This is a genomic window from Streptomyces sp. NPDC058052 (assembly GCF_042885515.1).
Taxonomy (GTDB): Bacteria; Actinomycetota; Actinomycetes; order Streptomycetales; family Streptomycetaceae; genus Streptomyces.
Window position 1 is genome coordinate 1 of sequence record NZ_JBHVRX010000026.1, and the last position, 53808, is coordinate 53808.

The following is a 53808-nucleotide window of genomic DNA, read 5'->3' on the forward strand; positions in this document are numbered from 1 at the left end:
GCCAGGGACAACTCCCTGGCGCCGCGCCCCTTTCCGTACCACCATGCCCCCATGAGCACGAGCGATACGGACGTGACCCGGTGGACGGTCTCCACCGTCCACACCGACATGTGGGCCGACCCCGACGACGACCCGCGCGAGCGGGGCGGCCCGGCCGTGACGGACGAGCGCGGCGCGCTCCTCGACGCCCTGCGCCACTTCCGGCTCACCCTGGAGCTGAAGTGCGAGGGGCTCGACGCGGAGCAGCTCGCCCGCCGTTCCGTCCCGCCGTCCACCATGTCGCTGCTCGGCCTCGTCCGGCACATGGCCGAGGACGAGCGTCACTTCCGGCGCCTCGCCGGTGAGGACGCCCCCCGGATCTACCGGACCCCGGACGACCGCGAGGCCGAGTGGACCGGCGCCGTCGCCGACCCGGCCGTGGTCGAGGAGGCCCGGCTGCGGTGGAAGGAGGAGGCGGAGGCCACCGACCGGTTCATCGCCGCCGCCCCCGACCTCGGCGCCCCCCTCGCCACCGGCGGCCCGCTGCGCGAACTCCTCACCATGCAGATCACCGAGTACGCCCGCCACTGCGGCCACGCCGACCTGCTGCGGGAGCGGGTCGACGGGCGCGTGGGGCAGTAGGCGTCAGCGGGGGGCCTTCTCGCCGTGCACGCGCGCGTACTCCGCCGCCAGCCACGGCGCCAGGCCGTCCAGGAGGACGCCCACCGCCTCCGGGTCGCGCGAGCGGCCCGCCGCGACCGCCCGGCCCATCTCACCCGCCCACTCCGGGTGGTACGAGGCGAACACCTCGGCCGACCGGTCGAGGTCGCTCGTCCACCCGCCCCACCGGTCCATCACCAGCGTCAGCCCGGTCCTGACGAGCCGGCGCCCCACGACCCGGCCCAGCTCCTCCCCGCGCGCGTGCCGCTCCCGCCAGCCGGGCAGCACCCGCCCGAGGTCGCCGTTGGTCTCCCGCGCGAGCAGCGAGGTCGGGCGGTACGACGGGAGCCGCTCCGCCAGGTCGGGGCCGAGCAGCGGGGTGCACAGGCAGGCCACGAAGAAACCCAGGTCGTACCGTTCGGCCTCGCTCAGCAGCACGTCCGCCGACGTCACCAGCGCGCCGGCCCCGTCGATCTGCGGGAAGCGGGCGTCCAGCGCGGCCTCCAGCGCCCGGGCGTCCGCCCGGTCCGCCGCCGTCGGCGCGGCGCGCAGCGCCAGCTGGAGGTCCAGGTCCGAGACCCCCGGCACCGCCGTGCCGCGCGGCACGCTCCCGTACAGGTACGCGCTGTGCAGCCGGTCCGGTCCGAAGACGGCGCCGATCTCCTTCCGGGCCGCCGCCACCACCGGCGCGAACGCCTCCGGCACCCGCTCCAGGGCGCCCTCGCGCGCGATCGTCCCGTCCGGGCGCAGGCCCTCCGTCATGCCGCCACCTCCGGCGGGGGCGTCGGCGCCCCCGGGAAGCGCAGGGTCGCGAGCGTGCCGCCGCCCTCCGCGGCGGAGAGCGCCACCGAGCCGCCCGTCTGCTTCACCGTGCGGGCCACGATCGACAGGCCCAGGCCCGAGCCGGGGAGGCTGCGGGCCGACGGGGAGCGCCAGAACCGGTCGAAGACGTGCGGGAGCTCGTCGGGGGCGATGCCGGGGCCGTGGTCCCGGACCGTCAGCTCGCCGCGCATCAGCGTCACCTCGACCGTGGAGCGGGGCGGCGAGAACTTCACCGCGTTGTCCAGCACGTTGACCAGCGCCCGCTCCAGCGCCGCCGGCTCCGCCCGGACGTACCAGGGCGCGAGGTCGGTGGTGAAGGCCAGCTCGGGTCCGCGCAGCCGCGCCCGCTCCAGCGCGGACCGCAGCACGGTGTGGAGCCCGACCACCTCCAGCGGCCCCGGGCGCACCGCGTCCGGCCGGGCCAGCTCCTGGAGGTCGCCGATGAGCGCGGCCAGCTCCGTCATCTGCGCCTTCACCGAGGCCATGAGCGCCCGCCGGTCCTCCGCCGGGATCGCCCGGCCGGTCTCGTCGCTGCGGGCGAGGAGCTCGATGTTGGTCCGCAGCGAGGTGAGCGGGGTCCGCAGCTCGTGCCCGGCGTCCGCGATCAGCCGCGCCTGCCGGTCCCGGGAGCTCTCCAGCGCCGCCGTCATCTGGTTGAAGGCCCGCGACAGCCGGGCGATCTCGTCCTCGCCCTCGGCCGGGATCCGTACGGTCAGGTCCTCCGTCGCGGCCATGTGCTCCACCGCGCCGGTCAGCCGGTGCACCGGCTCCAGGCCGGTCCGCGCGACCCACAGCCCGGCCGCGCCCGCGCCGATCACGCCGATGCCGGAGACCAGCAGCAGGACCCAGCCGAGCGTGGACATGGCGTTGTCGATCTCGGAGAGCGGGCGTGCCACGGAGACGGCGACGACGGTCGGCCTCTGCTGCGGGAAGCTCAGCCGGTACGAGGACGTGTAGACGCGCATCTCGCGCCCGCCGGTGTCCTTCGCCGTGTGCAGGACGTACGCGAGCGTGCCGCGGGCCACCGCCACATCGCCCTCGCCGGCCGGGATCGCCGCCTCGCCGGAGGTGCAGACGACGCCGGCCGCGTCGATGATCTGGACGGTGTAGCCGGCGGCCGGCTGCGGCTCCTCGCCCTGCCGGCACAGCGCGATCATGTTCTGGACCGCCCCCGGGTCGATCCGGGTGTTGCGCAGCGCGGCATCCATCTCGCCCTCCAGCTGCGCGCGGGTGACGAACCAGCAGGCCGCGGAGACGGCGGCGACCGCGACCGCCACCGCGAAGGCGGTGAGCAGCGCGAGGCGCGAGCGCAGCGGCCGGGAGCGGAACCAGGCGAGCGGGGTCCGGCGGTCGTGGGGGGCGGGGGGCGCGCTCATTCGGGCGCGCCTCCGCCGCGCAGCACGTACCCGACCCCGCGCACGGTGTGGACGAGGCGCGGTTCGCCGCCCGCCTCCGTCTTGCGCCGCAGGTACATCACGTACACGTCGAGCGAGTTCGAGCTCGGCTCGAAGTCGAAGCCCCACACGGCCTTGAGGATCTGCTCGCGGGTGAGGACCTGCCGGGGGTGCGCCAGGAACATCTCCAGGAGGGTGAACTCGGTGCGGGTCAGCTCGACGGGCCGCCCGGCGCGGGTCACCTCCCGGGTCGCCAGGTCCATCCGCAGGTCCTCGAAGGAGAGCACGTCCGCAGGCTCGGCGGACGCGGCCGTCGGGGCGGTGTAGGAGCTGCGGCGGAGCAGGGCGCGGATGCGGGCGAAGAGCTCGTCGAGCTCGAAGGGCTTCACGAGGTAGTCGTCGGCGCCGGCGTCGAGGCCGGTGACCCGGTCGCCGACGGTGTCGCGGGCGGTCAGCATGAGGATGGGGACGGTGGAGCCGGCGGCCCGGATCCGGCGGGCCGCCGTGAGCCCGTCCATGCGGGGCATCTGGACGTCGAGGACGACGAGGTCGGGGGCGTACGACTCCATGGCGGCGAGCGCGTCGACACCGTCGACGGCCTCCCGGGTCGCGTACCCCTCGAAGGCGAGGGAGCGCCGCAGGGCCTCCCGCACGGCGGGTTCGTCGTCGACGATGAGGATGCGTTCGGATGCGTTCGGCTGCCCACTGCTCATGGGGTCAGCGTCCCATGCGTTCAGCTCGGGCCGCCCGAGCGGAGGGCGTCGAGATCGGCCTTGAGGGTGTTCACCGGGATGGCGAATCCGAGGCCGACGCTGCCCGCCGCGGAACTGTTCGAAGAACTGGGCGAATACATGGCCGAATTGATCCCGATGATCTCGCCGTTCATATTGATCAGCGCGCCGCCGGAATTCCCCGGGTTGAGCGAGGCGTCGGTCTGGATCGCCTTGTACGTGGTCTTCGAGGTGCCGGTGTCGCCGTTGAACTGCTGTCCGCCGAACTCGAACGGCCAGCCCTGTCGCGGGTCCCACTGCTGCTGGCCCTGGCCGCCGCCGGTGTCGCCGTCGGTGTCCTTGGCGACCGTGACGTCCCGGTCGAGGGCGGAGACGATGCCGCTGGTGACGGTGCCGGTGAGGCCCTCGGGGGAGCCGATGGCGACGACCTCGTCGCCGACCTTCACCCGGGAGGAGTCGCCGAGGGTGGCGGCCTTCAGGCCGGAGGCGTCCTGGAGCTTGATGAGGGCGAGGTCCTTGTCGGGGTCCTTGCCGACGACCTCGGCCCGGTAGGTCTTGCCGTCGCTGGTCCGCACGGTGATCTCGGAGGCCCCGGAGATCACGTGGTTGTTGGTGACGATCTCGCCGTCGGCGGTGATGATCACGCCGGAGCCGGTGGACTGGCCCGAGGCCGAGCTCGCGGAGATCTCGACGATCGACGGGGAGACGGCCTCGGCGACCCCGGCGACCGTGCCGGTGCTGCTCGCGGAGACGTTGGTGCCGCTCACCGCGGAGGAGGACGCGGCGGTGGCGGGGGAGTCCGCGGTCATCTGCTGGACCAGCGTGGCGGTGCCGCCGCCGATCGCCGCGGCCGCGATGGCCACGGCCGCCATCAGGCCGACCCCGCGCTTGGCGCGCCGGCGGGAGACGGGAGGCAGGACGGGCGCCGGTCCGGCGGTCGCGTACGACGGGTCGGCCGGAGGAGGGGTGTGCCCGCCGCCCGGTCCGGACGGCCACACGGTGGTGCCCGGCTCGGTGGTGATCGGCCGCGTCGGCTCGAACGGCGGGCGCGGCGGGTGCGGCGGGTGGTACGGCTGCTGGGGCTGCTGGTGGTCCGTCATGGCTCCGACTCTCGGCGCGCGAGATGAGAACCGCCTGAGGACCGGCTGAGAAGCCCGACAGAACCCTGTATGCCCGAAATAAAGAAGAGCCCGGGAGGGGGGCCGGGACCGTCAGCGGCAGCCGCAGGAGCGGCGGACCACCAGCGCCGACGGGAACTGCTTGACGCGCTCGCGGCGGGAGCCGTTGACCCGGATCGAGTCGTCGAGGACCAGGTCCACCGCGGCCCGGGCCATCGCCGGACGGTCGGAGAAGACGGTGGTGAGCGGCGGGTCGGTGAGCGCCGCCTCCTTCACGTCGTCGAAGCCCGCCACCGCCAGCTCGGTCGGCACGTCGATGCGCAGCTCGCGGGCGGCCCGCAGCACGCCGAACGCCTGGTCGTCGGTGGAGCAGAAGATGGCCGGCGGCCTGTCCGGCCCCGCGAGCAGCTTCAGGGCCACCTGGTAGGCGTCGTAGCGGTTGTACGGGGCCTCGAAGAGCCGGCCCTCGACCTCGCGGCCGGCCTCCAGCATGGCGCGCCGCCAGCCCTCGACGTGGTCGGCGACCGGGTCGCCGACGGCGGGGGTGTTGGGGACGCCGCCGAGGCAGGCCACGTACGGGTGGCCGTGCTCCAGGAGGTGCCGGGTGGCGAGCTGGGCGCCGCCGATGTCGTCGGTCACGACGGCCACGTCGTCGATCGCCTCGGGCCGCTCGTGCAGCAGCACCACGCGCGCGTCCCACGCCTCGATCTCGCTCGCGGCCTGCTCGCTCATGCCCTGGCTGACCAGGATCAGTCCGGAGACCCGCATGCCGAGGAAGGCGCGCAGGTAGTGGATCTCGCGCTCGGTCCGGTAGTCGGAGTTGCCGACGAGGACCATCTTCCCGCGCTCGGCGGCGGCCTGCTCGACCGCGTGCGCCATCTCCGCGAAGAAGGGCTGGCGCGCGTCCGGGACGATCATGCCTATGAGATCCGTGCGGCGGGACGCCATCGCCTGGGCCACCCGGTCGGGGCGGTAGCCCAGCTCCTTGATGGCGGCGAGGACACGCTCGCGCGTGGCCGGGGCGACCGGCCGGGGTCCGTTGTTGATGACGTAACTCACGACCGCAGTCGAAGTACCCGCCAGTCGCGCTACGTCATCCCGCGTCACCTTGGCCACGCGCGGAAGTCTACGCGGGGTGACCTACCTACTGGCAGGTCGCACTGTGGCATACGCCACGTTACCGTCCCTCTAACGGGTGGTGTCAGCCGTGGCGGCCTTGACTCCGGTGCCGGAGCGGGCCTTCTCGCGGGTGTCCTGTCCCGCTTCCACCCCCTTCGTCCCGGCCGGTTCCTCGGAAGCCTTCGCGTCCTTGGCGCGGGCCTCCTCGGCGGCCCGGTCGACCTTCTCGGGCGTGACGAAGCGGTATCCCACGTTGCGGACGGTCCCGATGAGCGACTCGTGCTCCGGGCCGAGCTTCGCCCGCAGCCGCCGCACGTGGACGTCGACCGTCCGGGTGCCGCCGAAGTAGTCGTACCCCCACACCTCCTGGAGCAGCTGCGCGCGGGTGAAGACCCGGCCCGGGTGCTGCGCCAGGTACTTCAGCAGCTCGAACTCCTTGAAGGTCAGGTCCAGGACCCGGCCCTTCAGCTTGGCGCTGTACGTGGCCTCGTCCACCGACAGGTCGCCGTTGCGGATCTCCATCGGGGAGTCGTCCGCGACGATCTGCTGGCGGCCCAGCGCGAGCCGCAGCCGGGCCTCGACCTCGGCCGGACCCGCCGTGTCGAGCAGCACGTCGTCGATGCCCCAGTCCGCGGTGACGGCCGCCAGGCCGCCCTCCGTGACCACCAGGATCAGCGGACAGCCCGGACCGGTGGAGCGCAGCAGCTGGCAGAGCGAGCGGACCTGCGGCAGATCGCGCCGGCCGTCGACGAGGATCACGTCCGCGCCCGGGGTGTCCACCAGCGCCGGGCCCTCCGCCGGGGCCACCCGCACGTTGTGCAGCAGCAGGCCGAGGGCGGGCAGCACCTCGGTCGACGGCTGGAGGGCGTTGGTCAGAAGCAGCAGAGAACTCATCGCGACACTCCACCTGTCCGGATCGTCGGCCTCGTCGGTCGGTCGTGCTTCGTACGCTCGTCCATACGTCGGTTCCTCCTCGGTCCCTGCGAGGACGTCTGCGGTACTGCGGTCTCACGTGCTGCTCTCGCGCCCTGAGAGCTTTTGTTCATCCGTCCGTAACAACGGCCGGAAAACGCAAAAGGACCCGGTGGCGACGTCGCCCGGATCCTCTGCCTAGGAGAATAGCCCACATGAGTTCCGAGGCAGAGGGCCGATTTCACATGATGGATGTTTCCTCGCTCACTTCCGGACCTCGCCGCGCAATGCTGCGGACGGAGGACGGCGTCCGTATCGAGGCGGTTCACGAACCCTTCCCGGCCAGTGTCGCCGACACCGCCGTCGTCGTCGCGCACGGCTTCACGGGCTCCCTCGACCGGCCCGCCGTCCGCCGCGCCGCCGAGGTCCTCGGCCGGCACGCGGCGGCCGTCGTCACCTTCTCCTTCCGCGGCCACGGCGGCTCCGGCGGCCTCTCCACCGTCGGCGACCGCGAGGTCCTGGACCTCGCCGCCGCCGTCCGCTGGGCCCGGGAGCTGGGCCACGCGCGCGTGGCGACCGTCGGCTTCTCCATGGGCGGCTCGGTCGTCCTCCGGCAGGCCGCCCTCGACCGCGGCACCGACGCAGGGCCCGACGCGGTCGCCGCCGTCTCCGCCCCCGCCCGCTGGTACTACCGGGGGACGGCCCCGATGCGCCGCCTCCACTGGGTGGTCACCCGCCCGGTCGGCCGGATCGTCGGCCGGTACGGGCTCCGCGTCCGCATCGACCGCCGCGCCTGGGACCCCGTCCCCCTCTCCCCGGTCGAGGCGGCCGCGCGGATCGCCCCCACCCCGCTGCTCGTCGTCCACGGCGACCGGGACGCCTACTTCCCCCTCGACCACCCGCGGACCCTGGCCGCGGCCGGCGGCGCCGAGCTGTGGCTGGAGCCCGGCATGGGCCACGCCGAGAACGCCGCCGGCGAGGAGCTGCTCGACCGGCTCGGCGCCTGGCTCGTCCGCCGATAGCCCATCATGGGGGGCGGCGCGCACACGAACGAAGGGAGCGCCGCTATGGCAGCGGGAACCATCCGCTACTGGGCCGCGGCCAAGGCCGCCGCCGGGATCGCCGAGGAGCCGTACACCGCCGAGACCCTCGCCGAGGCCCTGGAAGCGGTCCGGGCGAACCACCCGGGCGAACTGGTCCGGGTCCTCCTGCGGTGCTCGTTCCTCGTCGACGGCGACCCGGTCGGCACCCGCGCCCATGAGACGGTACGGCTTGCCGAGGGCGGCACGGTCGAGGTGCTCCCCCCGTTCGCAGGAGGGTGAACCCCACAGCATGAGCAACGACCAGCAGTACGGCGGGCAGCCGTACGACCCGAACGCGTACGACCCCTCGGTCACCCAGACCTGGGAGGGCCAGACCTGGGACACCACGTACCAGCCCGCGGTCCGGCCGCCGCAGGAGCAGCCGCACGGGTACCCGTACGCGGACCCCGCCCAGGCCCACCAGGCCCCGCAGGCCCACCAGGCCCCGCAGGCGTACGGGACCGGGGCGTACCCGCAGGAGGCGTACGGGCAGCAGGCCGCCGCCCTGGGCGGCCACCCGCAGGAGGCGTACCCCCAGGAGCCGTACCCCCAGGCGTACGCCCAGGAGCCGTACCCGCAGGCGCACGCCCATCCGCGGCCGCTGCCGGAGGCCCACGCCCCGGCGCCCGCCCCGGTGGCCGAGCCCGCGCCCGTCCCCGCCCCGGTCCCCGCCCCGGTCCCCGCCCCGGCCGTGGACGCCGGCGGGCCCGCGTACTCCTCGCCGACCACCTCCGGCAACACCCGGATCACCGACGCCCAGCGCGCGCGTGCCGAGGGCCGGTCGCCGATCATCGAGCCCGGGATGCGCCCCGCCGCCCTGACGGCCGTCCTCGGCCTGCTGCTGGCCGGCGGCGCCGCGCTCGGTCCGTACGGGCTCCTCCTGCCGCTGGTCGCGCTCCAGGGACTCACCGCCGCCGGCTGGTTCCGGCTCAACGGCATGTGGCCCGCCCGCCAGGGCATCGCCCTCGCCTTCCTCGGCGGCCTCGTCGCCGACGCCGCCCTGCTCGCCGCGGGCCGCGAGCACGCGGCCCCCGCGATCCTCGGCACCCTCGGCGTCTGGGTCCTGCTCAGCCTGGTCCTCCAGCTCCGCAGCCACGCCGACCCCGACGAGCGCATGTACGGCCTCATGGCCACGGTCGCCTCGGCCGCGCTCGCCGTCCTCGCCGCCGGACACCTCGGCGCCGAACCGGACGCGGTGGTGGCCGGCTCGGCCGCCGTCGCCGCGACCGTCCTCGCCCGGGCGCTCCCGCTGCCCGGCCCCGTCTCCCTCGTCGTCTCGCTGCTCGCCGCCGCCGGCGCGGGCGTCGCCGCCGGCGCGTTCAACGGCATGGGCGCCTCCGCGGCCCTCCTCGGCCTCGCCACCGGCGTCTGCGCCCTCGTCGGCCTGCGGGTGGCCAGCTACGACTACCCGTCCCGCTTCGTGCACATGACGGCCGGCGTGGCCCTGCCGCTGACGGCGGCCGCCCCCGCCGTGTACCTTCTCGGCCGCGCCCTGGTCTGAGCGGACCACCGGACCCCGGTCCGGCCGCACCGCCCGGGGACCCGGGAACCACTCGGCCCCCCGACACGTCGATCTTCGTGCCGGGGGGCCGGCACACATCTTCGGCAAATGGGGGAAGTCAGCCATGCGAGCACTTCGGATCCTGCTGGTCGTGGCCGTCGTGCTGGGCGGGATCCTGGTCGGCGGCGACCGGCTGGCCGCCGCCTGGGCGGAGTCGGAGGTCGCGGGACGCGCCTCCCTCGCGGGCGGCAGGACCGACTCCGTCGAGGTGGACATCAAGGGGTTCCCCTTCCTCACCCAGGCCGCCGACAAGCGCTTCGGCGAGGTCGAGGTGATCGCCCGGGGCGTCCACACCCAGGCCGGCGGCAAGCCCGTCCGGATCGGCGAGCTCACCGTCGCCCTGCGGGACGTGACCGTGACCGGCGACTGGACCGGAGCCCGGGCCGCCTCGGCCACCGGGACCGCCCTCATCTCGTACGCGGACCTGGTCGCCGCCTCGGAGCGGGCCACCGCCATGGAGTACGGCGGCCCCGGCAAGGTGAAGGTGACGGGCAGCGTCGAGGTCCTGGGCCGCAAGGTGACCCGGACCGTCGTGTCCTCGGTCACCCTGGTCGAGGGCGACACCATCCGGGTCCGCGCCGACGAGGTGCCCGGCGGGGGCATCCCGCTCCTGGAGGACATGATCCGCGAGCGCACCGACTTCGAGCGCCCGCTCGGAAAGGTCGCCGGCATGCGGGTCTCCAAGGTCGAACCGCGCCCCGAGGGGCTCGCGGTGACGGTGACCGGCAAGGACGTCGCGGTCGCGGGCTGAAACGGCCCCACTTTCACATACTGAGACGACGTCGTCCGATCCGCAGAAGCGCGGGCCGGGACGGCAGTCCGCCGGGGTCCGGCGGCCCCTCGGAGACGCATGTGGTCTCACACTTCGGACGATCGCGTCTCACCATACGACACGCCGGTGACACGGTCGCCTGTCCGTCCCTACGATCGACGGCATGAAGCGACAGGCGGAACTCACGAAGCGGCGGGCAGTAGACCTGTGCCGCATCGCCGCCATGCTCTGTCGCCCCGTCTGAGCGGGACGCGCTCCGCGCCCGTATTCCCCGGCCCACCGACCCCTCCCCGGTCGGGGCCGAACTGCGAAGCACCACGCCGTCGGGCGCACGCCACGACGCGTACCCGCACATGCAGCACCACCCCCGCACCACACCGCCGCACACTGCCCCGGAGGAGAAACAGCATGGCTCGCAGCGACGTACTGGTCGACGCCGACTGGGTCGAGGCCAACCTCGACAACCCGGCCGTCGCGATCGTCGAGGTCGACGAGGACACCGCCGCCTACGACAAGAACCACATCCGCAACGCCATCCGGATCGACTGGACCAAGGACCTCCAGGACCCGGTCCGCCGTGACTTCATCGACCAGGAGGGCTTCGAGAAGCTCCTCTCGGCCAAGGGCATCGGCAACGACACCACGGTCGTCCTCTACGGCGGCAACAACAACTGGTTCGCCTCGTACGCCTACTGGTACTTCAAGCTCTACGGCCACCAGGACGTCAAGCTCCTCGACGGCGGCCGCAAGAAGTGGGAGCTCGACTCCCGCGACCTGGTCGACGGCTCCGAGGTCCCCAGCCGCCCGGCCACCGCGTACAAGGCCCAGGCCCAGGACGTCTCCATCCGCGCCTTCCGCGACGACGTCGTGGCCGCGATCGGCACCCAGAACCTGGTCGACGTCCGCTCGCCCGACGAGTTCTCCGGCAAGCTGCTCGCCCCGGCCCACCTCCCCCAGGAGCAGTCGCAGCGCCCGGGCCACGTCCCGTCCGCCCGCAACATCCCGTGGTCGAAGAACGCCAACGACGACGGCACCTTCAAGTCCGACGACGACCTCAAGGCCCTCTACGAGGCCGAGCAGGTCGACCTGGCGAAGGACACCGTCGCCTACTGCCGCATCGGTGAGCGCTCCGCGCTGACCTGGTTCGTCCTGCACGAGCTCCTCGAGGTCCCGAACGTCAAGAACTACGACGGCTCCTGGACCGAGTACGGCTCCCTCGTGGGCGTGCCGATCGAGCTCGGCGCCGGCAAGTAAGACTCCCCCTCGCGACAGGAACAGGACGTAACAACATGTGTGGAGCACAGGTCGGCGGCCCCGACGTCAGCACGCTCAAGCCCGGTGAGACGGCCATCCAGGGCCAGGTGACCAAGGACGGCGAGCCCGTCACCGGTTACGTGCGCCTGCTGGACTCCTCCGGCGAGTTCACCGCCGAGGTCCCCACCTCCGCCACCGGCCAGTTCCGCTTCTACGCGGCCACCGGCGAGTGGACCCTCCGGGCCCTCGTCCCCGGCGCCCAGGCCGACCGCAAGGTCGTCGTCACCGAGACGGGCAGCCTGACGGACGTCGCCATCGCCGTCTGAGCGAACCCACCGCGACAGCGGTGCACGAACGGCCGGAGGGCCGTGCCTCCTGGGGGGTTGGACGCCATCACCAGGACTCGAGGCACGGCCCTCCGGTCTCTCCATGTCACCCTGCCGCCGCCTGTCCGCCGGCCCCGCGCGGTCGTACGCTGAAGGTGTGTACGCACGGCGTCGGCACGTCTACTTCTGGATGATGGGTGCCTGCCTGGTCCTCTTCGTGGGCGCCTGGGCCGTCGTGCGGCTGTTCTCCATGCCGGTGGCCGTCGGCATGTGCGTCGTGGCCATGGTGATCCCGCCCGTGGCCGCGATGGTGGCGAACCGGCGGGGGCCCGAGGACCGGTGGTGGGACGATCCCTCGGGCGACCCGAAGTCGGACGAGTGGTGGGACGAGCTCGACGGCAAGAAGCGCCGGGATCAGTAGACGAGCGCCTGGGTCCCGTCGGCCATGGCCTCCTGGACGAAGACCTGGGCGCCGGCGATCCGGACGCCGTCGAGGACGTCCTTCTCGGTGATCTCGCGGCGGGCCGCGCACTGGGTGCACAGGGTGATCCGGCCGGCGGCCAGGATCGAGTCGATGAGGTCCGGCAGCGGCGCCGCGTGTGGCAGCTCGAACTCCGCCGCCCTGCCCGGCAGGGCGAACCACGAGGACTCGCCGGTCAGCCACAGCGACACCTCGACACCGCTCGCGACGGCGACCGCCGCCACGGTGAATGCCTGGGAGCAGCGTTCGGGGGCGTCGGCCCCGGCGGTCACCTTGATCACGAGCTTCTTCGCCATGCACCGAACTGTAATGCGGCGTCCCGCGACTTCACGCGTGGCTCACGGGGCGCGGCCGCTCGGGCGACGCGATCACGGGAGACCCACCTCACCGAGTGGGCCGGGCCCCCGCCCACTAAGCTGGGGTCCGGCCCGTTCCGCCTCCACCGCTCAGCCGAGGAGCACCCTGTGATCATTTTCTTCGAGACCCTGCTGGTCCTGGTCGCCGTCGGCGTGCTCGCCTTCGCGGGTCTGACCGTGAAGAAGCTGTACCAGGGCCAGCGCTGACCTTCCGGTCCCTCCTCGTTCACCGGTCCCCCTTCACAGATCGTCTGAGTCGCTCATGATCCAGATCCCGTCCGACCTCAACCCGGACCTCGTCCCGCTCGCGTTCCTCCTCGGAACCTGGGAGGGCGCCGGCGTCTCCGACTTCCCGGGCGCCGAGAAGTGCAACTTCGGCCAGTCCGTGACCTTCAGCCACGACGGCCGGGACTTCCTCGAGTACCACTCGCACTCCTGGGTCCTCGACGAGGAGGGCAACAAGGTCCGCCCGCTGGAGAGCGAGAGCGGCTTCTGGCGGATCGACAAGGACCGCAAGGTCGAGGTCGTCATGGTCCGCGACGACGGCGTCGTCGAGGTCTGGTACGGCGAGCTCGCCGACCAGAAGCCGCAGATCGACCTGGCGACCGACGCCGTCGCCCGCACCGCCGCCTCCGGCCCGTACTCCGGCGGCAAGCGCCTCTACGGCTACGTCAAGAGCGACCTGATGTGGGTCGGCGAGAAGGCGACCCCCGAGGTCCCGCTCCGCCCCTACATGTCGGCGCACCTCAAGAAGGTCGTCACCCCGGAAGAGGTCGCCGAGATGGCGCGCAACCTTCCGGACATGCCGGACGACGGCATCGCCTTCTTCAAGTAGGACCACCGGTGACCCGCCGCGCCCTCCTACACTGGGGGGCGTGGTGAGCACCGACTGGAAGAGTGACCTGCGGCGGCGCGGGTACCGGCTGACGCCGCAGCGGCAGCTGGTCCTGGAGGCCGTGGACGTGCTGGAGCACGCCACGCCCGACGACATCCTCGTCGAGGTCCGCAGGACCGCTTCCGGGGTGAACATCTCCACCGTGTACCGGACCCTGGAGCTCCTGGAGGAGCTCGGGCTGGTCAGTCACGCGCATCTGGGGCACGGGGCCCCGACGTACCACCTCGCGGACCGGCACCACCATCTGCACCTGGTGTGCCGGGACTGCTCGGAGGTGATCGAGGCGGACGTGGAGGTGGCCGCGGAGTTCACCGGGAAGCTCCGGGAGACCTTCGGGTTCGAGACGGACATGAAGCACTTCGCGATCTTCGGCCGGTGTGCCGACTGCTCCCGCAGGGCCGCCGCCGAGGAGTCGTAGGCTTTTCCCATGAAGAGCTCCTTGCTGTCCCTGCCCGGCGCCGTTCCGGCCGAAGGCCGTGACGAAGGCGTCGCCGCCCACTACGGCGACCTGTTCCGCGAGCAGCGGGCCCTCGCCGACGGCACCGGCTTCGTCGACCTGTCGCATCGCGGCGTCCTGACCGTCACCGGTGACGACCGGCTGAGCTGGCTGCACCTCCTGCTCACCCAGCACGTCAGCGAACTCCCGGCCGGCCAGGCCACGGAGGCGCTGATCCTCTCCGCGAACGGGCACATCGAGCACGCCCTCTCCCTCGTCGACGACGGCGAGACGGTGTGGGCGCACGTGGAGCCGGGGACGCAGGGCGAGCTGATCGCCTACCTGGAGTCGATGAAGTTCTTCTACCGGGTCGAGGTCGCCGACCGGACGGAGGAGTTCGCCGTCGTGCACCTGCCGGCCGGCTCCACCGCGGAGTCGCCCGAGGGCGTGGTCGTACGGGAGACGGCGTACGGCCGTGATCTGTTCCTGCCGCGCGCGGAGCTGGAGTCCTTCGCCGCCACGCACGGGCCCGCCGCGGGCGTCCTCGCCTACGAGGCGCTGCGCGTGGAGGGGCACCGGCCGCGGCTCGGCTTCGAGACCGACCACCGGACGATCCCGCACGAGGTCGGGCTGATCGGCACCGCGGTGCACCTCCAGAAGGGCTGCTACCGGGGGCAGGAGACGGTCGCGCGGGTGCAGAACCTGGGCAAGCCGCCGCGCCGCCTGGTCTTCCTGCACCTGGACGGCAGCGAGGTCACGCTGCCCGGCCACGGCACGCCGCTGCGGCTCGCCGCGGACGGTCCGGACGGGCGGCAGCTCGGTTTCGTGACGACGGCGGTGCGCCACCACGAGCTGGGGCCGATCGCGCTGGCGCTGGTGAAGCGGAACGTCCCGGTGGACGCGCCGCTGGTGGCGGGGACGACGGCCGCCGCGCAGGAGACCGTCGTCGAGCCGTAGGGACGGCCAGGCCGTTTCTCCCGGATCGGCCCGGCGCGATCCGCAAGAGACGGCCTAGACCTCCAGCAGGACCGTGAACGGGCCGTGGTTGGTGAGGCTGACGCGCATGTCGGCCCCGAAGCGGCCCGTCTCCACGTGGGCGCCGAGTTTCCGCAGCTGGGCGACGACCTCGTCGACGAGGGGTTCGGCGACGGGGCCCGGGGCGGCGGCGTTCCAGGTGGGGCGGCGGCCCTTGCGGGCGTCGCCGTAGAGCGTGAACTGGGAGATCACCAGGAGCGGGGCGTCCACGTCCGAGCAGGACCTCTCGTCCTCCAGTACCCGGACGGACCAGAGCTTTCTGGCCAATCGGGCCGCCGTCTCCACGGTGTCGTCGTGGGTGACGCCCACCAGGACGCACAGCCCCTCACCGGTGATCTCGCCGACCGTCTCCCCTGCGACGACGACCTTCGCGCCGTCCACCCTCTGCACCACAGCTCGCATGGGTCCCAACCTACCGATCGGGGATTTCTGGGGGCCGAACGGGTGCAGAGCGCCTGCACGCGCGCGTGCCCAGGTGGCACCATGCCAGGAGGCGGTGCGGCTCCGCACCGGTCGAGGGGACGATTCTCATGAGTGCATCCAGCACCGGGCCGACGCCGTCCGGCCCCGTACCGCTGATCCGCTCCGCCGGCGCGCTGCCCGGCGGGCCGGTCGCGCGGCCGCCCGTGCAGCGGACCGCGGAGCCGGGGCCGTCCGGTCGCCCGGGGCACGACCTGGGCGGGCTGCGCCTGTCCGAGCTGCGGGCGCTGCGCCGGGACGCGCAGAGCGACGAGGCCGATCTCAGCTATGTGCGGCGGATGCTCCAGGGGCGGATCGACATCCTGCGGGCCGAGCTGGCGCGCCGGACCGACCCGGAGGCGCCGGTGCTCGACCGGCTCTCCGAGATCCTCGCGGACGTGCCGTCCCGGCACCGGACGTCGGCCCGGCACGTGACGCTCTCGACGCCGCGCGGGGAGGAGTACCGGCGGCTGGCGGCCGAGATGCTGTCGGAGGTCGAGCTGTCGGACCTGACGGCCCGGACGGACGAGGAGCTGCACACCGGGATGGGGCGGCTCGCCGGGTACGAGCAGCAGATCTCGCAGCGCCGTCAGGCGCTCCAGCGGACCGCCGACGACTGCGGTGCGGAGATCGCCCGCCGCTACCGGGAGGGCGAGGCGCAGGTCGACGACCTGCTCGCCTGACGGCCGGGGGCCCGGAGCAGGGGGCCGGGGCCGCCGGAAATTCCGCGCCGCGAGGGCCGGGCCGTGCGTAGGGTCGAAGGATGTCTGTCGAACTGCGCACGGTGACCGAGTCCGAGTTCCCCGAGTGGTTGCGGGCCTTGCGGACGGGCTTCCTGAACGAGCCCGTCGTCTCCGACGCGCTGGTGGCGGACCGGCTGGCCCAGGTCGATCTCGACCGGACCCACGGCGCCCTGGAGGGCGGCCGGGTGGTGGCGACCTTCCGTTCCTTCCGGCAGCGGGTCAGCACCGTCGGCGGCGGGGCGCTCACCGCGGACGCGATCACCCAGGTGACGGTGGCGCCGACGCACCGGCGGCGCGGGCTGCTGAGCCGGCTGATGGCCATGGACCTGGCCGCCGCCCGGGAGCGGGGCGACGCGGTCGCGACGCTGATCGCCGCCGAGTACCCGATCTACGGCCGGTACGGGTTCGGTCCGGCGAGCTGGACCACCGAGTGGAGCGTGGACCTGCGCCGGGCGGGACTCGATCCGCGCCGCAGCGGCCGCCCGGAGGACGGGGGCCGGATCGACCTCTCGGACGGTGCGGAGATCCGCCGCGTCGGGCCCGGCCTGCACCGGCGGCTGTCCGCCGTCCGGGCCGGTGTCACCGAGCGGGTGGGGCGCAACTGGGACGTGGGCACGGGCCTCGGCCATCACCTGGAGCCGTGGACGGAGCCGTACTACGCGGTGTACCGCTCGGCGTCGGGCGAGCCCGAGGGGTACGTGTCGTACCGCTGCGACGACAAGTGGGGCGACGCGAAGCAGCCGGAGACCACGCTGACCGTGCGGGACCTGATCGCGGCGACGCCCGCCGCCGAGCGGGCGCTGTGGCGGTTCGTCTGCTCGGTGGACTGGGTGGTGACGGTGCGGTCGGGCCACCGGCCGCCGGACGACCCGCTGCCGCTGCTGCTTCCGGACCCCCGGGCCGCCCGGACGGTCTCCCACGCGGACATGCTGTGGCTGCGGGTCCTCGACGTGGCGCGGGTGCTGGAGGAGCGGACGTACCCGGTGGCGGACGGGCTGGTGCTCGACGTGCGGGACGCGGACGGGTTCGCGGGCGGGCGGTACCGGCTCGACGCCTCCCCGAAGGGCGCGTCGTGCGCCCCGACGACCGCGTCGGCGGACCTGGTCCTCGACGTGGCCGAGCTGTCCCGGCTGGTCCTCGGCGACGAGTCGGCGGTCCGGCTGGCGCTGCTGGGGCGGATCGAGGAGGCGGTGCCGGGCGCGGCCGCGCGGGCCGACCTGCTCTTCCGGACCCCGCTGCGGCCGTTCTCCCCGGACATCTTCTAGGCCCTCCGGGTCCGGGTCCGGGGCCTGGGCCGGGGCCGGGTCAGCGGGTGCGGTGGCGGAAGAGGGCGCCGGCGGCGGTCATCGACAGGGCGAGGATGCCGGCGCTCCAGGCGAGCGTCGTCCAGGGGGCGTCGCCGACCGGCTGGTCGAGCAGCAGGCCGCGCATGGACTCGATGAGCGGGGTGACGGGCTGGTGCTCGGCGAAGCCGTGCAGCCAGCTCGGCATGGTGTCGATGGGGACGAACGCGCTGCTCGGGTAGGGCAGGAACATCATGAAGAAGGTGACCGCGCCGGCGGCCTCGGGGGTCCGGGCGACGAGTCCGGCCGCCGCGGCCAGCCAGGAGACGGCGGTGATGTAGACGAGCAGCAGGCCGATGGCGGCGAGCCACCCGGCGGCGGTGGCGGCGGGCCGGAAGCCGATCAGCGCGGCGACGCCGAAGACCAGCGTGGTGGCGAGGACGTTGCGGGCGACGGCGGCGACGACGTGGCCGGTGAGGAACGGGACGGCGCCGACGTCGAGGGTGCGGAGGCGGTCGACGGTGCCGCTCCGCATGTCCTCGCTGACGGAGACGGCGGTGCCGGCGGCGCCGAAGCCGGCGCAGAGGACGAGGACGCCGGGGACGACGTAGGTGACGTACCGGGTGTCGCCGGTGTCGATGGCCCCGCCGAAGAAGTAGACGAAGACCAGCATCAGCAGCACCGGCATCATCAGCGAGGTGATGACGGCGTCGAGGTTGCGCCGGCTGAGGCGGATGCCGCGCCCGGCGAGGACGGTGGCGGTGGTGAGGCCGTTCGCTGCCGCGTCAGACATGGCTCGGCTCCTGCTCGGTGCGGGCGGGGTTCGTCAGGGTGAGGAAGACGTCGTCGAGGGTCGCGCTGTGCAGGGCGAAGCGCTCGATGTCGGTGCGGTGGGGGTCGAGTTCGTCGAGCAGGGCGCGGACGTGGGCGGCGCTGCCGTCCGTCGGGACGCCGAGGGTGAGGCTCTCCGGGGTGTGGGCGGTGGCGTGCGGGGTGAGGCGGAGGTACGCGTCCCGGTCGCGGGCGACGAGGTCGAGGCGGTGGCCCGCGTAACGGCGCTTCAGTTCCTCGGCGGTGCCTTCGGCGAGGGTGCGGCCGCCGCCGAGGACGGCGACGCGGTGGGCGAGCCTGTCGGCCTCCTCCAGGTACTGGGTGGTGAGGAAGACGGTGGTGCCGTGGGCGGACAGTTCGCGGACGACGGCCCAGAGTTCCTGCCGGCTGCGGGGGTCGAGGCCGGTGGTGGGTTCGTCGAGGAAGACGACGCGGGTGGTGCCGGGGTCGCGGACGAGGCCGGCGGCGAGGTCGAGGCGGCGGCGCATGCCTCCGGAGTACGTCCTGGTCCGCCGGTCCCGGGCGTCGGTGAGCCGGAAGCGTTCGAGGAGTTCGTCGGCGCGGCGGGCGGCGGCTTTGCGGGAGAGGCCGGAGAGGCGGGCGGTGAGGCGGAGGTTCTCGGCGCCGGTCAGGGTCTCGTCGACGGCCGCGTACTGGCCGGTGAGGCTGATCGCGCGGCGGACGGCGCGGCGTTCGGCGACGACGTCGTGGCCCGCCACGCGCGCGTGGCCGCCGTCGGGGGCGGTGAGGGTGGTGAGGATCCGGACGGTGGTGGTCTTGCCGGCGCCGTTGGGCCCGAGGAGGGCGAAGACGGTGCCGGTCTCGACGCGGAGGTCGAGGGCGTCGAGGACGCGGACGGTTCCGTAGCTCTTGGTCAGGCCGGTGGTCTCGATGGCGGGAGGCATGGGTGTCCCCTTCTGCTGCGCTCAGCGGCGTACTGCGTATGCCTTACGCGTTACTGTGTAAGGGTTACGCATTACTAGGATGGGCGTCAAGCGAGCGAGGTGTGGAGGCGGCGCCGGTGACGGACGACAAGGGCGGACGGGCGGCCCCGGAGGACGGCGGGAGCTACCTGCCGGCCTCCATCGAGGCCGCCTGGGGGCTGCGCGAACGCCCCACCAAGGGGCCCAGGCCCGGGCTGAGCCAGGACCGCATCGTCGCCGCGGCCGTGGAACTCGCCTCGGCGGAGGGGCTCGCCGCCGTCTCGATGGGGCGGGTCGCCAAGGAGCTGGGCGCCTCCACGATGTCCCTCTACCGGTACGTCTCCGCCAAGCAGGAGCTGTACGTGCTCATGCAGGAGGCGGCGACCGGCGCCCCGCCCGAGCTGTTCGCCCCGGGCGTCCCCTGGCGGGAGGGGCTCGAACGCTGGGCCCGGGCCATGCGCGAGGTCTATCTGCGCAACCTCTGGCTGCTGCGGATCCCCGTCTCGGGGCCGCCCGCGACCCCGCACGCGGTGGCCTGGTGGGAGAAGGCGCTGCTCGCGATGGACGGCACCGGCCTCGACGAGGGCGCCAAGATCTCGGTGACGCTGCTGGTGGCCGGCTTCGTGAAGAGCGACGCCCTGATGGCGGCGGAGCTGGCCGACGCGGTGGCCGCCTCCGGAGCCGCGCCCGAGGAGGCGATGCTCCAGTACAGCCGCACCCTGCGCCGGCTGGTCGACCCGGCCGCCTACCCGCAGGTGGCGCGGGTGATCGACTCGGGGGTCCTGGACCATGCCGACGGTCCCGACGACGAGTTCCGCTTCGGTCTCGCCCGGATCCTGGACGGCGTCGCGGCCCTCGTGGAGGGCCGCGCGTCCTGAGGTGCCGCCGGGCGGTGACGGTGGTCCCGGCGGGTGTCGTCGGGCGGTGCCGCCGGGGCGGTGGTCCCGGCGGCGGCCGTCAGGCGGCGGTGGTGACGTCGGCCCTCACGGGCTCCGGTCGCGTCGCCGGGGTCTTCGCGCGGAGCACCGTCGCGGCGACCGCGAAGGCGGCGAGCAGCAGCGCGGTGCCGACGCCGAAGGCCAGCCGGTAGCCGCCGGTCAGGGCCTCCGCCGCGGTCCGGCCGGCCGCGTCCAGCGCCTCGGTGCGGGCGGCGGCAAGGGTGGTGAGGACGGCGACGCCGAGCGCCATGCCGATCTGCTGGGTGGTGTTGAAGAGCCCGGAGGCCAGGCCCGCGTCGGCCTCGTCGGCGCCCGACATGCCGAGCGCGGTGAGGGCCGGCAGCGCCAGGCCGAAACCGGCGGCGAGCAGCATCACCGGGAGCAGGTCGGTGACGTACGAGGCGTGCACCGGGACCCGGGTCAGCAGGCCCAGCACGCCGACCAGCAGGGCGATGCCGGTGAGCAGCACCGCGCGCTCCCCGAAGCGGGTGATGAGCCGGGCGGCGACGCCGAGCGAGACGGCGCCGATGACCAGGGCGGCGGGCAGCATGGCGAGGCCGGTCGCGGTGGCGCCGTACCCCTGGACCTTCTGGAGGTAGAGGGCCACCAGGACCTGGAAGGAGAACAGGGCGGCGACCATGAGCAGCTGGACCAGGTTGGCGCCGGCGACCGCGCGGGACCGGAGGATCCGCAGCGGCATCAGGGGGGTCGCGGCCCGGCGCTGGCGGACCAGGAAGCCGGCGAGCAGGGCGACCGCGAGCGCGCCGAGGCCGAGGGTGTGGGCGGAGCCGGCGCCGTACTCCTCGATCCGCACCACCGCGTAGATGCCGGTCATCAGCCCCGCGGTGACCAGGAGCGCGCCGAGGGCGTCGGCGCCGGCCCGCAGGCCGAGGCCGCGGTCGGCGGGGAGGACGCGGGCGGCGAGGGCGATCGCGGCGACGCCGATGGGCAGGTTGATGAAGAAGATCCAGTTCCAGGAGAGGGCGTCGGTGAGGAGCCCGCCGAGGACCTGGCCGAGGGAGGCGCCGGCGGCGCCGGTGAAGCTGAACACGGCGATGGCGCGGGCGCGTTCGCGCGGTTCGGTGAAGAGCGTGACGAGGATGCCGAGGCTGACGGCGGAGGACATCGCGCTGCCGGCGCCCTGGAGGAAGCGGGCGGCGATCAGGACGCCGGGGGAGCCGGCGACGGCGGCGAGGACGGAGGCGGCGGTGAAGACGCCCGTCCCGGCGAGGAACATCCGCTTGCGTCCGATGAGGTCGCCGAGGCGTCCGGCGAGCAGGAGGAGCGAGCCGAAGGCGATCAGGTAGGCGTTGACGACCCAGCTCAGGCCGGCCGGGGTGAAGCCGAGGTCGGCCTGGATCGCGGGCATGGCGACGGTGACGATGCTGCCGTCGAGGACGGTCATGAGCATGGCGCTGGCGAGCACGCCGAGGGCGAGGGAGCGGGGGTGGGCACGCATGAGGATCTCTCCTGTCCGTGGAGGCGACAGGAGAGACGCTAGCAGAAGGTTTTGTTGCAGACTATTTTTTAGGAGAGGAAATCTCGGGGGTGGGGGTGGGTGAGGGGGTTCGAGGGTGGGCGAGCAGTACGGCGCGGCGCGGGCTCAGCTCTTCTGGCGGGCCCTGCGGGTGGCCGCCGGCCCCTCGGCGGGGGTCCTCAGATGCCCTTCGGCCAGCCGCCCCAGCGCGCGGACCAGCACCTCCCGCTCCTCGTCCGGGAGCGAGCCGAGGGCCTGGGCGTGTACGCCGTCCACGATCCGCCGGCTCTCCTCGGCGACCCGGGCGCCCGCCTCCGTGACGGCGATGATCCGCGCCCGCCGGTCGGTGCTGGAGGACTGCCGCTCCGCGAGCCCGGCCTTCTCCAGGGCGTCCACGGTGACGACCATCGTCGTCTTGTCCATGTCGCCGATCTCGGCCAGCTGCGCCTGGGTCCGCTCCTCCTCCAGGGCGTGGACGAGGACGCAGTGCATCCGGGCGGTGAGCCCGATCTCCGCCAGCTCCGCCGCCATGCGGGTGCGCAGGACGTGACTGGTGTGGTCGAGGAGGTAGGAGAGATCGGGCTCGCTGCGGCGGGGGCTCATGGCGGTCATGCCCGCCAGGGTAGCCAGAACCGATCCGTTCCGGACGGTCCTGAAGCGGACGGGTTCACACCCGGGCGCCGCCGTGCCCCGGCGCTCTCACGCCCGCGCGCCGACCCGCCCAGGTGCCGACCCGCCCCGGCGCCCGTCACACCCGGGCGCCGTCGTGTCCCGGCGCCCGTTGCGCGAGGGCGCCCGTCGCGCGAGGGCGCCCGTCACGCCTGGGCGATCCGGATCATGTTCCCGGCCGGGTCGCGGAAGGCGCAGTCGCGGACGCCGTACGGCTGGTCCATCGGCTCCTGGAGCACGTCGGCGCCGGCCGCGCGGACCTGCTCGAAGGCCGCGTCCACGTCGGCCGTGCGGAGGTTGACGCCGCGCAGCAGGCCCTTGGCGAGGAGCTCGGTGACCGCCTTGCGGTCCTCCTCGGAGGCGTTGGGGTCGGCCAGCGGCGGTTCGAGGACGATCTCGACGTCGGGCTGGGCGGGCGACCCGAGGGTCACCCAGCGCATGCCGCCGAAGTCCACGTCCTTGCGGATCTCGAAGCCGAGCGCGTCGCGGTAGAAGCCGAGGGCGGCCTCGTGGTCGTCGACGGCGAGGAAGCACTGGTGCAGGTTGATGTCCATGTGCTCCACGCTAGGGAGCGCCGCCGGGCCGCGCTTCTCCGTTCCTGACCGGTCGGGTGACCACCTTGGCGACGCAGGCGGGCAGCGCGGCGTCGGCGCCGTGCTCGCGGGCCCGGTAGGCGCTCGGCGTCTCGCCCACCAACTGGGTGAAGCGCGAGCTGAACGAGCCCAGCGACGTACACCCCACCTCCATGCAGACGTCCGTCACCGACAGGTCCCCGCGCCGCAGCAGCGCCTTGGCGCGCTCGATCCGCCGGGTCATCAGATAGCTGTACGGGGTCTCCCCGAAGGCGGTCCGGAAGCTCCGCGCGAAGTGTCCGGCCGACATCAGCGCCGTCCGCGCCAGCGCCGTCACGTCCAGCGGCTGCGCGTAGTCCCGGTCCATCTGGTCCCGCGCCTTGCGCAGGCGCCGGAGGTCGTCGAGCGGTATGCGGGTGGTCACGCCCTTCACGGTACCGGTGACGCGTCTCAGGAATGGTCGTATGTCCGGGAGGCGGAGCCGGACGGAAGCCGGGAACCGGGCGCGAGCCCGCCGTCCGGGATCCGCTCACGCAGGGTGGGGCGTCGCCGACCGCCGGCGGGGACACCGCCGGGTCCGCGGTGCGGCAGCGGCGTCCGGGGATACTTGAACGGAACCTGGAGGCATGAATGACGATCTTCGAGCAGGACGGCATCTTCGGCGTCGCGGAAGACGGCCCGAAGTCGATCGTTCGGAGTTCGATCCCCGCGGTGACGGCGCTGGAGACGGCTTTCCCGGCCGGAACCGTGTCGGCCGCGGCCGAGCGGGAGTCATGGCGAAAGGAAGTGCACCGGCCGGCCACACACACGCACAAGTGGTGGGCGCAGCGGCTCGGCTCTGTCTTCCGCGGGATCCTGGCCGCAGCCGTCGCGCGGGACGAGCAGGACGCCGTCGATTGCTACAGCAATGCGCTCCGGCTCGAAGGGCTCACTGTCTGCGACCCTTTCGCCGGATCCGGGACGACGCTCGCGGAGGCGGCGAAGCTCGGTGCGCGAGTGATCGGCAGGGACATCAACCCGGTGGCCACGCTGGTCCAGCGGCAGGCGCTGGCTCCTTGGGATCGGGGCCGGCTGGACCGGGCGTTCAAGCAGGTGGAGTCCCAGGTCCGCTCCGAGATCGACCACCTGCACAGGGACGAGCGCGGGCGGCCCGTCCTCTACTACTTCTGGGTTGCCCTTGCCCGGTGTCCCCGGTGTCCTCCCGACGCGCCGCCCGTGGAGCTGTTCAGCCGGTACGTCTTCGCGCAGCACGCTTATCCGAAGAAATATCCGGCGGGCAAGGCGACCTGTCCGCACTGCCACGCCGTTGTGATCGTCGATGTGGTGAAGGACAGGCAGCTGACATGTCCGGCCTGCAGCCAGGTCTCAGACCTCGCGGGCCCGGTCAATCGCGCGACCATGACGTGTCCTCGGGGGCATACGGCGAAGGTGGTCGACGCTTTGGAGGGGGAACCTCCGAGGCTCCGTATGTACGCGAAGCAAGTTCTCGACGCAGACGGATCGCGGCTGTACGAACCCATCGACGACTTCGACCTCGCGCTCTACGCGGAGGCCGAGAAGTTGCTTGAGGAACGAGGTGAGGAGCTCGTGCTGCCGGCCGGGAATCTGGAGGACGGCCACAACACCCGGCAGGCGATCCGCTGGAACTATCGCGAGTGGCGCCAGTTCTTCAACGCTCGTCAGCTCTACAGTCTCGGGCTGCTCGGGAGGGCCATCCGCGACCTTGAACCCGGACCGGAGCGTGAGGCCCTGGCCGCGCTCTTCTCTGGCGTACTGGAATTCAACAACCTCTTCTGCTCGTTCAAGGGGGAGGGGACGGGTGCTGTTCGGCACATGTTCTCTCACCATGTCCTGAAGCCCGAGCGGACTCCGCTCGAAGCGCATCCCTGGGGTACGCCCGCATCCTCCGGCGCCTTTTCGACGCTTTACCAGTCTCGTATCATCCGCGCATGGGAGTACAAGCGCGCTCCGCATGATCTCGTGCCCGTGGGCGATCAATCGGAGCGTGTCTTCGGGCTGTCGCAGCCCATTTCACTGGAGATCGGTGACGCTGAATCCTTCGGGCAGGGGGGTGCGCGTGCGTACGTCCATCATGGTCCATCGGCATCCTTCGATCTCCCTGACGAGTCGGTAGATCTGGTGATCACTGACCCTCCGTTCATGGACAACGTTCACTACAGTGAACTCGCCGACTTCTTCCATGCGTGGCTTCGGCAGCTCCGTCCGTTCGAGAGCTATCCGGTGGACGCCGTCACCACACGACATGCGGAGGAAGTCCAATCCGCAGACCCCGCCGAGTTCGGCAGGGCGATTTCCGCCGTATGGAGGGAGTGCGCCCGGATCCTCAAGCCGGGCGGCCTGCTTGCGTTCACCTTTCATCAGGCTCGAATCTCGGGATGGGTGGAGCTGGTCAAGGCGTTGGAGAGCGCGGGGCTGGTCATTACCGCGGTGCAGCCCGTGAAGGCTGAAATGAGCACGAGTGCCACCAAGTCGAGTGCGGCCGACCCGTCGAACCTGGATTCGATCGTGGTGTGCCGGCGGATCGGGCACGTGAGGTCCGAGGGGTGCTCCGCGCAGGTCGTGAGGGAGCGCGCCGTCATCGCGCTGCGTGAGTGCCAGGAGACCGGCGTCAAGGTCGGGTACGCGGACGTCGAATCGGTGGTTCGGGGCTCCGTCCTCGCGCTGCACACCCTTCCCGGAAACGTGCTGTCCGTCGAGGAACTGACGGCGGAAGCCGAAGCGGCGGTCACCGCGGCCGCCGCCGCTCTCGATGTGCGCTCTCGCCGAGAGTGAGTGTTCGCATGTCGATCTCGAATCGGCCCCGCTGGGCGGTCTCCTCTTTTCGCCTCGGCGGCTGCGGGAAGGGGTCGTGCGCGGTTTCCTCGACCGGGGGAGACAGTTTGCCGAGCCGATAGCAGTGGAAGAGTTCGGACACTCCTGGTGAGACGGTGCGGGTCATGGCGCGTACGTGGGCAAGGGACGGGTCGTCCGCGAGGTCGTCGCGATCGCTGATGAGGGTGGCCGCACCGAGCGTCCATTCCCAACCCAAGGGGTTGGAGAAGAGCCACATCGGCCGTACGCGGTTCGCGCCGTCACCGTAAGTGCCGAGCCGGATCTGCTTGGTGCGCGTTCCCGTGGTGCGGTCGTAGAGATCCACGTCCTTGTTGAGGACGGCACCGGCCACCAGGGCCATCGAATGCACGTGCACCGTGTCACGCCCTCCGCCTCGCTCAAGGGCGACGAACAGGTAGAAACCAGGGATGCGGATCTCGTTGCCGTCCTCGGCGTACACGCGGATGGTGGCGCACGGCGGAGTGCTGTTGTAGTCGAGACCTGTGGAGCGGGCGGGCTTCCCGTTCCTGCCGAGGTCGACCTTCTTGACCTCGAGGCCGAAGATCGCTCCGGGGTCGTAGTCGACCCCACCCGCCTTCAGGAGTTCGTACTCCTCGGGCCTCGCGATGACGGCGTCGGGGCTGACCAGGGGTTTGTCCGCCCGGAGAACGATGACCTCCGCCGGCAGCCGCCCGCGCAGCAGATCGGTGACGTACTCGTCGAACGGGTCGTCCTGGGTGTTTCGCTTGTCCCGCAGACGGAACGGAACCGGACGTCCCCGATCGTCGAAGAACGCCTCCGAGAGGATCGTGAAGGCCGTGGTCGGCAGGTATCCAGGCCGGACCCTGTCGTTCGCGTCAGAACACATGGCGTCAGGGTTAGCACACGGGTGTGCGGCCCCGCAGGCCCTCCGGACGGAAGGGCGGGGCGAGTGTGACTGAGCGCGGTGGTTGTCACCTGGGAGCCGTCCCGACATCGTCCGCCGCAATGGCGTGAGCAGGATTGTTGTCACTGGAAGTGCGGGATTCTTGTCACTCTGAGATCGTTTGCGGTCTTGTTGTCACCAGTACCGAAGATCGTCTACGGCGTGCCCCGGGCTTCGTTTCCCTGGAGGCGTGGCGGAGGTTCAAGGATCTGGCGGGGTGCACGCCCAGACGGCTGGCGGTGCGGCGTATGAGCCGTTGTGGTCGCATTCGTGCCGGTGGGACGACCTGCTCGTGCCGGTCTCCCTCGGCGCGGGGCGTCAGACGCTCGACCTGGGCGAGGGCTGGACGCGGCGGTGGACGGCTACCTGGCGGTACGCCGGGGGTGAGGTCACAAGCACGGTGGCTGATCTGGCAGCCGCCCCGGTCACCAGGCTGGGGCCGATGCGGGGCTTCACCTGGCGGCGAGATCAGCGTCATCGTCCCGGGTTGGAGTACATGGTCAGCACCGGCCGCCTGCACGGCTTCGAGAGCCTGGAGGAAGCCGGGCTGCTGCTGGTCCTGGATTTCGCCGGCGACGTGGTCGAGGTCCTCTCGCAGCCGCTTCGGCTGAAGTTCCGTACCGTCGACGGATGGCGCAGGCACACCCCCGACTTCCTTGTGGTCAGCCGCCTGGGTATCTGGTTGATCGATGTCCGCCCCGCTGACCTGATCGGTGACGAGGACCGGGAGTCCTTCGCCGCGACGGCCGAGGCAGCGTTGGCCTGCGGCTGGCACTACACGGTGGCTGCGCGGTGGAAGCCGTACGTGCTGATGGCCGTGGACGCGATGTCGGCCAGGCGTCGGCCGCTCGCGGACCCGCTGGGTGTCGGGCCGGGCCTGCTCGCCGGAGCCGGTGCGGCCAGGACCTTCGGGGAGATCGCGGCGGGAAGCGCGTTCGAGCCGGTCGCGCGGGCCCATCTGCTGCACCTGCTGTGGCACCGCCGAGTCGGCATCGATCTGGGCCGGCCTCTTGGGGACCGTTCTACGGTTGTCCTCGGATCGGAATCGTCGTGAGTACCGCTCGCGCGCTGGACCTGTCCGTGGGAGCCGGGGTGGTGCTCGATGGCGTCGAATGGATCGTCGAGCGGCGTGAACCGCATCTCGGGCGGGTCCAGTTGGTGGGGCCTGACGGTTCACGGCAGCGCTTGACCTTCCAGTTCCTGGCCAATCACCAGCACTGCCGTCCTTCGTCCCGGACGTCGGGCTCGGGGGCGGGCCGTGGCCGGCAGCCTGCTTCGGCGGGGGACTTGAAGCCGGACAGGCGCCGGCTGGCCGAGCTGCGCATGGCTCATCTGCTGGAAGTGAAGACTGGGTTCCGCAGCGGCGATCCACTGCGGCCAGGACTGGGGGAACCGAAGCCCGAGTACGACCCGGAGACGACCACGCTGACCGAGCGGCGACTGGCGAAGGTCGCCGAACTCAAAGCCCTGAACCGTGAGGAAGCGAAACTGCTCGGCCTCGCGGAGGTGGGCTACCGCACGCTGATCCGCTGGGAGAAGAACCGCAGCCGCTTCGGACTGATCGGCTGCGCGGACGACCGATGGCTGAGGGAGAGCGGCGGGCATCCGAGCATCAGCGAGGAGGTCCGGGAGGCGATCTTCGCGGTGCGGGCGGAGACGCTGCACCGCTCCCGGGTGGACGGCCGTACCCGCGAGGCCATGATCCACCAGTACGTACGGGAGACCTTCGGCCCGGACACTGCGGTCCCGGGCTATCACACGCTGCTGAGAGTCTGGAAGGAGTGGTTCGGCCCGAGCGGAGCGCGTCAGCGCTATGAGCGCTCGGCCCAGCTGCCCACCAAGGCCGGTCATGTGGTGGTCCACCGTCCCGGGCAGGTGGTGGCGCTGGACACCACGGTGCTGCCTGTCATGGTCCGGGAGGGTGTGTTCGGCGATCCGGTGAAGGTCCACCTGACTCTCGCCATGGATGTCTACACGCACTCGCTGTGCGCCTTCCGTCTCACGCTCGTCTCCGACACCTCGGTGGATGTGGCGATGCTGCTGCGGGACGTGATGCTGCCGCTGCCGATGCGGGCGGACTGGGGCGAGGAGATGGAGTGGCCCTATCCGGGGCTGCCTGCCGCCGTGGTCGCCGAGTTCGCCGGATACGAGGAAGCCGGGTTGCCGTTCTTCGCTCCGGAGACGGTGACCACCGACCACGGGTCGGTCTACCGCAACCACCATCTAGTCGAGGTTCAACGCGTGCTCGGCTGCAACATCCTTCCCTCCAGAGTCCTGCGTCCCACGGACAAGCAGGTGGTGGAGAGGGCTTTCGGCAGCATCCGGTCTCTGCTGTTCGAGCACCTGCTGGGTTACACCGGGGTCGATGTCGCCGATCGTGGGGCTGACCCAGAGGGCGACGCGACGTGGACCATCGAGGAGATGGAGCACGTGATCGCGACGTGGATCGTGAAGGTCTGGCAACAGCGCCGCCTGGGCGAGTACGCGCCGAGCTGGGACCCGGGCGGCGACCACAGCCCGAACTCGCTCTTCGCGGCCTCGTTCGCCCAGGGCGGTTTCGCGATGGAGATCCCTTCGCCCGAGCTCTACTACCAGCTGCTGCCGCAGCACTCGGTGACGAAGATCCACGGCCGCCGCGGAGTGAAGATCCGTGGTCTCTGGTACGACGGCCCGGCTCTGGATCCCTACCGTGACCGGCGGTCCACCCGTGGCGGCAGACGTAGAGGGCAGTGGATCGTCCACCGCGAGCCCCGTGACCGCCGCACCGTGTTTTTCCAGGACCCGCTCACCCACGCATGGCACCCGCTGCGCTGGACCGGACTCCCGCCGGAGGGCAGGACGCCGGCCTTCGGCGACGCACGGGTGCGCGACCTCTTGCAGCGGGCACAGAAGGCGGGACTGAAACCGAAGACGGACGCCGAACTCCTGCCGCTTCTCGTCGATGTGATCGGCCTGCACACACCAGTCGCGCACTGGCCGACGCGCCTGAAGAAGTCGCAGCGCACCGAATACGCCCGCGACGTCATCCAGGCCAATACCGCTGCCGCCGACCGTCCGGCTCCGCGGGCGGAGGAGGAGCCTGCCGCCCGGGCGGCAGGAGAGACCGTCGTCCACCTGCACTGGCCGGATCAGGCGCGCAGGGTTGAGGAGAGTTTGGACGCCGAGCGTCGCCGACGCAGAGAAAAAGCCGGGCCGACCCGGCCCGCGCTGCCGCCCCCGCTGGGCGCCAGCTACCGCAAGAGGAACTTGTTCATCCTGCCTGACGGGGACGAGAACGACGAGGGTGAGCCGGGCGGCAGTTCGCTCCCGGCCGGAGGGAAATGACGTGGCAGATGGCCAGAGCGGACCGCAGGACGGTGTGGTCCCGTTCCTCCGGATCGGTCCCTCGCCGAACCGGGTCACCCACGAGGGATACCAGCAGTGGCGGCGGACACGAGGAGCTTTCGTTCCGGCCCCGAGACTGACGCTGGACCAGTACCGGGCCATGAGCCCCCGGAAGCGCGGGCTGCACGACCTGCACCGAGCGGCGACCCATGTGAACCTGCGGATGCAGGAAACCCCGATGAGCGCGCAGGTCACCGCGCTGATGCGGGCCAGACTTCAGAACAACGCGCTGAAGCAGACACCCGGCACCTGCGACGGACTGATGATCAACGGTGGCGGTTACCAGGGAAAGACGGAGACGGCCTGCGAGACCGCCGCCGAGTTCGAGGACTTCTGGCGCTACCTGCACCACCAGCTCAACCCGAACGCGATCCCCGGCACCCGGGACCTCTTCCTGCCGGTGGCCTACTGCCAGACGCCGGTCAAGGCCACGCCGAAAGGACTGTGCGAGGCGATCCTGGACTTCTATGGAGCCCCGCATGCCAAGACCCTGCGCGGGCTGATCCGCAACGTCCGCGAGTCCCTGCACGCGCACTGCACCACAGCGCTGCTGCTCGACGACATCACCCGGTTGAAGATGCACCGGGAAGACGATCAGGACACCCTCGATCTCATCCGGGACCTGATGAGCCTGAACGTCACGCTCGTCCTCATCGGCGTCAACATCCCCGGCTCCGGGCTGCTGCGGGAAGGCCGTCACGACCCGCGCACCGGGCAGACGGTGCTGTCGCCCGTCAGACGAGGCAGAAGCCACAACGACGAGGCGGCCACCCAGACCGAACGCCGCTTCGACATGATCAACCTCGACCCGTTCCACTACGAAACCCCCGACGGCATTGCCGCCTGGGTCAACCACCTCGCCGGCATCGAGGACCAGCTACGGCTCTTCCGCGCGGCGCCGGGCATGCTCACCGACGGCACGATGCCCGAGTACCTGTTCCGCCGCACCGAGGGGATCGTCGGGCTGCTGAAACGCCTCATCGAGGACGGCTGCACCAAGGCCATGGAGACCGGCCAGGAGAACCTGACCATCGACCTGCTCCAGGAGATCCCCATCAATCTCGGCAACGTCCCTGGGCGGGACCCGGGCGCTGGCGAGGTCCCCGTGCTCAAGGACGAAGGGAAAGGCACCCCTCCCAAGCGGCGCAGGCGCGGTCGGAACACCGTCTTCGACGACCAAGGCGGCCGTCCCGCCGCCGATGCCTGATGACAGGCCGACTACGCCCCCTGCCCCGGAGCCTGGACCCACTGGCGGACGAGTCGATCCACGGGTACCTTCTCCGGCTCGCGCACCGGTTTGGCGCCGCGCCCTTGGAGATCGCCGTCCGGACAGGGCTCGTTGTTCAGGGACGCGGTCGAAACGGCATTCCCGTTCGCCTTCTGCACGACCTGGACGAGCAACGACTCGATGCGTTTGCTCGCGCCACTTGCCTCACGCATGACGAGGTCCGAGGGTTGCTGACGGCTTCGCTGGGCGAGCGCTACGGTCCACTGAACGCTGGTCTGTTGGCCGGGTTCCGTACGCCTTCGGGAATGCTCCACAACAACCGCTGGATTCTCACCAGGGCGACCCGGTACTGCCCGCGGTGCCTCACCGGTGACGGAACCGAGATCGAAGAGCGTCACGGCGGATGCTGGCGCCGGTCCTGGAGACTGCCTCCCGTCTTTGCCTGTCTGCGTCATCAGCGCCCGCTGCTGTACGGCTGCCCCCGCTGCGGTCAGGACATCAACGCAGCCCGCGCCGGCAGCCTGGTCGCCCGAGCTTCCGAGGCGGGCCTCCACCCCGCTCAGTGCAGAGCCACCATCCCTGGCACACGGGCGATCTGCGGTGCGAGCCTGGCCGATGGTGAGGCGAACCGACTCCCCCACTCTCCCTCCACAGTCGCTGCGTTACTGAGGCTTCAGCACCACTTCGACAAACTCTTGGACCCCGGCGGGCCGAAGTCGGTGGGCAGCTTCGGATGGCTGGTTCCTGCGGCCCAGCACTTCATCGACCTCCTCGCACTGAGCGCGTTGATCTTCATAGCCTGGCCCTGTGGAAGGGAACTCGCAGATACGGAGGCTCTGGCCATGCTGGTCGACCGGGAGGCAGAGAAGCGGCACGCCGAGTTCGCCAAGTCCCGGGCCGAGGCCGAGGCTGGACGGCGGTGTCAAGCGTCACATCACTACAGCGACCCGGCGGCGGATCCCGCCGTCGCAGGCGCGGTGCTCGGCATCGCCGCAAAGCTGCTGGTGGCCCCTGACGAGAACGAGACCCACGAGGTGATGGCACCCATCATCGATAGAGCCAAGGAGCGGAACTTCTCGATGAGTTACCAGTTCCGCAGCTTCGGCGGGTCTTCCTACCCGCTCCAAGCCATCCTCCTGACCTCGCGCCGGGACCGTGGCGCGCTCCAACGGATGGAACAGCGGATCGAGAGCAAGGGCTTCAGCCGTCTCACGGGAGCCGAGCAGTTCACACGCTGAGCCGTCACTCACGCCTGCCGCGGAGCGCGAATGCGAGACGGAAACGGAAGCCTTCGCTCTGTAGCCGTACACGGGGTTGTCATGGCTTCCGCCGGTGACCGACACCCGGTCACCGATCGGCCAGAGCCTATGTTTCGTGTCAGTTGGTCTTCGTGTTGGTCAGATGGGGGCCGACATAACCAACGATCACCTGTCTGGTGACACCCTTCGTATCATCCAGGAAGTAAATCCTCGGTGAGGTGCTTCCCTTGGAGTCGAGTTTCAGGTGGGCCTGCATTTCCGTGCGTCCGGAGGAGTCCACCTCCAAGGGGACGGCGAAGATCCTCTCCGCGCCCCACCTGTTCATCGTCGTATCGGACTCGACGGTGGCCAGCTGCTTGAGCGGCCAGTTCACCGCCCCTGGACGGTCCGATGTGCAGTGCTGGTAGAAACCGCCGTTGAACCCCTCCTTGGCTGCATGCGCGTAGGAGTCCAGCGCCCTCAGGGCGTTCCATGCTTTCGCCGCCCACACACGGGCTCGCTCCGCGTCATCCAGTTCCAGGGCTCTGCCCTTATCAGCCGTGACCTGAATGCCTTCGAAGGTGTCCAGCCGCTCCCACAGCTCCTCGAACGAGTCCGGAACGCCAGGCGGCTGCTCCACGACGACGGTGTCGTCGTAACGGCCTTTCTCGCGAAGCCGACGTCGCAGGATGTTTGCCTCCGCCCGCGCCCGCTCGACGTCGTCCAGCGCTCGCAGGGCCTCCTCCATATCCTCGTCCGCCCGTTGCACAGCCGCGTGCAACTGCTCCTCCAGGGAGGTTGCGGTCCGGGCTGACAGATCGGCAGTGCGTGCTGCTTCCTTCAACTCCTCGTCAGCCTGGGCCAGTAGCGCCCTGAGATCCTCGACGTCCTTGCGCATCCCCGTCAGCTCTTCGGAGGGTCGTACGGATGTCAGAGCTGCCTGCCGCTCCGCGCGGTGACGCCGGCCCGCGTCATCCGGGAACGAGAGTGTGCGCAGAGCCTCGGGCAATGGGGCCTCGGTAGAAAGCCGCTGCACAGTACGCGCGAGACCGAACCACGCCCTATCCTGGGGATCGCTCATCCGAGCCACGGTCAGGAACCGGTGACGCGAGGCATCCTTCGACCACGCCGGATCCACCTCGGTCAGAAATGTGCGTACGGCTCCGGGGGCGACGCGGTGGTCCTCGCCGATCGCCGCGCGGAACGCATCGACGGCTTCGGTGTCCGTAAGTACATACAGCGAGGCCGCACCGGCGCATTGCCGCATCGCTTGTCCTAGTCGTTTCGACCACAGCGTATTGGGACGGAGAGGCTGGGCCGCCACGATTACCGGCATGCGCCGTGTCGGGTCACAGAGCACGTCGATCAAGGCGTCGATGCCCTCCGCATCCACGCCCTGGGACTCCAGTGTCAACCTCGCCGGTCCATCCGTGGGCTCCAGTTCCTGGACGAGATCGCGAACGAGCCGCGGTCTGGCGGGAGCCAGTGGCGTATCCCCGTTGGGGAACACTTCCAGGCCGACCGTGAGCAATGCGGAACGGTCCTCGAACGCGACGGCCGTGATGGTCGTCCGCCAAGTGGCCTCGGTCCTGTCCTCGCGCAACTGGAGGCGTATCGAGTGTTCGGCGCCGTCGGGCAGGTAGGCCGCGTGGTTGGTCAACACCGAGACCTCATCGAGGTGGTGATGCCCGGAGGTGAGCGGGGCGCTACCGAACTTTTCAGTAAGCCACCGCGCAGTGATGCGGCGAACTGCTTGGAAGGGGTTCTCCGCGCTGGGAACGGTGAGGATCGTTCGGTGCGCGAGTGGATTGCTGTTCAGGTCCATGACAGCTCTTCCCGTGTGTGCTCGGCAAGGGGCGCTGGGATGGTGCATGTGTGGGGCGGCGGTCTTCTCGGTCGGCAGTCCGGCGAGACACAGGACCTCCGCGTACGGCAACGCCCTGATGCTCCAGGGCGTCGTCGCCAACCGGGCGGCGGCCGCATATCACGAGGGGCGCCTTTCCCGGGGCAGGAGGGCGCCGCTCGTGGTCGTGCGATCGGCTACAGAGCGGCAGGAGCCTTCTTGTACCAGCCGGTGATCACGCCCACCAGGTGGACGATGTTCTGGGTCCGCATGATCGGTGCGGCAGCGTTCGGCTCGAAGTCCGCGTTCGCCTCAGTGGTGCGCCAGATGCTCTTCTCAGTGACGGGCGCGGCCATGTGCGGGTCGAGACGCTTGAAGAATTCGGTGATGTCGTCGATCTCCGCCGGGTTGTCGCCCGCGCGCAGCTCTCGGAACACCCCGCCCAGGACGCGCAGCATGCCGACCGAGCCGAGCAGCGAGGTCCGGCGGAGCTTCTGCGACATGGTCAGCTCATCGGCCTGTCGATCCGTCTCAGGGTCGTCCTCGGTGATGGCGGCGAGGTCGGTGAAGGCGTTGGAGATGACGTCGAGGAAGTCCTTGACCTGCTCGATGACCTCGCCGTCGGTCAGGGTCTGCTCGGCCTTCTTGCTGATCCGGCCGCCAGCGCCGGCGATGACGGCGCGGGTGATGTCGGCAACGTGTTTGGCGCCCATCAGGTTGGGGTTCTTCAGGGTCATGCGGTCCTGCTCGGCGTCGACCCGTCCCTTGAGCAGCGGGTGGTCGATGACATCGGACAGGGTGCGGTTGGCGACCTTGTAGCTGTCGAAGCGGGCGCGGACGGCGCTGCTGATGCCCTTGGCGTTGTCGGCGACGTCAACGAACATCTGCTGGGCCTTGATCGGGTCCGGCTCCACGTAGATGTCCAGGCCGACGTACTCGGCCTTCAGCCGGTTCATCTGACCGATGAGCCTCTCACGCTCGGCCTGAAGCTTGGCGGCCTTCTCCGGGCTGACCTTGCGGGCCATCTCACGGTCGATGCCGGAGATCGCGTCGGTGATCCGCTGCTTCTCGATGGAGACACCGAGCACACGGTGCTGGCCGTCGATGGTGCGCAGAGAGGAGATACCGCCGATCGCCCACGGGACCGTGAGGTAGCCGACAGCGCCGTGCTCGTCCACCTTCTCGAAGGTGCAGCCTCCGCCGTCGCGGGCCAAGAGGGCGGGGGCAACCCAGTCCTTCTTGGTGTCCAGGTACTCGCCGAAGTGCTTGGCGTGGAGGCGGTCGACCTTGCGGTTGTCCTTGTCGACGTTGTTCGGGTCGGGGACGGGAAGGATGGTGGGCAGGTCGAGGAGGGGAACGCGCGTGCTGTAGACGACGCGGCCTCCCTGGGGCGTCTTGATCGCCAGATACGTACTGGAGTCCTGCGGCTTGGACAGACGCAGCGGGTCAACGTTGATGCTCACTACAAGCTCCTATCGAGTCGTTCACCATCTTGTGTCGAGCTTCAGTAGGTAGAGCCTACCAGGCATCTGGCTACATCGAAAAATAAATTCTTAATTCTCCAATCAAGTTGAAGTCTGTGGCTTCTTGGATCTAATCTCCGTCGGGAAGTGCCCACTCCGTTCGGCTCGTGGGCATCTACGCGCAGCCACCTTGGCGCAGCGGCCCCTCACCTCTCTGCTGATCAGGCAGATCGCAACGAAGGAAGACACCTCTATGACGAACCAGGCACTCGCGGCCGTCAGCGATGTCCCCGCCTCCGAGGGCGTCGCGACGGTTCCCGCGCAGGTGACGGCTGGGCCTTCGTCTCCCTCGAAAGGCTCGGCCGCCGAGGCTGGACCGGGCCTCTGGAAGCGGCCTGGGTACACGTGGCGCTGGCCCTCGGCGCTGGAGCTGTCGCGCTGCGTCACGGGACTCACCCTTGGCGCCGCCGTGAGCGGCACCGTGCCGGACGGTCCGCCCATGGTCATGGCGGGGATGGTGATCGCCGTGCAGCCGGTGGTCGAGCTGGTCGCTGCTTGCTTCCGTCGTGCCCGCCGCTAGCCATGCCTTAAGTCTGCGGTCTCTGGTGCGAGACGGGTCCGTAAGCTGCGGTGTGTGCGCGACGCTTAAGGGAGCCGCGTCGGCGATGTCCTCGAAGTGAACGACTATCCGATCTGCCGCGACCTGGTCTGTCGGTGGAGCATCATGAGGCGCGCGCCCGCTGCCCCGCAGTCTCGACCCACTGTCCGGCGAGACGCTGACCGGCTTCATTCTTCGCCTTGCGCACCACCTTGGGACAGCCCCCGGAGTGGTCGCCATCCGCACCGGCCTGACTGGTCCTCGCAAGGAAAGCGCACTCTTTCGGGTCCCAATCCGACTCTTGCATGACCTGAGACCAGAGCAACTACAGACCTTGGCCCGAACCGCCCGACTCGCTCCAGCCGAGGCCAGCTGTCTGTTGACCTCCTCGCTCGCCGAGCGATATGGGCCGTTGAATGGGAAGTTCACCTCGCGCAGTAGCGCCGCGAGGATGGTCAACGGCAACCCGTGGCTGCTGACTCGCACGCCCAGGTACTGCCCGCAATGTCTCACCGGAGACGGGAGTGAGATCCAACAGCGCCACGGTGGGGCCTGGCGGCTTTCCTGGCGTCTCCCGCCGGTCTTTGCCTGCCCTTGGCATCGTCGTCTCCTTCGGACCAACTGCCCGGCCTGCCGTCAGTCCGTCCACGCGGTCGAGATGAACACCATCATCGCCCGTCCCTGGGACGAGGATCTTCATCCGACGCAGTGCCGGACCACGATCGCGCCGCGCACCGTCGGGCGCCTCCAGCCGGCCTGCGGCGCGCAGCTCGCGGAGCCAGCCGGGGCTGTCCCGGAGATCGCCCCCGACCCGCAGACGCTGGAGCATCTCCTCGGCCTTCAGCGCCGGCTCCTGAGGCTTCTCGACCCCGCCGGCCCGGCCGTGACCCCGAGCGTCGGCTGGCTAATCCGCGCCGCTGACTACTTCGCCGACCTGAGAGCGCTGCTCGGCCTTGTATTCCTCTCCTGGCCTGCGGCTCGCTCCTTCGCCGCGACCCCGGCGCTCGCGGAGGCCCTCGACCGGGAAGCCGAAGAGCGCCTTGCCCGAGCAGCGGCCCTTCGTGACCGGCCCGGGAAGCAGCACAGCTCGCGTCCTTTCACCGACCCACCGCTGGACCCGTTTCTCATGGGCGCGGTGCTCGGAATCGCCGAGCGGTTGCTTGACGCCCCGGACGAGGAACAGGCGCGGGAGCTCATGCTGCCGCTCATCCACCAGGCCAGCCGCGTCGATCAAGCCCTGTCGATCTACCTCCGGCGCGAGGCGTGGGTCTCGTTCCCGCTGCGGATCGTCAGCATGAACCGTCCCAGGAGCATGATGGCGATGGGCGACATCATCGCCTGCGGGCCGATCCCCAGGGGCGGTGGCAGCGGAGCGCGCTCGAAGGGGTATCGCCGACGCGAGCCTTGGTGACAGTTTCCCTGCTCAAGTGACAACCAGCGTGCTCAGTCACAGCGGGGGAGCCCGGCACGGTGAACACTATTGCAAGCACCTGCTTGCAATAGTTAGCAAGCGGTGGCAGGGTACGGAGCATGGCATCGCTCAACGTCGGCAATCTCGGCAGCCTCGGCGAGTACCTGCGCGAGCAGCGGCGCACCGCGCAGCTCTCTCTGCGGCAGCTCGCGGACGCGGCCGGAGTGTCGAACCCGTACCTGAGCCAGATCGAGCGCGGGCTGCGCAAGCCCAGCGCCGAGGTGCTCCAGCAGGTCGCCAAGGCCCTGCGGATCTCGGCCGAGACGCTCTACGTGCGGGCCGGGATCCTCGACGAGAAGGACCGGGAGGAGCTGGAGACGCGCGCCGTCATCCTGGCCGATCCCTCGATCAGCGAGCGGCAGAAGCAGGTGCTGCTCCAGATCTACGACTCCTTCCGCAAGGAGAACGCCGCGGAGCACGCCGCCGGGAGCGCCGGGGAGAACACCGCCCCGGCCGCGGCGCCCGTGCCCGATGCCACGCCGTCTTCGAGCTAGCCCGTACGCCACCCTCCGGGAGGAACACCAGCATGGCCATCATCGACGAACTGCGTACCCCTCTCTACTTCGCCGCCGGCACCGCCGACCTCGCCGTGCGGCAGGCCAGGAAGGTTCCCGGCCTGATCGAGCAGCTCGCCGCCGAGGCGCCCGCCCGCATCGACGCCGTACGGAAGACCGACCCGAAGGCCGTGCAGGAGAAGGTGACCGCGCAGGCCAAGGAGGCCCAGGTCACCGTGCAGACGAAGTTCGCCGAGGTCGTCGGCGGTCTCGACACCGACCTCAAGAAGCTCGGCGAGACCGCGCAGGACTTGGCCCTGCGGGGCGTCGGCGTGGCCGCCGAGTACGCCGTCAAGGCGCGCGAGAAGTACGAGGAGGTCGCCGCCCGCGGCGAGGAGACCGTCCGCGCCTGGCGCGGCGAGACCGCGGAGCCGGCCACGGAGATCACGGTCGTGGTGGAGCCGGAGCCGGTGGACGAGCAGCCGGAGGCGAAGGCGGAGCCGGAGGCCGGGAAGACGTCCGTCCGCAAGCCCGCCGCCCGCAAGGCCCCCGCGAGGAAGCCCGCCGCCAAGGCCGGCGCCACGGCCGGCGAGGCCGAATAGCGGACCCGGGCACGATTCCTGGGGACCGGAGCGTTGAAACGGGTACCTTGACCGCGAGGCGCACGTACCCCATGACCCCCTAGGCGGTGTTCAGCATGCTGATGGACCGGTTCGACAGCACCCTCAACCTGCTGATGTTCCTTGTTTTCACCGGCTTCGCCGTCGCCTCGTTCGTCATCGCGGCGCTGGTCCGCGAGGACGCCTACCGGGCCGCGGACAAGCAGACGAAGAAGTTCTGGCTGATCCTCCTCGGGGTCAACCTCGCGCTGAACCTCCTCCTGCCGGGGCTGCTCTTCCTCCTGATCGCGGGGCTGATCGCGGCCATCGTCTTCATGGTCGACGTACGGCCCGCCCTCAAGCAGGTGATGGGCGGCGGCGGCCGGCGCGGCGGCTCCAGCAGCGACGGGCCGTACGGCCCCTACAACGGCGGCCGGTAGGACCGAGGAGTCCTCCGGGGGCCGGGGAGCCGTCCGGAGGACCGAGGACCACGTGAAGGGCCGGGGCCCGGGGAGCTATCCCCGGGCCCTGTCCCGTTCCAGGGCCAGCAGCGCCACGTCGTCCGTCAGCTCGCCGCCGTTCAGCGTGCGGGCCTCCGCCATCGCCGCCTCCAGGAGCGCCTCGCCGCGCAGACCGCCGGCCAGCTGCCGGTTGATCATCTCGACCATGCCGTCCTGGCCGAGCCGCGGCGAGCCCGGGCCCGCCGTCCGGCCCTCGATGAGGCCGTCGGTGTAGAGCAGCAGGCTCCACGCCCCGCCCAGCTCGACCTGCCGGCGCGGCCAGCGGGCACGCGGCAGGAGTCCCAGGGCCGGGCCCCCGTCCTCGTACGGCAGGAGCCGCGCGGTGCCGCCCCGGTGGGCGACGAGCGGGGCCGGGTGCCCGGCCAGGCACAGCCCGGCCCGGCGCCCGTCGGGCGCGATGTCGACCGTGCACAGGGTCGCGAAGATCTCCTCGCTCTCCCGCTCGTGCTCCAGGACCTGCTGGAGCGTGGAGAGCAGCTCGTCCCCGCAGAGCCCGGCGAAGGTCAGGGCGCGCCAGGCGATCCGCAGCTCGACGCCGAGCGCGGCCTCGTCCGGGCCGTGGCCGCAGACGTCGCCGATCATGGCGTGGACGGTGCCGTCCGGGGTGCGGACGACGTCGTAGAAGTCGCCGCCGAGCAGCGCGCGGGAGCGGCCGGGCCGGTAGCTGGCCGCGAAGCGCAGGTCGGAGCCCTCCAGGAGCGGGGTGGGCAGCAGACCGCGCTCCAGCCGGGCGTTCTCCTGGGCGCGCAGCCGGGACTCGGCGAGCTTCACCTTGGCGGCGTCGTTGCGCTTGCGCTCGACCGCGTACCGGATGGCACGGCTCAGCAGCCGGCCGTCCAGCTCCTCGCGGAAGAGGTGGTCCTGGGCCCCGACCCGGACCGCCTCGGCGGCCAGCTCCGCGTCGGCGGACGGGGCCAGGGCGAGGACGGCGTGCCGGGGCGCGAGGCGCAGGATGTGCCGCAGCGGGGCGAGTGGGTCCTCGTCGGCCGCGCCCCGGGGCACGGGCAGCGAGAGGTCGACGAGCACGCAGTGCACGTCGTCGGTGAGGAGCCGCTCGGCCTCGGTGAGGTTGCGGGCGGTACGGATGCGGACCCGGGTGCCGGCGGCGCCCGCGGCGTCGAGCAGTTCGGGTACGGCGAGGGCGCCCGCCGGGTCGTCCTCGACGACCAGGAGGGTGAGGTCGGTGCGGTCGCGGTCGGCCGGGGCGGTGGCTTCCGCGCCGGCCTGTGTGCCTGTGCCTGTGCCTGTTCCTGTGTCTGTCACAGCGGTGGCGTCCATGGCGGTGGTCTCGCCTTGCCCCGCAGCAGAGACGATTCTCTGGCGCGGTACGGATACGGGCATCGGTCCGGGTTTCCTTCCCTCCCCCGAGGGTGCGCCGGGCGCCGGGTGGCGTCCCGCCCGTCCGGGACCATAGCGGCAGTGCGGCGCGCAGCGGAATGGCGATCACTCCGCGGGCGCTCCGGCCTTCCTTGGCATATGCCGCGGAAGGGGAGGTAGTTGCGCCGCGAGCAGGCACGGGCGGGTCCCGGACCCATGAGAAAGGTCACTCGGGGCGGATGTGTCAGGTCCGGCGGAGGGTGCCGACCGTCAGGTCGGGCGGACGATGCCGAGGATCTCCATCGAGCCGGCGCCCGCGACGGTGACGTTCCGCCCGGGGCGGGGCGCGTGGACCATCTTCCCGTCGCCGATGTACATGCCGATGTGGCTGGCGTCCTGGTAGTAGACGATCAGGTCGCCGGGGCGCATGTCCTTCTGCTGCACACGGGGGAGCAGCCGCCACTGCTCCTGCGAGGTGCGCGGGATCGTCTTGCCGGCCGCGCGCCAGGCGGACTGGGTCAGGCCGGAGCAGTCGAAGGAGTCGGGGCCCTCGGCGCCCCACACGTACGGCTTGCCGACCTGGGCGAGGGCGGACTCGATGGCCTTGCGGCTCTCCGGGGTGGCCTCGGCGCTGAGTTCGGCGAGGATGCCGGAGCCGAGCCACTCCGTCTGGGCCTGCTGCCGGGCCAGTTCCTCCAGCCGGCGGAGCCGTTCGCGCTCCTCGGCGGCGAGTTCGCTCTCCAGCTTCTTCGCGGCGGCGATCTTGCCGTTGATGTCCTTCTTCGCCTCGGCCTGCCGGACGCGGTCGGCCTCCAGCGTGGTCCAGTGGTCGCCGGCCTCGGTCGCGTAGGTGTTCAGCTCGGTCTGGGCGCGGCCGAGGGCGCCGATGAGGTCGGTGGTGGCCTTGGCCCCCTCCCTGATCCGGCCGGCGCTGTCGAGGAAGAGCTGCGGGTCGCCGGTGAGGACGAGCTGGGCGCTGTCGGGGATGCCGCCGTTGCGGTACTGGGCGCGGGCGGCGGCGCCGGCCTGGGCCTTGAGGGTGTCGATCCGCTTCCGGCCGTTCTCGATCATGCGGGCGAGCCGGACGATCTCGGCGGACTGCTTCTCGGTGCGCTCCTCGGCGAGGTTGTACGCGTCGGTGGCGGCGGCGGCCTGCCGGTACAGCGCGTCGATCTCGGTACGGACCTGTTCGAGGGTCTTCTTCGGCGGGGGCGGCGGCAGCGGGGCGGCGGCGGCCTGGAGGGTGAGCGCCGGGGTGGCCAGCAGGGCCAGGGCGCAGGCCACGGTGACCGCGGCGGCGGCGTACGGACGTCGGCGTCGTCGGTCCACTGGCTCCCCCTCGTGACCGGGTACCCCCTCGGCCACTTTCTGATTTACCGTCAGTAACTTGTGTGGTCCTGGCGATAGTGCCACGCGGAACCGGAAAACGACAGGTACCCCGCCAGAGTGACGGTCGATGAGCGGGTGACGTTCCCGTCCCCGGCCCACGGGAGGAGAATGTGGTGCGCCGGTGGCCCCCAGGACACCCGCCGGACACCGGACACCCGCCGGACACCGGAGGGGCGGGCTCATCGGAGGGGCGGGCTCACCGGAGGGGCGGGCTCACCCGCCGGCCGGGGCCAGCGCGTCCCACCGGACCGTGACCTCGCCCTGGCGCCACCGCTTCGGGCCGTCCACGACCGGCCACTCGGCGGCCAGGTCGCGGACCGAGCGGATCCAGCGCTGCCGGGCGCCCAGGGAGGCGTACGGGGCGGCCGCCGCCCAGGCCCGGTCGAAGTCCCGCAGGAAGGCGTGGACCGGCTCGCCCGGCACGTTGCGGTGGATCAGCGCCTTCGGGAGGCGCTCGGCGAGGTCGGAGGGACGGTCGAGCGAGCCCAGCCGGGTCGCGAAGGTGACCGTGCGCGGCCCGCTCCGGTCCAGCGCCACCCACACGTGCCGGCGCCCGATCTCGTCGCAGGTCCCCTCGACCAGCAGCCCGCCCGGCGCCAGCCGCCCGCACAGCCGCTCCCACACCGCCGCGACCTGCTCCTCGTCGTACTGGCGCAGCACGTTCGCGGCCCGGATCAGCGCCGGCGCGCCCGGCACCGGCACCTCGAAGCCGCCGTGCACGAAGGCGAGCCCCTCGTGCCGCTCCTCGTAGGGCTTCGCGGCCTCGACCCGGGCGGGCTCGATCTCGATCCCGTACAGCAGCGTGCGGGGATCGGCGGTGCGCAGCCGGGCGAGCAGCTCCACGGCGGTCCAGGGGGCGGCCCCGTACCCGAGGTCGACGGCGACGGGCGGCTCGGGGGAGCGGCGCAGGGCGGGGCCGTGGACGGCGGCGATCCAGCGGTCCATGCGGCGCAGCCGGTTCGGGTTGGTGGTCCCGCGGGTCGGGGTGCCGACGGGGCGGGTGGTGCGCGGGGCCATGCGAAGAGGATACGGAGGAGGGCGCGGGCGGAGGCGCGGGGCGGGGCGCGCGAGGCCGTGCGGGGCGGGCGGGCGCACGGGCCGGGCGGGGCGCGCGAGGCCGTGCGGGGCGGGCGGTCGTTCCGGCCTGGCGGGCCGTGCGCGGTGGCGCCTGAGGGTCCTCCGCGTAATGAATTGGCAAAGCGCCGGGGGTGGTGGAAATGAAAGAAACCGTTCCGGTGTTGTGCGGTGCGGAGGACGTGTACCGCGCCCTCCGCCTGTCATGTCCGCACGCCAGGCCCCTCTCGCGGAAGGACCGCCGACGTGAGCCAGTACGTGTCCCGGTTCGCCGGCACCCGGCACCGGCACCCGGCAGCGCCCTCCCGGCTGCGGCTGCCCGGCCGCCCCCGGACCCCCCGCCGGGTGGCCATGCTCTCCGTGCACACCTCCCCGCTGCACCAGCCGGGCACCGGTGACGCGGGCGGCATGAACGTCTACATCGTCGAGCTCGCCAAGCGGCTCGCCGCCATCGACATCGAGGTCGAGATCTTCACCCGGGCCACCACCGGCGGCCTCGCCCCGGTGGTCGAGCTGGCCCCCGGCGTCCTGGTGCGGCACGTCGACGCGGGCCCGTACGAGGGGCTCGCCAAGGAGGAGCTGCCGGCCCAGCTCTGCGCCTTCACGCACGGCGTGATGCAGGCGTGGGCGGGCCACCGCCCCGGCCACTACGACCTCGTCCACTCGCACTACTGGCTCTCCGGCCACGTCGGCTGGCTCGCCGCCGAGCGGTGGGGCGTCCCGCTCGTCCACGCCATGCACACCATGGCCAAGGTCAAGAACGCCTCGCTCGCCGAGGGCGACACCCCCGAGCCCGCCGCCCGGGTCATCGGCGAGACGCAGATCGTCGCCGCCGCCGACCGGCTCATCGCCAACACCACCGAGGAGGCCGACGAACTGGCCCGCTTCTACGAGGCGGACCCCGGCAAGATCGCGGTCGTCCACCCCGGGGTCAACCTCGACCGGTTCCGCCCCGCCGACGGCCGGGCCGCCGCCCGCGCCCGCCTCGGCCTCCCGCGGGACGCCTTCGTCCCCGTCTTCGCCGGCCGCATCCAGCCCCTGAAGGCCCCCGACATCCTGCTGCGCGCCGCCGCCCTGATGGTCGACCGCGACCCGTCGCTGCGCTCCCGCATGGTGGTGCCGGTGGTCGGCGGACCCAGCGGCAGCGGCCTCGCCAAGCCCGAGCAGCTCCAGAAGCTCGCCGCCAGGCTGGGCGTCGCCGACCTGGTGCGCTTCCACCCGCCGGTGGGCCAGGAGCGGCTCGCCGACTGGTTCCGGGCCGCTTCGGTCCTCGTGATGCCCTCGTACAGCGAGTCCTTCGGCCTCGTCGCGATCGAGGCGCAGGCGGCCGGCACCCCGGTCGTCGCCGCCGCGGTGGGCGGTCTGCCCGTCGCCGTACGGGACGAGCGGACCGGCTTCCTGGTGCAGGGCCACGACCCCGCCGACTACGCGCGCGTGCTGGACCGGTTCGCCGCCGACCCGGCGCTCACCGCCCGGATGGGCGAGGCGGCCGCCCGGCACGCCGAGTCCTTCGGCTGGGACACGGCCGCCTCGGGCACCGCCGACGTGTACACGGCCGCCATGCACGACCACCGCCAGCGCGCGCACCACCGTCGCGTACGCTCCCACCATGGCTGACGCTCAGGACGCACGGCGCACCGTCGAGGACACGCTCGACGAGGCGGAGCTGGAGTGGGAGAGCCCCGAACCGGGCTCGTACGTGGTCAAGCTCCCCGGCACCCGCAAGCTGTCCACGACCCTGTCGCTGCGGCTCGGGCGCCACTCGCTGTCGCTCAACGCCTTCGTCGTCCGGCACCCCGACGAGAACGAGGCCGGAGTCCACCGCTGGCTCCTCGAACGGAACCTCAAGCTGTACGGGGTGGGCTACGCGATCGACCCGCTCGGCGACATCTACCTCGCCGGCAAGCTCCCCCTGGCCGCCGTCACGCCGGAGGAGCTGGACCGGCTGCTCGGCTCGGTCCTGGAGGCGGCGGACGGCGACTTCAACACGCTGCTGGAGCTCGGCTTCGCGTCGGCCATCCGCCGGGAGTACGCCTGGCGGGTCTCCCGGGGAGAGTCGACGCGGAACCTGGACGCGTTCAGGAGCCTGACGCGGGAGACGGCTCCGGAGCCTGCGCCGGACCGGGGCTGAGGGCCTTCTCCGGGGAGGGGCCGGCGGCGGGAACGACGGCCTTCTCCGGACCGGGAGCGGCGGTCTTCTCCGCGGCGGGCGCCGTCCCGGAGGTCTGCTCCGCGGCCGGCACCGTCTCCGGCTCCTCCTCGCACAGCGCCTTGCGCAGCCGGAGGGTGTACCCGACGGCGGCGAGGACGCCGAGCGCGAAGGTGCCGGCCCACAGGACGTCCGAGCCGGGCCCGTCGACGACCGCGCCGGCCAGGACCGGCGCGACGAAGCCGGCGACCGCCCACGACATGCCCATCACGCCCTGGTAGCGGCCGCGGGCGTGCTCCGGGGCGAGCCGCGCGGTGGCGGCGGCGTTCGTCGGCACGTGCACCATCTCGCCGATCGTCCACACGACGACGGTCGCGGCGAAGGCGACGGCCGAACCGGCCAGCGCGGTGGCACCGGTGCCGACGGCGAAGAGCAGCGAGGAGACGGTCAGCAGGACCACCGGCGAACGCCGCTCGGTCACCTTGTTCACCAGCAGCTGGAAGCCGACGATCACGATGCCGTTGACGGCGATCACCATGCCGTACGAGGACGGGGACAGGCCCTGCTCGGCCATGGTCAGCGGCAGGCCGATCCAGGGCGCGGTGAAGACCACGCAGACCAGCAGGTTGAGCAGGACCAGGGTCCGGAACGGCGCGTCGCGCAGCACGTCGAGCATCGACACCCGCTCCTCGGCCGCCTTCTCCCCGGCCTTCGACGCGGCCCGCTCGGGCCGGGTCTCCGGCAGCCGCAGGAAGACGATGACCGCGCAGAGGGTGGTGGCGACGGCGTCGACGAGGAAGAGGGTGCGGTAGCCGAGGAACGCGGCGGCGCCGCCGGCGATCGAGGCGACGGCGAAGCCGAGGTTGAGGGCCCAGTAGTTCAGGGCGAAGGCCCGGCGCACGTCGTCGGCGGGGACCATGTCGGAGATCGTCGCGTTGATGGAGGGGCGCACCGCCTGCATGGCGACGCCCATCAGCAGGACGACGAGGGCCACGCCCCAGGCGCTGGTGACGAAGGCGAGCGCGGCGGCGCACGCGGCGGACGCCAGGTGCATGGTGACCATCGTGGGGCGACGCCCCCAATGGTCGGTCAGGACACCGCCGAGCGGGGAGCCGGCGACGCCGCCGAGACCGTGCAGGGCGACGACGAGACCGGCGAACCACGCGGAGTGCCCGAGCTCGCTCGTCAGGTAGAGGGAGAGGAAGGTCAGGACGAAGGCCCCGGTCCGGTTGACCAGGGTCGACAGCCACAGCCACCAGAATCCCCGCGGAAGACCGGAGACGGTGGCACGCGCCGATCGTCTGAGCGAATCGATGGACATGTGAGGTGCTCCCCCTGCGTGCTGTAAGTCCCGCCAACGGCTCTCGAAACTTACGCATCTCGGCTGGCGGACGCCAGCGAATTGACGACGCGCGTCAATCGTCAGCGGTCCATTAGGCTCGTACGCATGGCCGACGCACCGTACAAGCTGATCCTCCTCCGTCACGGCGAGAGCGAGTGGAACGAGAAGAATCTGTTCACCGGATGGGTGGACGTGAACCTCACCGCGAAGGGTGAGAAGGAGGCGACGCGCGGCGGCGAGCTGCTCAAGGACGCCGGCCTGCTCCCCGACGTCCTGCACACCTCCCTCCAGAAGCGCGCCATCCGCACCGCCCAGCTCGCGCTGGAGTCCGCGGACCGCCACTGGATCCCGGTCCACCGCTCCTGGCGCCTGAACGAGCGTCACTACGGCGCCCTCCAGGGCAAGGACAAGGCGCAGACCCTCGCCGAGTTCGGCGAAGAGCAGTTCATGCTGTGGCGCCGCTCGTACGACACCCCGCCGCCGGCGCTCTCCGACGACAGCGAGTACTCCCAGGCCGGCGACGCCCGTTACGCGACGATCCCGCCGGAGCTGCGCCCGCAGACCGAGTGCCTCAAGGACGTCGTCGAGCGCATGCTCCCGTACTGGTACGACGGCATCGTCCCGGACCTCCTCGCCGGCCGCACGGTCCTGGTCGCCGCCCACGGCAACAGCCTCCGCGCCCTGGTGAAGCACCTCGACGGCATCTCCGACGCCGACATCGCGGGCCTCAACATCCCCACGGGCATCCCGCTCTCCTACGAGCTGGACGAGAACTTCAAGCCCCTCAACCCCGGCGGCACCTACCTCGACCCGGAGGCCGCCGCGGCCGCCATCGAGGCCGTCAAGAACCAGGGCAAGAAGTAGTCCTTACTTACGAAAGAGCCCCCGACCTGCGGATTCTCCGCCGGGAGGGGGCTTCTTCGTGCTGCGGGGGCGGTCAGGCGCGCTCGTGTTCCTCCTGCGGTGGTCTCGGTGGCACCGGCCAGGTGGCGCAGGCCACCAGGGCGTCGGCGTCCTCGGTGAGGAAGAACAGGGTGAACCAGGCCCGGTCGGTGGACGTGATCAGACCTGAGCGCACGGGGCGGTCGTACTCGCTGAGGATCCGCACCGCCCGCTCCAGCCCCGCGGGTTCGAATCCGTGCTTCCGCATGCGCAGGAGCCGGCCCCGGAAGACCCCGGCATGCCGCCCCGGGGGCACCGCCCGCTCCGCCACGCTGTAGTCGCCGCCGTCGCGGAGGACGGCCCGGGCTCTCACGCACCCCTCGTCGTCACCGGCCAGCAGTGCCTCCAGCTCGTGCCGCTCCATGGGCGTCCCCCGTCCTGATCAGGTGTCAGTGTTCCTCGCGGCCGCCCGCCGCCTCGTCGCAGGCGCGGTCGCGGAAGTCGTCCAGGGACGTCGTGCGGATCTCGTCGTCCAGGGTGTAGCGCACCTGGCCGGGCTTCAGGCGGGCCAGGTCCTCCGGGGTGAAGCGGACGGGGGCGGCCGACCAGGTGTCGTCGTCGGTCCAGCCGGCGAGCCGGTAGCCGCGGCCCTTCTCCAGCCGGTCCGTCTCGGCCTCCGGCGTCCATCCCTCCGCCGCGGGGGCGCCCGCGGTCTGGATCAGCGGCCAGGTCGTGAAGCCGGTGACCGGGCCGTCGTGCCGCCAGTCGCCGGTGATCTCGCGGGGTTCCTGCGGCGCGTCGTCGGGGTGGAGCACCGCGCCGTCGACGTGGTCGTGGCACATGAGGATCACGCCGAGCGGGGTGCCGTCCTCCGCCACGGAGACGCCCGCCAGCCCGGCCGGCGCCGTCGGCGAGCAGCCCGTGAGCAGCAGCGCGGCGGTTCCGGCCGCCGCCGCTGTCAGGAGGTTCGCTCGCGCGGTGGGCATGGCCGCAATTCTGTCGGGCGGAGCCGCCGATGCCCAGGGGTGACCGACGGTAATCCGAGGTGAACGGGGGATCGGGGGCGTACGGAGGGGGTCGCGGCGGGCCGGGTGCGGCGGCCTCGCGGGCGGCCCGCGTGGGTGCCCCGCTCCAGCGGGTCTCCCGTTCGGACGGCGCCCCTTCCCGGGGGTGGCCCTTTTAAGGAGGCGCCGTGGACGGTTCCGCTCGCTACCGTCCCGTGCATGACACGATCACCACGCCTGGAGCCGGTCACCCCGGCCACGGTGGACGCCGCCCTCGCCCTGCGGGTCCACCCTCATCAGGAGAAGAACGTCGCCCCCGTCGCCACGTCGCTGGCCGAGGCGTACGCGTACGGGGAGACCGCCTGGCCCCGCCTGCTCTTCGACGGCGACGAGCTCGTCGGCTTCGTCATGGCCTTCCTCGACATCGCCTGGCGAGGGGAGGAGGACCCGTCGGACCGGCGCAGCGGGCTGTGGCGGCTGAACATCTCCGCCGACGCCCAGGGCGCGGGGTACGGCCGCTTCGCCGTCGACGCCGTCGCCGAGGAGTTGCGCCGGCGCGGTACCGCGCGGATGTACGTGACCTGGGAGCCCGGCGAGGACGGGCCAGGGGAGTTCTACCGCCGGCTCGGCTTCCGCACCACCGGCGAGGAGAGCGGCGGCCAGATCGTCGGCGTCCTCGACCTGTGAGAAGCCGGGGGGAGGAACCCGTCCGGGCCCCTCCCCCCGCTCGCGTCAGCCCGAGCAGCCGCCGCACTGGCACGGCGCCCCCGACTGGCAGCCGCAGCCGCAGCCGGAGCCGCAGCCGCAGGCTCCCAGGACGGGCAGGGGCGTCCGCTCGCGCGGGGCCTCCGCCGAGGGGTCGGTCGTGATGGGGGAATCGGCCATGGGGGTCCCTCCCTCGCGGGACGCGGATCGTCCCTCGTCCCCCATTCCATGCCCACCCCGACCGGCGCATCAACGGCGCACGGGAGCCCCGTGCGCCGAAGCGCCCCCGTGCGCCCTTCGCGCCCCCTCGCGCCGGACGGCCCCGCCCGCGCGCCTACGCGCCCTCGACCGGCGTGTCCGTCGGCTGGAGCTCGTCCGCGTGCTCGCCCGTCACCAGGTAGACGACGCGCTTCGCCACCGACACCGCGTGGTCGGCGAACCGCTCGTAGTACCGGCCCAGCAGCGTCACGTCCACGGCCGTCTCGATGCCGTGCTTCCACCGGTCGTCCATCAGGTGCTGGAAGAGCGCCCGGTGCAGCAGGTCCATCTCGTCGTCGTCGTGCTCCAGCTGCATCGCCAGGTCGACGTCCTTGGTGATGATGACCTCGGCGGCCTTCGCCATCAGGCGCTGCGCGAGCTGGCCCATCTGGAGGATGGTCGCGTGCAGGTCGTTGGGGACCGCGCGGTCCGGGAAGCGCAGCCGGGTCAGCTTGGCCACGTGCTGGGCCAGGTCGCCCGAGCGCTCCAGGTCGGCGCTCATCCGCAGCGAGGTGACCACGATCCGCAGGTCCGTCGCGACCGGCTGCTGCCGGGCGAGCAGCGCTATCGCCCGCGCCTCCAGGTCGTGCTGGAGGTCGTCGACCTTCTGGTCCGCGGCGATCACGCTCTCCGCGAGCTTCAGGTCCGCGTCGAGCATCGCCGTGGTGGCGCGCCCGATCGCCGACCCGACCAGGCGGGCCATCTCGACCAGGCCCTCGCCGATCGAATCAAGTTCCTCGTGGTACGCGTCCCGCATGGATGTCCCTCTCTCCGGCAGTGCTCTTCGCTTCGTGATGGGGATGGTCGCTCCGGACCCCACGCTCCCACGTTCGGCCCCCTGTGCGTCCGGCTCCATCCCCTCGCGTGAACCGCCCCTGGCCTGAAGGTGAACTCTGGGCGACGCAGGGGCCCGTGCCGCCCGGGGCAAATGAACCGGCCCCGTCCCCAGGGTGAACTCTGAGCGACGAGTGTTCGAGCAGCCACTCGGACGGCTGGGAGAGTGTCCGTGACCACGCATAACCTGGATGGCATGGACGTGAACGCGGCGGTCGCCGCATTGGCAGCGATCGCCGGAGTGTGCACCGGCGTGATCGCCATGCTGGCGTTCCGCTGGAGCGAACGCGACCAGGCGCGACCCACCCGTACCTCCCTGCACACCGACGCCGTCCTGCCGCCCGGCGTCGACACCGTTCTCTCCGTACTGCGCTCCTCCGCCGTCGTGCTCGACGAGAGCGACTCCGTGGTGAAGGCGAGCTCGGCGGCGTACGCCCTCGGGCTCGTCCGGGGCGGGAAGCTGGCCGTGGAGCCGATGCTCAACATGGCCCGCGACACCCGCAGGGACGGGGAGATACGCCAGGTCGAGCTGGACCTGCCCCGGCGCGGCGGAGGGCGCGGCGAGGCCCTCGCGGTCTCCGCGCGCGTGGCCCCGCTGGGCTCGCGGCTCGTCCTGCTCCTGGTCGAGGACCTGACGGAGGCCCGCCGCATCGAAGCGGTCCGGCGTGACTTCGTCGCGAACGTGAGCCACGAGCTGAAGACCCCGGTCGGGGCGCTCTCCCTGCTCTCCGAGGCCGTCATGGACGCCTCGGACGACCCCGAGGCCGTCATGCGCTTCGCGGGCCGGATGCAGATCGAGGCGACCCGGCTGACCAACCTGGTCCAGGAGCTCATCGACCTCTCGCGGGTGCAGAACGACGACCCGCTGGAGGACTCCGAGCCGGTGTCCGTGGACGAGCTGGTCGCCGAGGCGATCGACCGCTCGCGGCACCCGGCCTCCACCAAGCAGATCACGATGGCCTCGGGAGGCTCGGCCGACCTGTTCGTCTGGGGCAGCCGGGGCCAGCTCGCCGCGGCCCTCGGCAACCTGGTCGAGAACGCCGTCAACTACTCGCCGGCCCGGACCCGCGTGGGCATCGCGGCCCGCCGCGTGGCCGCGCCCGGCGGGGACTTCATCGAGGTGGCCGTGACCGACCAGGGCATCGGCATCCCGGAGAAGGACCGCGAGCGGATCTTCGAGCGCTTCTACCGCGTCGACCCGGCACGCTCGCGTGCCACCGGCGGTACGGGGCTCGGGCTCGCGATCGTCAAGCACGTGGCCGCCTCGCACGGCGGAGAGGTCACGGTGTGGAGCACCGAGGGTCAGGGCTCCACGTTCACCCTGCGGCTGCCCGAGGCGGGCTCCGCACGGGACCGCCGGACCGCCGCCTCCTCCCTCACCCCCGATCTCATGACCGAACCGCTCCCTGCACCGGAGGTCCTTCCGTGACCCGAGTCCTTGTCGTCGAGGATGAGGAATCCTTCAGCGACGCCCTGTCGTACATGCTCCGCAAAGAAGGCTTCGAGGTCGCCGTGGCGGCGACCGGCCCCGACGGACTCGACGAGTTCGAGCGCAACGGAGCGGACCTCGTCCTCCTCGACCTGATGCTGCCGGGCCTGCCCGGCACGGAGGTCTGCCGGCAGCTGCGGGGCCGTTCCAACGTCCCGGTCATCATGGTGACCGCGAAGGACAGCGAGATCGACAAGGTCGTCGGGCTGGAGATAGGAGCCGACGACTACGTGACGAAGCCCTTCTCCTCCCGCGAGCTGGTCGCCCGCATCCGCGCGGTGCTCCGCCGCCGCGGCGAGCCGGAGGAGGTCACCCCGGCGGCCCTGGAGGCCGGCCCGGTCCGCATGGACGTCGACCGGCACGTGGTGACGGTCGCCGGCGGCAAGATCGACCTCCCGCTGAAGGAGTTCGACCTGCTGGAGATGCTGCTGCGCAACGCGGGCCGCGTCCTCACCCGCATGCAGCTCATCGACCGGGTCTGGGGCGCCGACTACGTCGGTGACACCAAGACCCTCGACGTCCACGTCAAGCGGCTGCGCGCCAAGATCGAGCCGGACCCGGGCGCGCCGCGCTACCTGGTGACGGTCCGCGGTCTGGGCTACAAGTTCGAGCCGTAGAGCTCCGAGGCGTGACGAGCGGTACGTGAAGAGGGGCGCCCCCACCGGGGGGCGCCCCTCTTCACGTACGCGTACCGCGGCGGGGTGGGCTCAGTGGCCGGCCGTCGGGGAGGCGTCGCCGGCCTCGGAACCGTGCTCACCGGCCTCGGAGCCGTGCTCGCCGCCCTCCGTGCCGTGCTCGCCGGCCTCGGCCGTCGCCTCGGCGGTGGGGGAGGCGTTCGGCGGGAGCGGGACCTCGGTCGGGCCGAACTCCTCGAAGTAGCTCGTCGACGGGACGACGAACGCCTCCAGGGAGACGTCACCGGTCTCGCTGAGCTTGAAGACGACATCCTGGGCGTCGCCGTTCTTCACGGCCTCGTGGCCGTTCTCGATGGTCGCGGAGGCGTTGCCCGCGCCGCCGATGACGACGGAGCCGCCGGCGGGCACGACCACCGGGCCGGCGCCCTGGGCGGGCTTGAGGGCGACCGTCGCGTTGCTGCCGGGCAGGCTGATCGACTCCAGCGTCTGCGGCTCGCCGCCGTTGTTGAAGACGGTGGCGGAGACGACGGCCGGGCCCTTGGCGCCAGGGGTCGGCTGAGTGATGACGAGCGCGTTCTGGATCTTGACGTCGTCCACCGTGACGGCGGCGTTGTCCGGCCGGATGCCGAGCGTCTGGGCGTCGTTGCCCGCCCCGCAGGCGGACAGTGCGCCGATCGAGAACACGATGGCGGTGGCGGCGAGGGCGCCGCGTCGAAGGCTGCGGCTCACGGCGGCGGCAACTCCTAGGACGTACGGACAGGAGAGGTACCGGAGCGGTACCAGGGGTACTAAGGACCAGCTAAAGGTGCGTCAGCGCGCTTAGGTTACCGAGCCGCACTCTCCGTCCCGCACCCGACCCGCCCCTAAGCGTCCCGTGCCGCACGCGCGGCCGCCCGGCCCGGCGCCCGGCCGCGCTCGCCCGCGGCGGACCGGCGCGCTCCCGCGGGGAGTGCCGGCGCGCTCGCGCGCCGTGCACGGGCGCGCCGGTGCGCGGTGGCCGGAACACATCCCATTGGCCAGGCGTTCACATAACCGACGTGATCAATTTCGGTGGTCGCGTCGCATTCCGCATCCCTTCCCTTACGGAAAAGCACGGACGGGGCGCCCGCTGATCAATTCCGGATTCTCGGCGCGATCCCTCCGTACGGGTGGTCGATCCTCGAACGGAGTGCGTGAAGCGGGCCACTCCGGACCGGACGAACCGGGACATACTGCGCTCTCCGGCGGGTGTCGGATGTGTGTAACGTGCGCGTTTCTCTCTGTCGACGCAGCCGCTCCGACCTGCGAATACCGCCTTCCGGAAGCC

At 71.6% G+C, this 53808-nt stretch carries 57 protein-coding genes and 1 pseudogene; 32 read left to right on the forward strand and 26 right to left on the reverse strand.

The features are described from left to right. The first annotated feature begins 51 nt into the window (after window positions 1-51). Window positions 52-621, forward strand: coding sequence for a DinB family protein (locus tag ACFVU3_RS29125; protein ID WP_390070806.1), 570 nt, complete (start codon window positions 52-54; stop codon window positions 619-621). 3 nt (window positions 622-624) lie between these two features. On the opposite strand, the gene ACFVU3_RS29130 is transcribed toward ACFVU3_RS29125, so the two are convergent. The 6 genes from ACFVU3_RS29130 to ACFVU3_RS29155 all read right to left on the reverse strand — a co-directional run bounded on the left by ACFVU3_RS29130 (window position 625) and on the right by ACFVU3_RS29155 (window position 6717). After that, entirely contained in the window at window positions 625-1401 is a 777-nt protein-coding gene (locus tag ACFVU3_RS29130; RefSeq protein ID WP_390070808.1) for a nucleotidyltransferase, read from the reverse strand. Then, the gene (locus ACFVU3_RS29135) at window positions 1398-2837 is read right to left on the reverse strand and encodes a sensor histidine kinase (RefSeq protein WP_390070810.1); all 1440 of its coding nucleotides are present in this window, start codon (window positions 2835-2837) and stop codon (window positions 1398-1400) included. Before ACFVU3_RS29135 ends, ACFVU3_RS29130 begins: the two co-directional genes overlap by 4 nt. Then, a complete protein-coding gene (locus ACFVU3_RS29140; protein WP_390070812.1) occupies window positions 2834-3568 on the reverse strand; it encodes a response regulator transcription factor in 735 nt (244 codons plus the stop codon). The genes ACFVU3_RS29135 and ACFVU3_RS29140 overlap by 4 nt, the downstream gene beginning before the upstream one ends. A 20-nt stretch (window positions 3569-3588) precedes the next feature. Then, entirely contained in the window at window positions 3589-4686 is a 1098-nt protein-coding gene (locus tag ACFVU3_RS29145) for a S1C family serine protease (protein ID WP_390070814.1), read from the reverse strand. 111 nt (window positions 4687-4797) lie between these two features. Continuing rightward, entirely contained in the window at window positions 4798-5820 is a 1023-nt protein-coding gene (locus tag ACFVU3_RS29150; RefSeq protein ID WP_390070815.1) for a LacI family DNA-binding transcriptional regulator, read from the reverse strand. Window positions 5821-5892: 72 nt separating this feature from the next. Beyond that, window positions 5893-6717, reverse strand: coding sequence for a response regulator transcription factor (locus tag ACFVU3_RS29155; RefSeq protein ID WP_390070817.1), 825 nt, complete (start codon window positions 6715-6717; stop codon window positions 5893-5895). Window positions 6718-6950: 233 nt separating this feature from the next. Between ACFVU3_RS29155 and ACFVU3_RS29160 the strand changes: the two genes are divergently transcribed. From ACFVU3_RS29160 to ACFVU3_RS29195, 8 genes are all read left to right on the forward strand, one after another. Then, window positions 6951-7757: an alpha/beta hydrolase gene (locus ACFVU3_RS29160; RefSeq protein ID WP_390070818.1), complete on the forward strand. Its 807-nt coding sequence runs from the start codon at window positions 6951-6953 to the stop codon at window positions 7755-7757. A 45-nt stretch (window positions 7758-7802) separates the two neighbouring features. Next, complete coding sequence (locus ACFVU3_RS29165) at window positions 7803-8057, forward strand: MoaD/ThiS family protein (RefSeq protein ID WP_390070820.1); 255 nt, start codon at window positions 7803-7805, stop codon at window positions 8055-8057. 10 nt (window positions 8058-8067) lie between these two features. After that, window positions 8068-9318 carry a hypothetical protein gene (locus ACFVU3_RS29170; protein WP_390070822.1) on the forward strand — a complete coding sequence of 417 codons (1251 nt, stop codon included), beginning with the start codon at window positions 8068-8070 and terminating at the stop codon, window positions 9316-9318. Window positions 9319-9442: 124 nt separating this feature from the next. Then, a complete protein-coding gene (locus ACFVU3_RS29175) occupies window positions 9443-10129 on the forward strand; it encodes a DUF2993 domain-containing protein (RefSeq protein WP_390070824.1) in 687 nt (228 codons plus the stop codon). 184 nt (window positions 10130-10313) lie between these two features. Then, on the forward strand, window positions 10314-10394 hold the full coding sequence (locus ACFVU3_RS29180; RefSeq protein ID WP_351102991.1) for an Ms5788A family Cys-rich leader peptide: 81 nt from the start codon (window positions 10314-10316) through the stop codon (window positions 10392-10394). Between the two features lie 164 nt (window positions 10395-10558). Beyond that, window positions 10559-11404, forward strand: coding sequence for a sulfurtransferase (locus tag ACFVU3_RS29185; RefSeq protein WP_390070825.1), 846 nt, complete (start codon window positions 10559-10561; stop codon window positions 11402-11404). Window positions 11405-11439: 35 nt separating this feature from the next. Continuing rightward, the gene (locus ACFVU3_RS29190) at window positions 11440-11730 is read left to right on the forward strand and encodes a DUF1416 domain-containing protein (RefSeq protein WP_043226222.1); all 291 of its coding nucleotides are present in this window, start codon (window positions 11440-11442) and stop codon (window positions 11728-11730) included. 103 nt (window positions 11731-11833) lie between these two features. After that, on the forward strand, window positions 11834-12151 hold the full coding sequence (locus ACFVU3_RS29195; RefSeq protein WP_390070827.1) for a DUF3099 domain-containing protein: 318 nt from the start codon (window positions 11834-11836) through the stop codon (window positions 12149-12151). On the opposite strand, the gene ACFVU3_RS29200 is transcribed toward ACFVU3_RS29195, so the two are convergent. Beyond that, complete coding sequence (locus ACFVU3_RS29200; protein WP_390070829.1) at window positions 12145-12507, reverse strand: DsrE family protein; 363 nt, start codon at window positions 12505-12507, stop codon at window positions 12145-12147. The genes ACFVU3_RS29195 and ACFVU3_RS29200 overlap by 7 nt on opposite strands. Before the next feature lie 322 nt (window positions 12508-12829). Between ACFVU3_RS29200 and ACFVU3_RS29205 the strand changes: the two genes are divergently transcribed. From ACFVU3_RS29205 to ACFVU3_RS29215, 3 genes are read left to right on the forward strand one after another with little or no spacing between them, the layout of a single operon-like run. Next, window positions 12830-13402, forward strand: coding sequence for an FABP family protein (locus ACFVU3_RS29205; protein ID WP_390070830.1), 573 nt, complete (start codon window positions 12830-12832; stop codon window positions 13400-13402). Between the two features lie 40 nt (window positions 13403-13442). Next, window positions 13443-13880: a Fur family transcriptional regulator gene (locus ACFVU3_RS29210; protein ID WP_390070832.1), complete on the forward strand. Its 438-nt coding sequence runs from the start codon at window positions 13443-13445 to the stop codon at window positions 13878-13880. A gap of 9 nt (window positions 13881-13889) precedes the next feature. Next, complete coding sequence (locus ACFVU3_RS29215; RefSeq protein WP_390070834.1) at window positions 13890-14855, forward strand: YgfZ/GcvT domain-containing protein; 966 nt, start codon at window positions 13890-13892, stop codon at window positions 14853-14855. 54 nt (window positions 14856-14909) lie between these two features. On the opposite strand, the gene dtd is transcribed toward ACFVU3_RS29215, so the two are convergent. Continuing rightward, on the reverse strand, window positions 14910-15335 hold the full coding sequence (gene dtd / locus ACFVU3_RS29220; RefSeq protein ID WP_390070836.1) for a D-aminoacyl-tRNA deacylase: 426 nt from the start codon (window positions 15333-15335) through the stop codon (window positions 14910-14912). Window positions 15336-15463: 128 nt separating this feature from the next. Here dtd and ACFVU3_RS29225 point away from each other — a divergent pair, with 128 nt between their 5' ends. Further along, complete coding sequence (locus ACFVU3_RS29225) at window positions 15464-16075, forward strand: ABC transporter substrate-binding protein (RefSeq protein WP_390070837.1); 612 nt, start codon at window positions 15464-15466, stop codon at window positions 16073-16075. A gap of 80 nt (window positions 16076-16155) precedes the next feature. After that, complete coding sequence (locus ACFVU3_RS29230; RefSeq protein ID WP_390070839.1) at window positions 16156-17400, forward strand: GNAT family N-acetyltransferase; 1245 nt, start codon at window positions 16156-16158, stop codon at window positions 17398-17400. 40 nt (window positions 17401-17440) lie between these two features. On the opposite strand, the gene ACFVU3_RS29235 is transcribed toward ACFVU3_RS29230, so the two are convergent. Then, window positions 17441-18211 (reverse strand): ABC transporter permease, encoded by a 771-nt coding sequence (locus ACFVU3_RS29235; protein WP_390070841.1) that lies wholly within the window; start codon window positions 18209-18211, stop codon window positions 17441-17443. After that, the gene (locus ACFVU3_RS29240; RefSeq protein ID WP_390070843.1) at window positions 18204-19154 is read right to left on the reverse strand and encodes an ATP-binding cassette domain-containing protein; all 951 of its coding nucleotides are present in this window, start codon (window positions 19152-19154) and stop codon (window positions 18204-18206) included. The genes ACFVU3_RS29235 and ACFVU3_RS29240 overlap by 8 nt, the downstream gene beginning before the upstream one ends. A 116-nt stretch (window positions 19155-19270) precedes the next feature. Between ACFVU3_RS29240 and ACFVU3_RS29245 the strand changes: the two genes are divergently transcribed. After that, window positions 19271-20050, forward strand: coding sequence for a TetR/AcrR family transcriptional regulator (locus tag ACFVU3_RS29245; RefSeq protein WP_390070845.1), 780 nt, complete (start codon window positions 19271-19273; stop codon window positions 20048-20050). 79 nt (window positions 20051-20129) lie between these two features. Here the strand turns inward: ACFVU3_RS29245 and ACFVU3_RS29250 are convergent, their stop codons facing one another. The 4 genes from ACFVU3_RS29250 to ACFVU3_RS29265 all read right to left on the reverse strand — a co-directional run bounded on the left by ACFVU3_RS29250 (window position 20130) and on the right by ACFVU3_RS29265 (window position 23240). Beyond that, a complete protein-coding gene (locus ACFVU3_RS29250) occupies window positions 20130-21569 on the reverse strand; it encodes an MFS transporter (protein ID WP_390070847.1) in 1440 nt (479 codons plus the stop codon). A gap of 144 nt (window positions 21570-21713) precedes the next feature. Further along, window positions 21714-22199, reverse strand: a complete 486-nt coding sequence (locus ACFVU3_RS29255; protein ID WP_390070849.1) for a MarR family winged helix-turn-helix transcriptional regulator — start codon at window positions 22197-22199, stop codon at window positions 21714-21716. 203 nt (window positions 22200-22402) lie between these two features. Further along, window positions 22403-22810: a VOC family protein gene (locus tag ACFVU3_RS29260; RefSeq protein WP_390070851.1), complete on the reverse strand. Its 408-nt coding sequence runs from the start codon at window positions 22808-22810 to the stop codon at window positions 22403-22405. Between the two features lie 10 nt (window positions 22811-22820). Further along, window positions 22821-23240, reverse strand: a complete 420-nt coding sequence (locus ACFVU3_RS29265) for a helix-turn-helix transcriptional regulator (RefSeq protein WP_390070982.1) — start codon at window positions 23238-23240, stop codon at window positions 22821-22823. Window positions 23241-23458: 218 nt separating this feature from the next. Between ACFVU3_RS29265 and ACFVU3_RS29270 the strand changes: the two genes are divergently transcribed. Continuing rightward, window positions 23459-25621: a DNA methyltransferase gene (locus tag ACFVU3_RS29270; RefSeq protein WP_390070852.1), complete on the forward strand. Its 2163-nt coding sequence runs from the start codon at window positions 23459-23461 to the stop codon at window positions 25619-25621. Here ACFVU3_RS29270 and ACFVU3_RS29275 read toward each other — a convergent pair. After that, window positions 25575-26528 carry a hypothetical protein gene (locus ACFVU3_RS29275; RefSeq protein WP_390070854.1) on the reverse strand — a complete coding sequence of 318 codons (954 nt, stop codon included), beginning with the start codon at window positions 26526-26528 and terminating at the stop codon, window positions 25575-25577. The genes ACFVU3_RS29270 and ACFVU3_RS29275 overlap by 47 nt on opposite strands. 274 nt (window positions 26529-26802) lie before the next feature. On the opposite strand from ACFVU3_RS29275, the gene ACFVU3_RS29280 reads away from it, so the two are divergent. The 4 genes from ACFVU3_RS29280 (at window position 26803) to ACFVU3_RS29295 (ending at window position 32435) form a co-directional block, all read left to right on the forward strand. Continuing rightward, window positions 26803-27639, forward strand: a complete 837-nt coding sequence (locus ACFVU3_RS29280; RefSeq protein ID WP_390070855.1) for a TnsA-like heteromeric transposase endonuclease subunit — start codon at window positions 26803-26805, stop codon at window positions 27637-27639. Then, window positions 27636-29909, forward strand: coding sequence for a transposase (locus tag ACFVU3_RS29285; RefSeq protein WP_390070857.1), 2274 nt, complete (start codon window positions 27636-27638; stop codon window positions 29907-29909). Before ACFVU3_RS29280 ends, ACFVU3_RS29285 begins: the two co-directional genes overlap by 4 nt. A gap of 238 nt (window positions 29910-30147) precedes the next feature. Continuing rightward, window positions 30148-31176, forward strand: a complete 1029-nt coding sequence (locus tag ACFVU3_RS29290) for a TniB family NTP-binding protein (RefSeq protein WP_390070858.1) — start codon at window positions 30148-30150, stop codon at window positions 31174-31176. After that, the gene (locus ACFVU3_RS29295) at window positions 31176-32435 is read left to right on the forward strand and encodes a TniQ family protein (RefSeq protein WP_390070859.1); all 1260 of its coding nucleotides are present in this window, start codon (window positions 31176-31178) and stop codon (window positions 32433-32435) included. The genes ACFVU3_RS29290 and ACFVU3_RS29295 overlap by 1 nt, the downstream gene beginning before the upstream one ends. Before the next feature lie 139 nt (window positions 32436-32574). Here ACFVU3_RS29295 and ACFVU3_RS29300 read toward each other — a convergent pair whose 3' ends face one another. Together ACFVU3_RS29300 and ACFVU3_RS29305 are read right to left on the reverse strand one after the other, a co-directional pair. Next, window positions 32575-34260 (reverse strand): hypothetical protein, encoded by a 1686-nt coding sequence (locus tag ACFVU3_RS29300; RefSeq protein WP_390070861.1) that lies wholly within the window; start codon window positions 34258-34260, stop codon window positions 32575-32577. 215 nt (window positions 34261-34475) lie between these two features. Continuing rightward, on the reverse strand, window positions 34476-35741 hold the full coding sequence (locus ACFVU3_RS29305; protein ID WP_390070863.1) for a DNA sulfur modification protein DndB: 1266 nt from the start codon (window positions 35739-35741) through the stop codon (window positions 34476-34478). A gap of 253 nt (window positions 35742-35994) precedes the next feature. Between ACFVU3_RS29305 and ACFVU3_RS29310 the strand changes: the two genes are divergently transcribed. From ACFVU3_RS29310 to ACFVU3_RS29335, 6 genes and pseudogenes are all read left to right on the forward strand, one after another. Beyond that, on the forward strand, window positions 35995-36321 hold the full coding sequence (locus tag ACFVU3_RS29310; RefSeq protein ID WP_390070865.1) for a hypothetical protein: 327 nt from the start codon (window positions 35995-35997) through the stop codon (window positions 36319-36321). 160 nt (window positions 36322-36481) lie between these two features. Then, window positions 36482-36940, forward strand: a pseudogene (locus ACFVU3_RS29315) (TniQ family protein); the annotation flags it as partial. Window positions 36941-36997: 57 nt separating this feature from the next. Next, complete coding sequence (locus tag ACFVU3_RS29320) at window positions 36998-37750, forward strand: hypothetical protein (RefSeq protein ID WP_390070866.1); 753 nt, start codon at window positions 36998-37000, stop codon at window positions 37748-37750. Between the two features lie 119 nt (window positions 37751-37869). After that, a complete protein-coding gene (locus tag ACFVU3_RS29325; RefSeq protein WP_390070868.1) occupies window positions 37870-38304 on the forward strand; it encodes a helix-turn-helix domain-containing protein in 435 nt (144 codons plus the stop codon). 32 nt (window positions 38305-38336) lie between these two features. After that, window positions 38337-38906, forward strand: a complete 570-nt coding sequence (locus ACFVU3_RS29330; protein ID WP_390070869.1) for a hypothetical protein — start codon at window positions 38337-38339, stop codon at window positions 38904-38906. Between the two features lie 95 nt (window positions 38907-39001). Next, complete coding sequence (locus ACFVU3_RS29335; protein WP_390070871.1) at window positions 39002-39343, forward strand: DUF2516 family protein; 342 nt, start codon at window positions 39002-39004, stop codon at window positions 39341-39343. Between the two features lie 75 nt (window positions 39344-39418). On the opposite strand, the gene ACFVU3_RS29340 is transcribed toward ACFVU3_RS29335, so the two are convergent. The 3 genes from ACFVU3_RS29340 to ACFVU3_RS29350 all read right to left on the reverse strand — a co-directional run bounded on the left by ACFVU3_RS29340 (window position 39419) and on the right by ACFVU3_RS29350 (window position 43147). Beyond that, on the reverse strand, window positions 39419-40702 hold the full coding sequence (locus ACFVU3_RS29340; protein WP_390070873.1) for a PP2C family protein-serine/threonine phosphatase: 1284 nt from the start codon (window positions 40700-40702) through the stop codon (window positions 39419-39421). A 309-nt stretch (window positions 40703-41011) separates the two neighbouring features. After that, window positions 41012-42070 carry a C40 family peptidase gene (locus ACFVU3_RS29345; protein WP_390070875.1) on the reverse strand — a complete coding sequence of 353 codons (1059 nt, stop codon included), beginning with the start codon at window positions 42068-42070 and terminating at the stop codon, window positions 41012-41014. 273 nt (window positions 42071-42343) lie between these two features. Continuing rightward, window positions 42344-43147: a class I SAM-dependent methyltransferase gene (locus ACFVU3_RS29350; RefSeq protein WP_390070877.1), complete on the reverse strand. Its 804-nt coding sequence runs from the start codon at window positions 43145-43147 to the stop codon at window positions 42344-42346. Between the two features lie 303 nt (window positions 43148-43450). Here ACFVU3_RS29350 and mshA point away from each other — a divergent pair, with 303 nt between their 5' ends. Both mshA and ACFVU3_RS29360 read left to right on the forward strand, forming a co-directional pair. Next, window positions 43451-44821, forward strand: coding sequence for a D-inositol-3-phosphate glycosyltransferase (gene mshA / locus ACFVU3_RS29355; RefSeq protein ID WP_390070879.1), 1371 nt, complete (start codon window positions 43451-43453; stop codon window positions 44819-44821). Continuing rightward, entirely contained in the window at window positions 44814-45335 is a 522-nt protein-coding gene (locus tag ACFVU3_RS29360; RefSeq protein ID WP_390070880.1) for a YbjN domain-containing protein, read from the forward strand. Before mshA ends, ACFVU3_RS29360 begins: the two co-directional genes overlap by 8 nt. Here ACFVU3_RS29360 and ACFVU3_RS29365 read toward each other — a convergent pair. Beyond that, a complete protein-coding gene (locus ACFVU3_RS29365; protein WP_390070882.1) occupies window positions 45283-46674 on the reverse strand; it encodes an MFS transporter in 1392 nt (463 codons plus the stop codon). The genes ACFVU3_RS29360 and ACFVU3_RS29365 overlap by 53 nt on opposite strands. Before the next feature lie 126 nt (window positions 46675-46800). Here ACFVU3_RS29365 and ACFVU3_RS29370 point away from each other — a divergent pair, with 126 nt between their 5' ends. Next, window positions 46801-47559 (forward strand): phosphoglyceromutase, encoded by a 759-nt coding sequence (locus ACFVU3_RS29370; RefSeq protein ID WP_390070884.1) that lies wholly within the window; start codon window positions 46801-46803, stop codon window positions 47557-47559. A gap of 73 nt (window positions 47560-47632) precedes the next feature. Here the strand turns inward: ACFVU3_RS29370 and ACFVU3_RS29375 are convergent, their stop codons facing one another. Next, window positions 47633-48001, reverse strand: coding sequence for a hypothetical protein (locus ACFVU3_RS29375; RefSeq protein ID WP_390070885.1), 369 nt, complete (start codon window positions 47999-48001; stop codon window positions 47633-47635). A gap of 25 nt (window positions 48002-48026) precedes the next feature. After that, window positions 48027-48563, reverse strand: coding sequence for a hypothetical protein (locus tag ACFVU3_RS29380; protein WP_390070887.1), 537 nt, complete (start codon window positions 48561-48563; stop codon window positions 48027-48029). Between the two features lie 237 nt (window positions 48564-48800). Between ACFVU3_RS29380 and ACFVU3_RS29385 the strand changes: the two genes are divergently transcribed. Beyond that, window positions 48801-49268, forward strand: coding sequence for a GNAT family N-acetyltransferase (locus tag ACFVU3_RS29385; RefSeq protein ID WP_390070888.1), 468 nt, complete (start codon window positions 48801-48803; stop codon window positions 49266-49268). A 45-nt stretch (window positions 49269-49313) separates the two neighbouring features. Here the strand turns inward: ACFVU3_RS29385 and ACFVU3_RS29390 are convergent, their stop codons facing one another. Together ACFVU3_RS29390 and phoU are read right to left on the reverse strand one after the other, a co-directional pair. Then, the gene (locus ACFVU3_RS29390) at window positions 49314-49466 is read right to left on the reverse strand and encodes a hypothetical protein (RefSeq protein ID WP_390070890.1); all 153 of its coding nucleotides are present in this window, start codon (window positions 49464-49466) and stop codon (window positions 49314-49316) included. A 154-nt stretch (window positions 49467-49620) separates the two neighbouring features. Beyond that, window positions 49621-50301, reverse strand: a complete 681-nt coding sequence (phoU, locus tag ACFVU3_RS29395; RefSeq protein WP_390070892.1) for a phosphate signaling complex protein PhoU — start codon at window positions 50299-50301, stop codon at window positions 49621-49623. 273 nt (window positions 50302-50574) lie between these two features. Between phoU and ACFVU3_RS29400 the strand changes: the two genes are divergently transcribed. Beyond that, window positions 50575-51807: a sensor histidine kinase gene (locus ACFVU3_RS29400; protein WP_390070893.1), complete on the forward strand. Its 1233-nt coding sequence runs from the start codon at window positions 50575-50577 to the stop codon at window positions 51805-51807. Continuing rightward, window positions 51804-52484 (forward strand): response regulator transcription factor, encoded by a 681-nt coding sequence (locus ACFVU3_RS29405; RefSeq protein WP_189853754.1) that lies wholly within the window; start codon window positions 51804-51806, stop codon window positions 52482-52484. The genes ACFVU3_RS29400 and ACFVU3_RS29405 overlap by 4 nt, the downstream gene beginning before the upstream one ends. Before the next feature lie 90 nt (window positions 52485-52574). On the opposite strand, the gene ACFVU3_RS29410 is transcribed toward ACFVU3_RS29405, so the two are convergent. Beyond that, complete coding sequence (locus ACFVU3_RS29410; RefSeq protein ID WP_390070894.1) at window positions 52575-53231, reverse strand: DUF461 domain-containing protein; 657 nt, start codon at window positions 53229-53231, stop codon at window positions 52575-52577. Window positions 53232-53808 lie beyond the last annotated feature (577 nt).

Coding starts and splice junctions, on each gene's coding strand:
- ACFVU3_RS29125 (WP_390070806.1), top strand. CDS start 52: ATGAGCACGAGCGATACGGACGTGACCCGGTGGACGGTCTCCACCGTC.
- ACFVU3_RS29130 (WP_390070808.1), bottom strand. CDS start 1,401: ATGACGGAGGGCCTGCGCCCGGACGGGACGATCGCGCGCGAGGGCGCC.
- ACFVU3_RS29135 (WP_390070810.1), bottom strand. CDS start 2,837: ATGAGCGCGCCCCCCGCCCCCCACGACCGCCGGACCCCGCTCGCCTGG.
- ACFVU3_RS29140 (WP_390070812.1), bottom strand. CDS start 3,568: ATGAGCAGTGGGCAGCCGAACGCATCCGAACGCATCCTCATCGTCGAC.
- ACFVU3_RS29145 (WP_390070814.1), bottom strand. CDS start 4,686: ATGACGGACCACCAGCAGCCCCAGCAGCCGTACCACCCGCCGCACCCG.
- ACFVU3_RS29155 (WP_390070817.1), bottom strand. CDS start 6,717: ATGAGTTCTCTGCTGCTTCTGACCAACGCCCTCCAGCCGTCGACCGAG.
- ACFVU3_RS29160 (WP_390070818.1), top strand. CDS start 6,951: ATGAGTTCCGAGGCAGAGGGCCGATTTCACATGATGGATGTTTCCTCG.
- ACFVU3_RS29165 (WP_390070820.1), top strand. CDS start 7,803: ATGGCAGCGGGAACCATCCGCTACTGGGCCGCGGCCAAGGCCGCCGCC.
- ACFVU3_RS29170 (WP_390070822.1), top strand. CDS start 8,068: ATGAGCAACGACCAGCAGTACGGCGGGCAGCCGTACGACCCGAACGCG.
- ACFVU3_RS29175 (WP_390070824.1), top strand. CDS start 9,443: ATGCGAGCACTTCGGATCCTGCTGGTCGTGGCCGTCGTGCTGGGCGGG.
- ACFVU3_RS29180 (WP_351102991.1), top strand. CDS start 10,314: ATGAAGCGACAGGCGGAACTCACGAAGCGGCGGGCAGTAGACCTGTGC.
- ACFVU3_RS29185 (WP_390070825.1), top strand. CDS start 10,559: ATGGCTCGCAGCGACGTACTGGTCGACGCCGACTGGGTCGAGGCCAAC.
- ACFVU3_RS29190 (WP_043226222.1), top strand. CDS start 11,440: ATGTGTGGAGCACAGGTCGGCGGCCCCGACGTCAGCACGCTCAAGCCC.
- ACFVU3_RS29195 (WP_390070827.1), top strand. CDS start 11,834: ATGTCACCCTGCCGCCGCCTGTCCGCCGGCCCCGCGCGGTCGTACGCT.
- ACFVU3_RS29200 (WP_390070829.1), bottom strand. CDS start 12,507: ATGGCGAAGAAGCTCGTGATCAAGGTGACCGCCGGGGCCGACGCCCCC.
- ACFVU3_RS29205 (WP_390070830.1), top strand. CDS start 12,830: ATGATCCAGATCCCGTCCGACCTCAACCCGGACCTCGTCCCGCTCGCG.
- ACFVU3_RS29215 (WP_390070834.1), top strand. CDS start 13,890: ATGAAGAGCTCCTTGCTGTCCCTGCCCGGCGCCGTTCCGGCCGAAGGC.
- dtd (WP_390070836.1), bottom strand. CDS start 15,335: ATGCGAGCTGTGGTGCAGAGGGTGGACGGCGCGAAGGTCGTCGTCGCA.
- ACFVU3_RS29225 (WP_390070837.1), top strand. CDS start 15,464: ATGAGTGCATCCAGCACCGGGCCGACGCCGTCCGGCCCCGTACCGCTG.
- ACFVU3_RS29230 (WP_390070839.1), top strand. CDS start 16,156: ATGTCTGTCGAACTGCGCACGGTGACCGAGTCCGAGTTCCCCGAGTGG.
- ACFVU3_RS29235 (WP_390070841.1), bottom strand. CDS start 18,211: ATGTCTGACGCGGCAGCGAACGGCCTCACCACCGCCACCGTCCTCGCC.
- ACFVU3_RS29240 (WP_390070843.1), bottom strand. CDS start 19,154: ATGCCTCCCGCCATCGAGACCACCGGCCTGACCAAGAGCTACGGAACC.
- ACFVU3_RS29250 (WP_390070847.1), bottom strand. CDS start 21,569: ATGCGTGCCCACCCCCGCTCCCTCGCCCTCGGCGTGCTCGCCAGCGCC.
- ACFVU3_RS29255 (WP_390070849.1), bottom strand. CDS start 22,199: ATGACCGCCATGAGCCCCCGCCGCAGCGAGCCCGATCTCTCCTACCTC.
- ACFVU3_RS29260 (WP_390070851.1), bottom strand. CDS start 22,810: ATGGACATCAACCTGCACCAGTGCTTCCTCGCCGTCGACGACCACGAG.
- ACFVU3_RS29270 (WP_390070852.1), top strand. CDS start 23,459: ATGACGATCTTCGAGCAGGACGGCATCTTCGGCGTCGCGGAAGACGGC.
- ACFVU3_RS29275 (WP_390070854.1), bottom strand. CDS start 26,528: ATGTGTTCTGACGCGAACGACAGGGTCCGGCCTGGATACCTGCCGACC.
- ACFVU3_RS29290 (WP_390070858.1), top strand. CDS start 30,148: ATGAGCGCGCAGGTCACCGCGCTGATGCGGGCCAGACTTCAGAACAAC.
- ACFVU3_RS29295 (WP_390070859.1), top strand. CDS start 31,176: ATGACAGGCCGACTACGCCCCCTGCCCCGGAGCCTGGACCCACTGGCG.
- ACFVU3_RS29300 (WP_390070861.1), bottom strand. CDS start 34,260: ATGGACCTGAACAGCAATCCACTCGCGCACCGAACGATCCTCACCGTT.
- ACFVU3_RS29310 (WP_390070865.1), top strand. CDS start 35,995: ATGACGAACCAGGCACTCGCGGCCGTCAGCGATGTCCCCGCCTCCGAG.
- ACFVU3_RS29320 (WP_390070866.1), top strand. CDS start 36,998: ATGAACACCATCATCGCCCGTCCCTGGGACGAGGATCTTCATCCGACG.
- ACFVU3_RS29325 (WP_390070868.1), top strand. CDS start 37,870: ATGGCATCGCTCAACGTCGGCAATCTCGGCAGCCTCGGCGAGTACCTG.
- ACFVU3_RS29330 (WP_390070869.1), top strand. CDS start 38,337: ATGGCCATCATCGACGAACTGCGTACCCCTCTCTACTTCGCCGCCGGC.
- ACFVU3_RS29335 (WP_390070871.1), top strand. CDS start 39,002: ATGCTGATGGACCGGTTCGACAGCACCCTCAACCTGCTGATGTTCCTT.
- ACFVU3_RS29340 (WP_390070873.1), bottom strand. CDS start 40,702: ATGGACGCCACCGCTGTGACAGACACAGGAACAGGCACAGGCACAGGC.
- ACFVU3_RS29350 (WP_390070877.1), bottom strand. CDS start 43,147: ATGGCCCCGCGCACCACCCGCCCCGTCGGCACCCCGACCCGCGGGACC.
- ACFVU3_RS29360 (WP_390070880.1), top strand. CDS start 44,814: ATGGCTGACGCTCAGGACGCACGGCGCACCGTCGAGGACACGCTCGAC.
- ACFVU3_RS29365 (WP_390070882.1), bottom strand. CDS start 46,674: ATGTCCATCGATTCGCTCAGACGATCGGCGCGTGCCACCGTCTCCGGT.
- ACFVU3_RS29370 (WP_390070884.1), top strand. CDS start 46,801: ATGGCCGACGCACCGTACAAGCTGATCCTCCTCCGTCACGGCGAGAGC.
- ACFVU3_RS29375 (WP_390070885.1), bottom strand. CDS start 48,001: ATGGAGCGGCACGAGCTGGAGGCACTGCTGGCCGGTGACGACGAGGGG.
- ACFVU3_RS29380 (WP_390070887.1), bottom strand. CDS start 48,563: ATGCCCACCGCGCGAGCGAACCTCCTGACAGCGGCGGCGGCCGGAACC.
- ACFVU3_RS29385 (WP_390070888.1), top strand. CDS start 48,801: ATGACACGATCACCACGCCTGGAGCCGGTCACCCCGGCCACGGTGGAC.
- ACFVU3_RS29390 (WP_390070890.1), bottom strand. CDS start 49,466: ATGGCCGATTCCCCCATCACGACCGACCCCTCGGCGGAGGCCCCGCGC.
- phoU (WP_390070892.1), bottom strand. CDS start 50,301: ATGCGGGACGCGTACCACGAGGAACTTGATTCGATCGGCGAGGGCCTG.
- ACFVU3_RS29400 (WP_390070893.1), top strand. CDS start 50,575: ATGGACGTGAACGCGGCGGTCGCCGCATTGGCAGCGATCGCCGGAGTG.